This window comes from Xanthomonas vasicola pv. musacearum NCPPB 4379, assembly GCF_000277895.2.
Taxonomy (GTDB): domain Bacteria; phylum Pseudomonadota; class Gammaproteobacteria; order Xanthomonadales; family Xanthomonadaceae; genus Xanthomonas; species Xanthomonas vasicola.
On the sequence record NZ_CP034655.1, the window covers coordinates 402,094 to 459,764 of the forward strand.

40 protein-coding genes and 3 pseudogenes are annotated in these 57,671 nt (G+C 62.3%); 24 read left to right on the forward strand and 19 right to left on the reverse strand.

What is annotated here, in order from left to right; genetic code table 11:
* Window positions 1-216: 216 nt before the first annotated feature.
* Complete coding sequence (locus KWO_RS01860) at window positions 217-2,670, reverse strand: HrpF/NolX family T3SS translocon protein (protein WP_425526971.1); 2,454 nt, start codon at window positions 2,668-2,670, stop codon at window positions 217-219.
* Between the two features lie 1,216 nt (window positions 2,671-3,886).
* Here KWO_RS01860 and hap3 point away from each other — a divergent pair.
* Together hap3 and xopF1 are read left to right on the forward strand one after the other, a co-directional pair.
* On the forward strand, window positions 3,887-4,366 hold the full coding sequence (gene hap3 / locus KWO_RS01865; protein ID WP_010377361.1) for an Hpa3 family type III secretion system protein: 480 nt from the start codon (window positions 3,887-3,889) through the stop codon (window positions 4,364-4,366).
* Entirely contained in the window at window positions 4,329-6,332 is a 2,004-nt protein-coding gene (xopF1, locus tag KWO_RS01870; RefSeq protein WP_017113359.1) for a type III secretion system effector XopF1, read from the forward strand. The genes hap3 and xopF1 overlap by 38 nt, the downstream gene beginning before the upstream one ends.
* 709 nt (window positions 6,333-7,041) lie before the next feature.
* Here xopF1 and KWO_RS01875 read toward each other — a convergent pair.
* The 11 genes from KWO_RS01875 to sctU all read right to left on the reverse strand — a co-directional run bounded on the left by KWO_RS01875 (window position 7,042) and on the right by sctU (window position 15,512).
* Window positions 7,042-7,512 carry a CesT family type III secretion system chaperone gene (locus tag KWO_RS01875; protein ID WP_010377365.1) on the reverse strand — a complete coding sequence of 157 codons (471 nt, stop codon included), beginning with the start codon at window positions 7,510-7,512 and terminating at the stop codon, window positions 7,042-7,044.
* Between the two features lie 55 nt (window positions 7,513-7,567).
* The gene (gene hrpE / locus KWO_RS01880) at window positions 7,568-7,849 is read right to left on the reverse strand and encodes an HrpE family protein (RefSeq protein ID WP_010377367.1); all 282 of its coding nucleotides are present in this window, start codon (window positions 7,847-7,849) and stop codon (window positions 7,568-7,570) included.
* 80 nt (window positions 7,850-7,929) lie between these two features.
* Complete coding sequence (gene hrpD6, locus KWO_RS01885; protein ID WP_010377368.1) at window positions 7,930-8,172, reverse strand: Hrp regulator HrpD6; 243 nt, start codon at window positions 8,170-8,172, stop codon at window positions 7,930-7,932.
* A 10-nt stretch (window positions 8,173-8,182) separates the two neighbouring features.
* Window positions 8,183-9,121: an HrpD5 family protein gene (hrpD5, locus tag KWO_RS01890; RefSeq protein ID WP_010377370.1), complete on the reverse strand. Its 939-nt coding sequence runs from the start codon at window positions 9,119-9,121 to the stop codon at window positions 8,183-8,185.
* Window positions 9,118-9,930 carry a hypothetical protein gene (locus KWO_RS01895; RefSeq protein WP_010367903.1) on the reverse strand — a complete coding sequence of 271 codons (813 nt, stop codon included), beginning with the start codon at window positions 9,928-9,930 and terminating at the stop codon, window positions 9,118-9,120. Before KWO_RS01895 ends, hrpD5 begins: the two co-directional genes overlap by 4 nt.
* Complete coding sequence (gene sctS, locus KWO_RS01900) at window positions 9,927-10,187, reverse strand: type III secretion system export apparatus subunit SctS (RefSeq protein WP_010367904.1); 261 nt, start codon at window positions 10,185-10,187, stop codon at window positions 9,927-9,929. The genes KWO_RS01895 and sctS overlap by 4 nt, the downstream gene beginning before the upstream one ends.
* Window positions 10,188-10,191: 4 nt before the next feature.
* The gene (gene sctR / locus KWO_RS01905; protein WP_010367905.1) at window positions 10,192-10,836 is read right to left on the reverse strand and encodes a type III secretion system export apparatus subunit SctR; all 645 of its coding nucleotides are present in this window, start codon (window positions 10,834-10,836) and stop codon (window positions 10,192-10,194) included.
* The gene (gene sctQ / locus KWO_RS01910; protein ID WP_017113361.1) at window positions 10,823-11,827 is read right to left on the reverse strand and encodes a type III secretion system cytoplasmic ring protein SctQ; all 1,005 of its coding nucleotides are present in this window, start codon (window positions 11,825-11,827) and stop codon (window positions 10,823-10,825) included. The genes sctR and sctQ overlap by 14 nt, the downstream gene beginning before the upstream one ends.
* Window positions 11,828-11,869: 42 nt before the next feature.
* A complete protein-coding gene (gene sctP, locus KWO_RS01915; RefSeq protein WP_010367908.1) occupies window positions 11,870-12,508 on the reverse strand; it encodes a type III secretion system protein SctP in 639 nt (212 codons plus the stop codon).
* Window positions 12,508-14,430, reverse strand: a complete 1,923-nt coding sequence (locus KWO_RS01920; protein ID WP_010377374.1) for an FHIPEP family type III secretion protein — start codon at window positions 14,428-14,430, stop codon at window positions 12,508-12,510. The genes sctP and KWO_RS01920 overlap by 1 nt, the downstream gene beginning before the upstream one ends.
* Before the next feature lie 8 nt (window positions 14,431-14,438).
* Window positions 14,439-15,512 (reverse strand): type III secretion system export apparatus subunit SctU, encoded by a 1,074-nt coding sequence (sctU, locus tag KWO_RS01925; RefSeq protein ID WP_010367912.1) that lies wholly within the window; start codon window positions 15,510-15,512, stop codon window positions 14,439-14,441.
* A gap of 213 nt (window positions 15,513-15,725) precedes the next feature.
* On the opposite strand from sctU, the gene KWO_RS01930 reads away from it, so the two are divergent.
* The 9 genes from KWO_RS01930 to sctC all read left to right on the forward strand — a co-directional run bounded on the left by KWO_RS01930 (window position 15,726) and on the right by sctC (window position 23,343).
* A complete protein-coding gene (locus KWO_RS01930) occupies window positions 15,726-16,181 on the forward strand; it encodes an HrpB1 family type III secretion system apparatus protein (protein ID WP_010367914.1) in 456 nt (151 codons plus the stop codon).
* Between the two features lie 33 nt (window positions 16,182-16,214).
* Window positions 16,215-16,607 (forward strand): type III secretion protein HrpB2, encoded by a 393-nt coding sequence (locus KWO_RS01935; protein ID WP_017113362.1) that lies wholly within the window; start codon window positions 16,215-16,217, stop codon window positions 16,605-16,607.
* A 1-nt stretch (window position 16,608) separates the two neighbouring features.
* Entirely contained in the window at window positions 16,609-17,373 is a 765-nt protein-coding gene (gene sctJ, locus KWO_RS01940) for a type III secretion system inner membrane ring lipoprotein SctJ (protein WP_010367919.1), read from the forward strand.
* A gap of 8 nt (window positions 17,374-17,381) precedes the next feature.
* Window positions 17,382-18,011, forward strand: coding sequence for a type III secretion protein HrpB4 (locus KWO_RS01945; protein WP_010367920.1), 630 nt, complete (start codon window positions 17,382-17,384; stop codon window positions 18,009-18,011).
* Window positions 17,996-18,697, forward strand: coding sequence for a type III secretion system stator protein SctL (gene sctL / locus KWO_RS01950; RefSeq protein WP_010377380.1), 702 nt, complete (start codon window positions 17,996-17,998; stop codon window positions 18,695-18,697). The genes KWO_RS01945 and sctL overlap by 16 nt, the downstream gene beginning before the upstream one ends.
* Window positions 18,687-20,015, forward strand: a complete 1,329-nt coding sequence (gene sctN, locus KWO_RS01955; protein WP_010367925.1) for a type III secretion system ATPase SctN — start codon at window positions 18,687-18,689, stop codon at window positions 20,013-20,015. Before sctL ends, sctN begins: the two co-directional genes overlap by 11 nt.
* Window positions 20,008-20,517: a type III secretion protein HrpB7 gene (locus tag KWO_RS01960; RefSeq protein WP_010367927.1), complete on the forward strand. Its 510-nt coding sequence runs from the start codon at window positions 20,008-20,010 to the stop codon at window positions 20,515-20,517. Before sctN ends, KWO_RS01960 begins: the two co-directional genes overlap by 8 nt.
* Window positions 20,514-21,344, forward strand: a complete 831-nt coding sequence (gene sctT / locus KWO_RS01965) for a type III secretion system export apparatus subunit SctT (protein ID WP_010367928.1) — start codon at window positions 20,514-20,516, stop codon at window positions 21,342-21,344. The genes KWO_RS01960 and sctT overlap by 4 nt, the downstream gene beginning before the upstream one ends.
* 175 nt (window positions 21,345-21,519) lie before the next feature.
* Complete coding sequence (sctC, locus tag KWO_RS01970; RefSeq protein ID WP_026112365.1) at window positions 21,520-23,343, forward strand: type III secretion system outer membrane ring subunit SctC; 1,824 nt, start codon at window positions 21,520-21,522, stop codon at window positions 23,341-23,343.
* An 836-nt stretch (window positions 23,344-24,179) separates the two neighbouring features.
* On the opposite strand, the gene xopA is transcribed toward sctC, so the two are convergent.
* On the reverse strand, window positions 24,180-24,635 hold the full coding sequence (gene xopA / locus KWO_RS01975) for a XopA/Hpa1 family type III secretion system protein (protein ID WP_017113543.1): 456 nt from the start codon (window positions 24,633-24,635) through the stop codon (window positions 24,180-24,182).
* 370 nt (window positions 24,636-25,005) lie between these two features.
* Here xopA and KWO_RS01980 point away from each other — a divergent pair, with 370 nt between their 5' ends.
* Window positions 25,006-25,563, forward strand: coding sequence for a lytic transglycosylase domain-containing protein (locus KWO_RS01980; protein WP_010377396.1), 558 nt, complete (start codon window positions 25,006-25,008; stop codon window positions 25,561-25,563).
* Window positions 25,564-26,025: 462 nt separating this feature from the next.
* Here KWO_RS01980 and KWO_RS01985 read toward each other — a convergent pair.
* Window positions 26,026-26,292, reverse strand: a pseudogene (locus tag KWO_RS01985) (hypothetical protein); the annotation flags it as partial.
* A gap of 62 nt (window positions 26,293-26,354) precedes the next feature.
* Here KWO_RS01985 and KWO_RS01990 point away from each other — a divergent pair.
* A complete protein-coding gene (locus KWO_RS01990) occupies window positions 26,355-27,338 on the forward strand; it encodes an IS5 family transposase (protein ID WP_017113471.1) in 984 nt (327 codons plus the stop codon).
* A 2,938-nt stretch (window positions 27,339-30,276) separates the two neighbouring features.
* Here the strand turns inward: KWO_RS01990 and KWO_RS01995 are convergent.
* Window positions 30,277-30,618, reverse strand: a complete 342-nt coding sequence (locus KWO_RS01995; RefSeq protein WP_010367940.1) for an HPF/RaiA family ribosome-associated protein — start codon at window positions 30,616-30,618, stop codon at window positions 30,277-30,279.
* Between the two features lie 341 nt (window positions 30,619-30,959).
* Here KWO_RS01995 and KWO_RS02000 point away from each other — a divergent pair, with 341 nt between their 5' ends.
* Entirely contained in the window at window positions 30,960-33,383 is a 2,424-nt protein-coding gene (locus KWO_RS02000) for a DUF3772 domain-containing protein (protein ID WP_017112899.1), read from the forward strand.
* 264 nt (window positions 33,384-33,647) lie between these two features.
* Here the strand turns inward: KWO_RS02000 and KWO_RS23505 are convergent.
* Both KWO_RS23505 and KWO_RS02015 read right to left on the reverse strand, forming a co-directional pair.
* Window positions 33,648-35,755 (reverse strand): annotated as a pseudogene (locus KWO_RS23505) (phosphoglycerol transferase I).
* Window positions 35,756-36,225: 470 nt separating this feature from the next.
* A complete protein-coding gene (locus KWO_RS02015) occupies window positions 36,226-37,950 on the reverse strand; it encodes an ABC1 kinase family protein (RefSeq protein ID WP_017112900.1) in 1,725 nt (574 codons plus the stop codon).
* Between the two features lie 240 nt (window positions 37,951-38,190).
* Between KWO_RS02015 and KWO_RS02020 the strand changes: the two genes are divergently transcribed.
* Window positions 38,191-39,132, forward strand: coding sequence for a DUF808 domain-containing protein (locus tag KWO_RS02020; RefSeq protein WP_010367950.1), 942 nt, complete (start codon window positions 38,191-38,193; stop codon window positions 39,130-39,132).
* Between the two features lie 161 nt (window positions 39,133-39,293).
* Window positions 39,294-40,682, forward strand: a complete 1,389-nt coding sequence (locus KWO_RS02025; protein ID WP_010367952.1) for a glycoside hydrolase family 10-like protein — start codon at window positions 39,294-39,296, stop codon at window positions 40,680-40,682.
* Here the strand turns inward: KWO_RS02025 and KWO_RS02030 are convergent.
* A complete protein-coding gene (locus tag KWO_RS02030) occupies window positions 40,679-42,310 on the reverse strand; it encodes a GGDEF domain-containing protein (protein WP_010367954.1) in 1,632 nt (543 codons plus the stop codon). The two genes, KWO_RS02025 and KWO_RS02030, sit on opposite strands and share 4 nt — an antisense overlap.
* A 484-nt stretch (window positions 42,311-42,794) precedes the next feature.
* Between KWO_RS02030 and glgA the strand changes: the two genes are divergently transcribed.
* The 8 genes from glgA to KWO_RS02070 all read left to right on the forward strand — a co-directional run bounded on the left by glgA (window position 42,795) and on the right by KWO_RS02070 (window position 56,049).
* On the forward strand, window positions 42,795-44,378 hold the full coding sequence (gene glgA, locus KWO_RS02035) for a glycogen synthase GlgA (RefSeq protein WP_017113739.1): 1,584 nt from the start codon (window positions 42,795-42,797) through the stop codon (window positions 44,376-44,378).
* Window positions 44,375-46,606 carry a 1,4-alpha-glucan branching enzyme gene (locus KWO_RS02040; RefSeq protein ID WP_010382012.1) on the forward strand — a complete coding sequence of 744 codons (2,232 nt, stop codon included), beginning with the start codon at window positions 44,375-44,377 and terminating at the stop codon, window positions 46,604-46,606. The genes glgA and KWO_RS02040 overlap by 4 nt, the downstream gene beginning before the upstream one ends.
* A gap of 2 nt (window positions 46,607-46,608) precedes the next feature.
* Window positions 46,609-48,366, forward strand: coding sequence for a malto-oligosyltrehalose trehalohydrolase (gene treZ, locus KWO_RS02045; RefSeq protein ID WP_010382014.1), 1,758 nt, complete (start codon window positions 46,609-46,611; stop codon window positions 48,364-48,366).
* On the forward strand, window positions 48,363-50,312 hold the full coding sequence (gene malQ, locus KWO_RS02050; RefSeq protein ID WP_010382015.1) for a 4-alpha-glucanotransferase: 1,950 nt from the start codon (window positions 48,363-48,365) through the stop codon (window positions 50,310-50,312). Before treZ ends, malQ begins: the two co-directional genes overlap by 4 nt.
* Window positions 50,309-52,915, forward strand: coding sequence for a malto-oligosyltrehalose synthase (treY, locus tag KWO_RS02055; protein WP_010382018.1), 2,607 nt, complete (start codon window positions 50,309-50,311; stop codon window positions 52,913-52,915). Before malQ ends, treY begins: the two co-directional genes overlap by 4 nt.
* A 22-nt stretch (window positions 52,916-52,937) precedes the next feature.
* Window positions 52,938-53,123 carry a DUF2934 domain-containing protein gene (locus tag KWO_RS02060; protein WP_008575499.1) on the forward strand — a complete coding sequence of 62 codons (186 nt, stop codon included), beginning with the start codon at window positions 52,938-52,940 and terminating at the stop codon, window positions 53,121-53,123.
* A gap of 114 nt (window positions 53,124-53,237) precedes the next feature.
* A complete protein-coding gene (glgX, locus tag KWO_RS02065) occupies window positions 53,238-55,400 on the forward strand; it encodes a glycogen debranching protein GlgX (protein WP_010382022.1) in 2,163 nt (720 codons plus the stop codon).
* 16 nt (window positions 55,401-55,416) lie between these two features.
* The gene (locus tag KWO_RS02070) at window positions 55,417-56,049 is read left to right on the forward strand and encodes an NAD(P)H-binding protein (RefSeq protein WP_017112904.1); all 633 of its coding nucleotides are present in this window, start codon (window positions 55,417-55,419) and stop codon (window positions 56,047-56,049) included.
* Window positions 56,050-56,575: 526 nt separating this feature from the next.
* On the opposite strand, the pseudogene KWO_RS02075 reads toward KWO_RS02070, so the two are convergent.
* Window positions 56,576-57,333: pseudogene (locus tag KWO_RS02075) on the reverse strand (SDR family NAD(P)-dependent oxidoreductase).
* Between the last annotated feature and the right edge of the window lie 338 nt (window positions 57,334-57,671).

Here is a 57,671-nt window from a genome sequence, read left to right on the forward strand (position 1 = left end):
GGAGACACGTTACGGCTGTAGCGGCACCGGAACGTGCCTCCAGGCACCTAGAGGCACGTCCATACGAAGGCCGCCAATCGATAATGCAACGCATCAGCGCAGCGCGATCCCGCAGCGCGGCGTGGCTGATCGACCGTCGTTGCCGCAACGCCCACGGTCCCGAGCACCGACGCCAGCTGCAGGATGTCTAACGCAACTGTCGCTGTGGCATGTGCGTTATCTATGACGCACTCTGACATTCCTCAGATTCTGCCGCACGTCTCCCTCGAAGTTGTCGGCGATACCTTTGGGAATAATCTGCTTACCCACCGGGACGCCGCCGGCGATTTCCAGCTTCTGGTGGATCTCACCGTCTTTCTGCTTGTCCAGTTTATATTCTTCGTAATGCAAGCCTCCCAAGATCGGCATCTTGAGAATTTCAACCGATTTACTGATTGTGGTACCCGCGACATAACCCTTGGCGAACTCAGCAGCATTCGGCCGCGGCTTGGCCGGCCCTCTAGGCGCTTTCTTGAAGCGGTTGTTGGCTGCCTTCCTAGCAGCAGACCGCTCTGCTTCTTTCGCCGAGCCATTGGCCGCTCCTTTTGCCCCGTCGCCGACTGGCTCCTTGGCAGCAGATCCAGCGGTGCTCTTGGCCCCGTCCTGGAATGCCTGCCTGGCAACGGAGCCACTGGTCTCTTTAGCCGTGGCCCCTGCTGCTCCCTTGGCCACGCCGCTGGCTGTGACCGCTGCTGCTCCCTTGGCCGCGCCGCTGGCTGTGCCCGCTGCTGCTCCCTTGGCCGCAGCCTCGGCAGCCTGCCTTGCCCCGGTCTCGGCCGCTTCCTTAGCCGCGCCCTCGGCGACCCCTTTGGTTGCAGCCTCGGCGACCCCCTTGGCGGCCCCCTTGGCTGCGATTCTGGCGGTGGGCCCACCGATTGCACCGATCGCCGCCCCGGCCATATTGATGCCGGCCAGCTTCAACGCAAGCGACATGTCCCCACCTTGAATCGCGGTGTCGGCCACCTGCGCCGCCTGCGCCTCGCTCTCCAATGCAATCGATGCCGCATCGGCAATTTCGCCGATGATGGGAATCCCATTCAATGCACTCAGCCCGACCGACATCCAGTCCATGATCTTGCTGTCCCACTTGAGGAACTCGTGCAAGCCATGCTGGAACGTGCCGACGTCCTTTTTGGGCTTCTTGATTGCGGGCGGATCGTCCTTGCCCACCAGCATGTCTGCGACAGCTTTTTGCTGATCGGGCGAGCTCGCCTCGTGCGTGGCCGGCGTGTCCACGGTCTTGTTGGCTGCACTCATGTGGTCATAGAACTGCCGGAAATCGTTCTGACTGATCTTGCCCGAATCGACTACATGGCCGCCACCGAAGAAGTGATGTGGCTTCTTGTAGCCGGTGATCGAGTTGTTCAACAAGCTGAACATTAGCGGATCGGCCAACAACTGCGTTGCAGCCTCCTTGACGGCCGGGTCGGCCTTGTCGTCCTTGGAGATTGAGTCGAGCTTGTCCCGGGTCACCACCTCGCCGTCGCCGTAAAACGCGTCTTGATGACTGTTGATGGTGTCTAGCGTCTTCTGCTCGTCCGCCGTCAGGTGCATCTCGGAGCTGGACTTCTGCAGGAAGTCCGGTGTGCTCATCGAGCCCGAGTCCCCTGCAAATTCCTTCCACTCGTCCGGATGATCGCGAAAATACTGAGCAGCCGCGATCACCTGGGGAGGGCACTTACCGGTCTTGCTGTCGCCATCGACGATCTTGGCGAATTCGTCCTCGCTCAGGTTGCCGGGCAGATAGTCGGAGTAGCGATATAGCTCGCGCAGGGCATCGCTTTTCGTCATCACCGACGCTTTGGTTTTATCGGAGCTATCGGATGCGATGTAGTTCTGCGTGTAGCCTTTTGCTTGCTTGTCGTTGTATTCGGCGATTTGCGGGTGGTAATACGAAAAATCTGTGAGGTTCTGCCCGTTGATCTTGCCGCCGCACTTGCCGTCCTTCTGCGAGCCGATAGCAAAGAACAAACGGGGATCTTTCTGCAATCCTATCAATGCCTCTTTCAGGTCGGGCTGCGTTGATGGGTCGTTGATCTTTGCGTCAAGCTGATCGAAGGGCAGGGACCCGATCTGGTCCTTGTGCCGATCCAGGACCGAAACGATTTCCACCTCGGATTGATTGAGCTGGCCGTCGTTCCAGGTGACCGTCGAGCCCTCCGCAGCCGGTGGCGGGTTGGAGCCCTTGATGTTCTTGGGGTTGAATTCGTCGTTCTTCCCGCCCAATGCCTTGACCTGTGGATGAGAATCCGAAAAGTCCCAAAGATTCTGCCCATTGATCTTGCCGCCGCACTTGCCATCCCCCTGCGAGCCGATGGCAAAGAAGAGTCGCGGATCTTGTTTCAGGCCTTGCAACGCGGCTTTCAGGTCGGGGGGCGTGGAAGGATCGTTGATCTTGTCGTCGAGATGCTTGTACTCAAGCGGCATCTGATCCTTGTGTGCATTCAGCGTCGAAACGATCTGAAGCTCCGACTTGGTCAGCGTGCCATCGTTCCAGGTAACCGTCGAACCTTCCAGCGCCGGTGGCGCATCCTTCCCCTTGATGTGCTTGGGATTGAAGTCGTAGCCCAGGGATGGCCAGGAGGTGCGCTCTTCGATCGGCTGGGTGGCTTGCCAATCCGATGCGGACAGCTGGCTGCTGCCATCACCGTCTGGCGCAGCTGACGGCGTATTGCCTGGTGCATTTGTCGGCGTGCTGGCCTGCAGGGCGGCCAGCAGCAGATAAATTTGCTGAAAAATATTGTCCATCGCCGACGGCAGATCGGAACCATTCGTGGACGAATCCGGTCCGAACATATTCGACGAAGACGACTCATCCAAAGATGTACCCAGGAATTGACTGGGGTTGCTCCCGGTAGAAAGCGTATTGAGCGACATAGGCGGCCTCGCAATGACAGAAGTGACAGAGCACCTTCGTATGAGTGGCACCTCATACGGCCGCACGGGCGAGCCCATGCGGCGTGCGAGTAGTTTGCCAATCTGCGTGATGTGCACCTTGGCCAACGAACTATTTTGGCGAAAAAAACGCAAAAATCGGTGTGCCGATGTCTAGCCATACCTGTTCTGTGCGACGCAGGTGCGTGAGCGCCAATTGTTCCGGCCCAGGCTCGGTAGAACGCACGAATGTCGAGGTGATCCGACGTTATTGCGGGGCGCTGATAATGTCGCTTGCGTAGAGCGACATGCACTGTGAATGCGCGTCGGCCGTCACATCACGAGACACACTGAGGATTGCTTTGGTCTGCATTGCAATCGGGAGCGCTGCCTGCATTTTTCCGGTGCCAAGGTCTCCTGCCGTTCGTCTGTCTCACACGTAGCATCTTCGATGTGAGTGGTGCCACCACGTTTGCTTCAGATGACAACAGCATCAGGCCGGGCCGGCGCATATCCTGCTAGTTATCGCCAAACTGGCGACGCATCAGCTGTCTATCTGACTGCGTAAATATCATTCACGCGTCCGCTGTAATCGTACGGAGCGCTGCGAATTTATCTGCAAGAATCCAAGCCAGGTGCTGAGATCAGATATATAAAAGGTGTGGGGATATCTACATCCAGAGATGGGCTGTGCATAAATAAATCGTTTGGACGGCAGTACACACAATAGCCTGAGTACGCGGTCGCAAATCGCGGAGTTGTCGATGCGTTGAGGTCAACCGGCCACATGTATGTGCGAGCTCACATGAGATGTGGCCCAGGTCTTGGTTAGGTGATTCCACCAGCTCAACTTCGTGTGTAGCGCGGCCGGTTCGCAGTGCTCCGCTAAAGCGCGTATCTGAGCGCCAGAAAATGTGCCGCGCCCAACTGACGCAATCGCAACCCATCGAATCTTCCTTACGGAGTATTTCAGATGACGCTGGAATCACAAAAACAGAATACAGCGAATAACGCGTTTTTTATTGGTCTGAGCGCATGTCTCGGGTTGCCTGGTGAGCTTGCGCAGCGGCTTGGTGAAGGCGAAACCATTCTCGGGCCTGCTGGCATGTTGTGCCGTGTCCACACGCAGAGGCAGCAGGACGAACTGACGGCGTTTCCCGAAATCATTCTGCCGCTGGCAGCGCGTGAGCTCGGTGGCGACGAGGTGGTGACCCTGCTGGCGCTGCAGGAGCAACTGCTGACCGAGTATGGCTGGCGGCTGACGCTCTCGGACCTGGGTTTGCTGTGCGTCTGCCCGCTGTTGCTGGTGCACACGCCTGAAGATGTGGCTGCTGCACTGGAACGTGGTCAAGTGGTCGCACGCGTTGTGCTGGACGCGCTGGTGACGCAGGCCGATACCACGCCGGGGTGGCCTCATGAAACTCCCCAGCGAGATCGGGATGGCTTGCACTAGCCGCGCAACGTCGCCTGCTCACGCACGACCTGCCCAGTCCGAAGAGGTCGCTGCGCAACCAGAAGAACATGTACCCACCGGCCCTCTTGCTGGCTTGGCCTCTCCTGGCGCGGCGCTACGCGACCGTCGCGCATCCTTGTCGCGCCGCGCGGCGAGCGATGCAGGTGAGGAAGGGGAGATACACGGTGGATCCCATCGGTCTGAGTTGTCACGGTCCTCGGATGCAACGTTTTACACCGCAGCGCAAACGTCTCCTGCTCGACTCGGCGACGCATCGGTGACGCCTGCCGCCGAAGAGACCTACGCCCAGCGCAGCGCGTCAGCCGCTGCCGAAGTGAAAGCGGACCTACGTGCCCGCCTGGAAGAACTGCCATTTGCTGCGCCCTCGGAAGAGCAAAATGCACTGCAGGCCAGCTATCTGGAATGGGCAGACGCACGCGTGCAGGAACGCATCGCTGCGTTTGGGCCGGATGCCGGATACCAGGCCATCGGTGATATGAAGACGGCTGGCACAAAAGCGGCGTGGCCGATCGCCTACGAGTGCCTCAGGGCCTTCATTATTGGCGCGATGCGCAGCCCGGTCGGGCTCGCCACCGGTGCAGCCTACGCTGGTGCGCGCGCCCCTGAAGCGGAGGGGCTGAGTACGGCGGTGCTTGCCGGTACAGCGGCGGGAATGGCGTCCTATACCAGCGATACATTGCTGATCCCGGCCATGGACCGGCGCGCGCGTGTCGCCAATTTGCCACGCTTTCAGTCTATAGACCCAAAGATTCTGGTGCCCGCTCCACCGCCGGTCATTCTGGAAATGACCGCAGAAGGCAAGCGCTTCACGCGTCCGGGCGAGGGCAACGCGCCCACGCTCGCGGAACTCGAGGCGCAGGCCTACGACGGCCGGCAGGGGATCGCCCACCGACAAACGTTAATGGAAGACAAATCGATCGACACCTTGTTGCTCAAGCCGACCATCAATGCAGGCTTCAATGCCGCTCGGCGGGCCGGCAGTAACCCAGGTCTGCTGACGCCGGCTGGCCAACTGGGGTTGAGCGCGCTCGCCATTGGCGGAGCCGCGATCGTCCAAAAGGCGCTGCTTGAGACGAGCAAAGCGATGGCACTTACCGGTCAGATCAGCGTCCCGGATCTGCTCGGCGGACAGCAACGGTTGAATCTATTTTCGCTGGCCTTGCCTGACAAGACACGTCGCCCGGCGCAGTGGTCTGATGCCTTGCATTTCCCGCCCAGGTATCTCCTGGAGACAGGGAAAGAAGCCTTCGCACTGGCAAAACAGGGCTTCAAAACCACCAGTGCGGTGACCACCACGGTGCGAGACCTGCTTGCCCGCCACGTGCTGAGCAATGTCATGGCCAGCTTCGGCTCGATCGGGGCCGGGCGCATCATCACTTCACCGTTGCGTGGCGGCAGCCACGCCCGTGTTGCTGGCGAACAAATCAATTCCAAGCCTGTCGTTGTACAGCAGTTCGTGCAGACGCTCTTCAACGATGTGTTCTGGAATGCACTCAAAGCCAAGAACGGGGCCAATACCTCGCAGGCGACGCGATTGGATAACGAGCGTGCCTCCATCGCGGCGGGTCATCAACGCACCATCGCGCGGACGCTTGAGGCTTTGGTCGGTCCCATCGACCAGGCAATCGCTGGCTTATCGGCAGCGGCACCGGCTGAGACGGCGGGTGCCCTGGAGGAGGGTGTGAGCCCGGCGCCTGCTCCCGGGCCGCGTGAAGAGAGTTTGCGTACCGCCTTGGAGACATTGCGCACGGAGATCGGCACGCAGTCCGTCTCGATCGCCACCATTGACGCCGTACGCACTGAGCTGCATGACGGGTGGAGCGAAGCGTTTAGCGGTGTGACACGCAACGACGACATCCTGGCACTGGATAGTCAGCTAGCAACGCTCAAGCGTGCATTGCACGAGAGCGAGGAACTTCGTCAGTGGCAAAGCGGACGGGCATGAGCGCTCGGTCACCGCGTTGATCCGCGTGCCTATGACGCGCGGTAGCCACAGACGCAGCTGCTGTTGTGTCTGCGTCTGTGGCCTGCTGGCGGTGTGAGTGCTACTTGCTTGCGGATCTTCTTTGTACGCAGTGCCTTGAGAGGCGAAATGCATGGCATCAGTGATGCGGCTGGGTTTGCGACTGATGACGCAGAGCATTGTTGGCTTCGCCTTCTCGCGGACTAGCTGCAGCCTTATCTCCCAGATGGCCTGCTGCGGAAATGGATCATCGAAGGGTGCGTGCTGGGCGCAGGACGTAGATGGTCGCAGGCATCCTGACTCGCAAGTACAAACCCGCCGTATTTCCAGAGATCGGTCAGGCTGGCCATGGAATTTTTATCGATGAACAGCGTGGTTAGCGAGTTGCTCTTGGTAATCGCCTGGATTGGTGCGTAGCATGGGCTTGCCGCAGTTCTGCCGGCATCCCTCGAGTCCTGGCAATGGCGTTGCGTGGACTCGACGACGATACGCAGTCGGCCCAGCTCGCATGACGTGTACGGACTAGCCGTTTTAACGCGCGGCCCCTGTATGGGCCAGCTACGCGGCCGCTTCGTCCCATAGTAATTTCAATGCCGAAATTAGAGCGGATCACAGAGGCCGCTCGAGGTGCGAAAGTGCACATGCCACGACCATGGGTGGTGCATCGGCATGATGCGGATACAAGCCTGAATCACGCGCGCAGCCATAGGTAATTGCCCGTGGCGATTCCCTCGAACATTTCGTCGTGCGCAACAAAAATATTATTGTTCCAGTAACGGCCGTGCTCGGCGTAATGGGCGAGCAGATCACAGATCCACGCTCCATCCACATCATCGTCTAGTGGCACTCGCACGATCAGGACAATCACGCCGGCATCATTCAAACCAAGCTGGGCCTGGTCCTGCGCATACACCGACAGATTCGCTTCCAGCAAAAGCCGGAAGACCGTCAATGTCCGCCCTGCAGGTGCCAACCCATATGAAATTCGCAGATACAGTGCTTCTTCCTGTACGTCGTCTTCGGGTTGGGGCTCCGGCATGTGGAGATAGACTTCGAACCCTTCCACCCAGAGGACACGGCGACTGAGCACAGACTGGACGTCCGGCAAGTCCAGTGCCTCGCACATTTCGTGAACGATTTTCTCTAATCGGATGCTGCTCATCTTTGGTACGACATGCGCAGGGCCCTGTACCGGCCCTGCGGCATGTCAGTGCCAATTACTGGCCAACCAGTGACTTGGCGTTATCGCCGGCCTTACCGATGAATTTGTTAAGCGCCACATTAAAATCCAGATCATTCTTGAGCTGGGTGATCTTGTTGTTCATTCCTTTCTGTGCCTCGTCCGATGCAGTAAGGTCGCCGAGAAGCGAACCGATCTGCCCATTCTGTGCAGCGAGACCACTGGCGCCGGAAATTCCGTTAGAAATGCCTCCAGTCAGGCCGTCCATGCCCTGCCCGAAGCGCGAGTTCAATGCACTTGCTTGTGGAAAAAGTTGCATACCAAGACTCCCTAACAGTTGAGGTGTGATGGAGCGCCTGCCGGCGCGTTTTCCCTGGTCGAGGCGACCAAGAGACTGATTTAGGGCATGCCTGCGATGTGCGCCACGATGTGGCGTGCGGCATTGAGGCCCTCGTATAAGGTGTTGAAGTCACTGCGCGCAGTCTGATCACTTGCTGCAGACCAATGCACACTAATCTGTTGCGCAGTTGCATCAAGCGCCGACTCAAGGTTGCGCAAGCGCTCACCAGAGGTATCCAACGCTTTGGTTTGCAAGATCTTGTTCATATCTTGGGTAACCGCTTCAGTCATGGCATCGAACATGGTGTGATTCTCATTGCGCCGCTTGCTGCGGCAGGGAAGTAAGATGTTTTGTACCGTCCGGAGTCTCGACGTAATGCAGCCCGTCAGCGAGTAGAGCGGCATCGTAATTGGCGGGAGGCTTCAGGGCAGGGTCTTGCTGGGTGATCTCCACATGGAGCGCGCGGATTTCTGGCCCAAGATCGCTGCGCAGATCGGTAATACGGCTGCTTGCACGCTCGGCGTTGTCACTACTGCCGGTGACGGAAAAAACGCCCTTTCCATCGTAGCGCACGCTCAAGCTGGGATCGGCGAGCGTGTCGCGCAATGTTGCCAAAACTTCGTCGACTACGACCACATTGACGCTGGCGGCCTGATGGTCGCGCTGCAGCTGCGTGCGCAGGCGTGCCGCATCTGCACTGCTGTTGACCAGGCCTTCGATCCGCACGTGCGTACCGACTTGCTCGACACGCGCTTCACCAAAGCCCAGTTGCTTCAATAACGCTCTGGCCTGATTGACCTGATTCCCTACATGCTGCGGTGTGGCGGCATCGGATCGAAACGCCGGTTGCAGTGAGGGAATTAATGCTGCTGCCGCCAGCGCTAGCACGGCGCCCACCACTGCGCGCACGGCTTTACGCTGGGGCGTGCGGGGCGCCTGAGTCGCGGCTGGGGAAAGCAGCCGCTCCAACAGCACCACGTCGTCTGGCCAATCGGCCGCAGCATCGCCAACACACAGGACCAAGGGGCCGAAACGAACCGGCTGCAGCTCCCCAAACGGGGTCGCCGGCAACGTCTCGCTGCGATAACGTATTTGACCATCATGATCTACCTCGATGATGAGTGAGGAACCAGGCCAGTCGTCGATCCGTATATCGGTTTGGGGGTCGGCACCCAAGGAATGTGTTCCTGGCACCAAATCTAATCGTGCGCCGGCATGGATTCCGGTCAGTACGCGAAGCTGTATGGTCATGCGCGAACCTCTTGCGTTGCCCGCTCAGGGTGCTCAATCAGCAGTGTATTCAAACGCGTGATGGCGGTTGCACGATCAACGCGTCGACGCGGTTTTTCTGCGTTTAGCAGTATCAATGGGAGCAGTAGATGGAAGTTGCGCAGTGCTGGCGTCGGCTCCGGGTCTGCCGCTACAAGCTCGATCAAGCGCTTTCGTAAGGCCTGCAAGTTCTCCGTAGAGGCGTTGGCGCCGCTGGAGTGCAGATGTGCGCGCATTAACTTCCAGACCATCGTCGTCAACGATGCGGTGGCAGGATGGACAACACTGATGGCGCGCAGCTCAACGAGCGCAGCGGCAAGCGCATGTCGCCGGACCGCTGGATCGGAAGAGGATGTTGACGCGTAGCGATCGATCACGCCGTCGATGCGCGCACGTGCGCTGTCGTCCACTTCCACCGGGGACGCGCCTTGCCAGCGTCCCGCCTGCGGATCGTCGGCATGCGTGTTACCGCCGCCGCCGTGCTGATCACCCTGGTGTTGTTCCTTGCCCTCGGGTCGCGCAATTGCGACGCTCACCCGCCCGCGCAGCGCACACGCACGCGTCGCTTCGGCGTCTTCCTGCTCGGTGGCATCGAAGTCGTCCAGGGTGTCCAACGACCCCATGCTACGTCGCCGCCTGCGGGGCGGGGCCGGACGCAGCCGCGGGCCATGCGTTGCGGTGTCGGTAACCGGCGCCGCGTTAGCGGATGCCGCGTCGGCATGGTTGTGCGTTGTCCGATGCGTACTCGGAACCGACGGCGGCAAACTGCGTGGAAAAATGCGGCGGATCATGGGAATGCCGCCTGCATCAGTGCCTGGCCGAATTGCATGATTGCCGAGGCGCCCCATGGCGCAGTGACTGCAATGGCGGCCACCACCACGACCAGCTTGAGCGCAAACGAAATCGATGCATCCTGCAGTGACATGACCGCCTGGATGAAGGCGATCAGCAGCCCAGCCAACGCGGCCACGGCCACCACTGGCAAGGACACCTTGAGGCAGAGCAACAAGGCTTCGGAGGTGAATCGCACCAGATCGTCATGGTCCATGGCGTCACCGATAGCTCAGAACCAGACCATGGATCAGCATAGACCAGCCGTCCATTGCGACGAACAACAGCAGTTTGAAGGGGATCGCAACATTGGTGGGTGTCACCTGCGAAAGCCCCATGGCCATCAAGGCGTTGGCCACTACCAAATCGATGACGATGAACACCAGGTACAGCAGGAAGCCGATGCGGAACGCTTCGGTCAATTCGCTGAGGGTGAATGCCGGTGCCAACACCAGCAAGTCATCTGACTTGAGTGCATCGGCTTTGTCCTTGGGCCAGATCTGCTGCGCAGAACGCATGAAAAACGCCTTTTCGCGTTCACGGGTGTGCTTGAGGAGGAACTGCCGAAATGGCTCGCGGCACGCATCGAGAAGGACAACAACCCGGTTGTTCTCCGAGCCAGCGCCGTAGTTCTGCGCAGCCTTGAACGCCTCCATGCCCACCGGCGCCATCACAAAGCACGACACCAACAACGCAACGCCATTGAGCACCATGTTCGGCGGTACCTGCTGCACCCCAATGGCATTGCGCAGCAGGCCTAGCACGACCGCGATCTTGGTATAAGAGGTGACCACCATCGCTGCGAAGGGCAGTAGCCCCAGCATCAAGACCACCAGCAGCAGGGAGCCAACATCAGGCATCTGCATGGGTGCTCTCCGACATGCTGAGGATCTGCACGCCAAGATGTTCGCCAACTGCCAATAATCTGCCGGTGCCGATGGTCTGGCCGTAAACAACCAGGCGGATGTCGGCTTGGTCGATCGGCACCGACAATTCCAGGATCTGACCGGGCTGCAAACCCGATAGCACCGAAAGGGGCAGCGCAAGCTGATCCACTTCCAGCTGCACCGGCAGTTCCAGCGCTGCCACATCGGTACTTGGCAGCAAGGCTTCGGGCTCGGTTATATCGTGCTGCATGGTGGGAATGTCCTCCAGAATCATCTGTTGCAGGTTCAGGCGCACCGGAGCGCGCAAGACCTCGCCTCCCGATAGGCCCCACAGCACTTCGCCGTTATGTATCGGAGCCGAGGTGATGCCGTGCAGCAAAACATCGCCCGGCCGCAGCGATTGCAGTAGCGCTGCCGACGCGGTGCGCTTGCCGATGCGCAGACGCGTAGTGACCCGCAGTGAGGCCAGCCAGGCTGGCAGCTGCACAGGCGATGCCAGCCCTGTAATTGCTGCTTGTAGTGCGGCAAGCAGAGAAGGGCTTGCGGTCAGTGGAACTGCGTCGATATCGCCCAGCGTCATGCCGAAGCCGAGAGCATCGCCTGCCTCTGCGTCCCGCTGGAAGGCGACGACTTCGGCAACGCCCAGTCCGAGGGGAACAAACGCCCCAAGGAAATCGCTCAACAGCGTTCCGGCAATCGAAACGCGCAGCGTGTCGTCGTGCTCATTCAATAGCAGTGCCAAGCCGTCGCGCGCGGCAATGCGCAGATCCATGTGGCCGCTTTCGAACTGCAGCCGCAGGCACGCAGCATCAGCGGGCAGGATCTCGCGGCTGTGCGTAGAGAAGCCGCAGCGGCGTACGCCACGCAGATCGCCAAGCGATCTGCTCAGCTGCGCGCGCGCGGCGGGAACGTGCGTTAGTGCCTGAGAGAGCGCACGTGCCGGTGGAACTAGGCTTTGCTCGGCTTGCAAGACAACGTCCCTCCGTATGGCCGTTCTGCCGCGCGTGGTGCCTCAGATAACTTCGATGCTGATCTGGAGCGGGCTGCTCAACGCGGCTTTCAATGCAGTATCCAAACGCTCCTTTCCACTAGAAAGTACCTCACAGGCATCTGGCGAGCTGCTGCTAAAGCGAAGCAATAGGTGGTCCGGCGAAAGCCGCAAAAACAAGGTAGTTTGCGCAACGATGTCCTGATTGATGTCCAGCCACGCTTCCCAGGTTCCTGCACCGCGCACCGGGGTAGCGTTGCAAAAATCGGCCACCCGCAGCGCGATGTGGGTGATTGCCATTTGCGCGCGTTGAGTGCGGATCCACTCGGCCGCGATTTGCCGCCCAAGTGCGTCACTGTCGTTGTCCCGGGAAACCGGGAGGTGCTGAGCCGGGTCGAGGCGAACTGTCTGGTCGCTACGCACCAGTGCAGGCTCATGCCCTTCGCTGGACGTATCTTCAGCCTCGGTTTGCGGTCCATCCTCGTCGCACTGCGGTGGCAACAACGTGCTCGGGAACCCGAGCTGCGTGCTGCTCAGGCGCCTGCGCAGTTGCGCAAAGCTATAGCGCTGCACCATCCGAACCGGTGTGACCACGGCTGCCGGCCGCAGCGGTGCACCGCTGACTGGCAGGATACGCACATGGCGGACGGGTTGTTTGCGCATCAGACCACCACCCTGCCGATCGGCTGTAATTGCACCTCCGCCCCCAATTCCTGAAGCGAGTAGACCTGCAGCCAACCCAGCCGCGCCTCGATCATGCGACGCACATAGCGGCGCACATCCATCGACGCAACGACCGCCAGTGGATGCCGCACTTGATCGCCCACGATCCGCTCCACCTGTTCGACGAGCTGGCTAGCCTGCTCCGGCGGTAGCGCAAGGAAATTCCCGGCCGGGGTGGCCCGAATCGATTGCCGGATCAGTTGCTCAACAGCATGGTCGAGCATCACCGCAGGCAGTTGCCCCGTGCCTGCGGTCGCGGTATGCGCCAGATAGCGGCTGAGATCGCAGCGCACGTACTCGGTCAACATCAGAAGATCCTTTTCCTTTGGTCCCCAGGTCACCAGGCTCTCCAGAATGCTTTTGATATTGCGCACCGGGATGCGCTCTTCCAGGAGTCGCCGCAACACATCGGCGATGCGCTGGGCCGGCATGGCCTTATTGACCTCTGCAACCAGCCCTGGATAGTCGGCGCCTACCTGTTCCAGCATCCACTGGGTTTCCTGGATGCCGACGAACAGGTGTGCACGTGCATGTAGCGGCGCGATAGCCTGCTGGGCCAGTGCCGTTTGCATATCGGCGGTGTCCTCCAATTCGGCACGTGTCTCGGGCACGTCGTGTATCAACACCTCGTACTGCATGTCCTGCAGCGCCTCGGTCTGCCAGATCGCAATTCCTGGAAATGGCAATCCCAGCAGTTCGACCAATTGGCGGCGCTCGATTTCGATGGCCTGATCCAGCAGCGCAGGATCGAGGCGTGCGGCCAACTGTGGCGACAGCCGCATCGACAAGGGTGATGCGAAATCCGGTGCGCTTTTGCGAATATGGGGCGCTTCGCCTTTGGCACCTTTGCGGCTGGTCGATGGCAGTGTGCGCTGATCGCCGCCACTCATGTCGCGTTGCTTGCGCCAGATCGCATAGCCGCCCGAACCAACTGCCGCTGCCAGCAGCAAGAACAGCACTGCCGGAAATCCCGGCACGAACGCAAAGCACGCCAGCAGTACGCTTGCCGCCATCAATGCGCGGGCGTTGCTGGTGAGCTGGCGGCCGATATCAAGCCCAAGCGAGCTGATCTTGGTCTCGTTCTCGTTGGCAACGCGGGTAATCATGACGCCGGCCGCCACCGAGATCAGCAGCGAGGCAATCTGCGAAACCATGGCATCACCCACGGACAGAATTGCGAAGCGATTCGCTGCTTCGCCAGCACTCATGCCGTGGTAGGTCACGCCCACCACAATGCCCGCCAGGATGTTGACCATGGTAATCACCAAGCCGGCGATCGCATCGCCCTTGACGAATTTCATTGCGCCGTCCATGCCGCCATGCAGTTGACTCTCGATGGCCAGCCGCGCGCGCTTGCGGCGTGCTTCATCGGCAGTCAAATTTCCGCCGCGTAGATCGGCATCAATGCTCATTTGCTTGCCGGGCATTGCATCCAGCGTGAAGCGCGCGCCCACTTCCGCAACGCGCTCGGAGCCCTTCGCGATCACGATGAATTGGACGGTGGTGATGATCAGGAACACCACCAGGCCCACCACCAGATTGCCGCCAACCACCAGCTCGCCGAAGCTCTCGATGATGTGGCCCGCCTCGGCATGCAACAGGATCGATTTGGTCGAGGCGATGTTCAACGACAGCCGCAGCAGCGTGGTGAACAGGAGCAACGAAGGAAACGACGACAGCGAGATCGAATCTGGCACATACATCGTGACCATCAGCAACACCACGCTCAGCGTGATGTTGATGCCCAGCAGCGTGTCGATCAGCGGGGTCGGCAGCGGCAGGATCATCAGGCCAATGACCGCCACTACCAAAGCGGCGATCGCCACTTCGCCGCTGTACGCGAAATATCGTGTCGCTCGCATGCGATCTCCTAACAGGACAGAGGGCTGCCGCTGTCGTCGTGGTCCCGACCGAGGTCATCGACCCAACGCAACACCACCGCAACCGTTTCGAAAAGTGACTCCGGCACTGCATCGCCCAGCTCGACCACGTACAGCGCACGTGCCAGCGGCGGATTGGCAACAATCGGAATGCCCTGGTTGTGCGCAAAGGCGCGTAACTCCAGCGCACCGTCGTCCACCCCCTTGGCAACCACCTGCGGTAAGCCGAAGCCGTCCGGCTCGTAGGCCAACGCGACCGCGTAATGGGTGGGGTTGACCACCATCACCTTGGCCTTGGAGACGCGCTCGCGCGGATCACCGAAGATCAGCTCCTTGGCGAATTCCTTGCGCTTTCCCTTCACTTCTGGGTCGCCTTCACTCTCCTTGTGTTCGCGCTTTTGCTCGTCTTTGCTCATGCGCTTGTCGCGGATGAACAGCCAGTGCTGCACGCTCCAATCCGCCGCGCCAACCAGCACGAAGACCAATACCGCCAAGGCGCACAGCGTGCCCAAGGTGCGCCATGCGATCTGGGCGATGTCGGGTGTTGGCTCGTAGGCCAGCCCGATGATCATCGGCATGAGCGCACGGATACCTAACCACAGCACCACGCCAATCAATATGGCCTTCACGACTAACTTGAGCAGGTTGATGAAACTTCGCAGCGAAAAAAGCTTTTTCACCCCATTCACGGGATTAAGTGAATCGAACTTGGGTGTCACCGGTTTGAGCGAGGCATTCATGCCGGTTTGTAAAAAGACGCCGATCAATCCGCCGAGCAGGCACGCCACCAGGAACGGCAGCATCAGCAGTAGTCCCTCAATGCCAATACGGCCAAGCGCGCGGTTCATGGCCGTTGCATCGCGTGTATTTTCGGTGAAATCCATGCCGATCTGCATCAATGCGCGCATGTGTTCTACAAAGTAGCTGCCAGCCAGTTTCATGACCAACATGGCGCCAAGCAGCACCGCCGCTGCAGTCACATCCGGGCTGATCGGGATGTCGCCGTCCCTGCGCGCATCCTGCAACTTCTTTTCAGTCGGCTTTTCGGTCTTCTCATCCGACATGGCGCTCTCCGGCCGGTCCTGCTGCGTTCCGATTCTGGTAGAGCCGTCGCGAGTCAGCCCGTCTTTCAGGCGAACACCTGCATGGTTTGGCGAAGTCGCAAGGTTTGTTCGCCAACGTATTCCGATGTTCGCTTCTGAAAAGTTCTGGCCAGCGCAGACGCGTAGCGTTGTGCACGCATGCTGTCTACGGCCAATTACGTAACGAGGTGCAATGTGGAAAAGATCGAGTGCCCGGGCGCGATCGTGAGCGGTTTGATCGAGTTGATTACGTTCGGGCTGACACACGAAAAGATTGAGGACGCAGCAGCTGTTCTAGCCGCAGTGCGTCTACTTCGGCCAGAGCTGAAAGCGCTGGATACCTTCGATGCATGGATCTCGATTAAACGCGGCAATTACTTGGACGGCGCTCGCCTGTTGCGGGAGCTGGAGGCCGATGCCGGCTCCAAGCCACTGTGCAGGGCACTGTATGCCTGCTGCCTGTTTGCGCTGGGCGACCAGACATGGCATGGCGTTGCTGAAGAGCTGATCCAAGAGGATGCCGATGCCGATGCTGTGGCCTTGGTCAAGGCGCTCTCTGGGCGTAATACCCCACGGACAGCGCCGCAAGAGGCGCCGGTTGATGCTTCCACAGCGTTAGAAGTTCCAAACGCGCAGTACTTGCGCGCCTGAGCAACGCCAGCCCCGACCCTGCCGGAGTATGTCATGACGCTCATTCCTCCTGTCCCGCCAGTTGCCGCCAGTGGCGGCATGTCCACGCAAGCGCTGTCTCCATCGGCGATGCCGAACCAAGCGCTCGTCAATCGTTTTCAAGCACTGATGCAGTCTTCAAGCCCGCTGCCGCCTGCCATGCAGCGTGTCGGTGAGCCGAGCATGATGAGCAGGGTGATCGACGTGCAAAACGACGGCGTACGCACCGTGACCGAGGATATCGATGCCTTCAGCCTACAGGCGCCGACCATGGGGTTCCAGGAAATGGCAGCGCAACAGATGAAGTTGATGCATGAGTTGACGATGGTCGGCTTCAACCTCAATGTCAGCGTCGGCGTGGCGCAATCTGGCAAGAACGCCGTGCAGACATTGTTCAAGAACCAATAACATGCGCGCGCTCAGATGTACGGCCGTGCTGTTGCTAGCGCTGCTGCTGTCTGCCTGCAGTCAGCAGTTGTACTCGGGGCTCACCGAAAACGATGCCAACGACATGCTTGCGGTGCTGCTGCGTGCCGGAGTGGATGCGTCCAAGGTGACGCCCGACGACGGCAAGACCTGGGCGGTCAACGCACCGCGTGATCAGGTGGCCTACTCGCTGGACGTGTTGCGCGCCCATGGCATGCCGCATGAGCGACATGCCAATCTCGGCGAGATGTTCAAGAAAGACGGGCTGATCTCAACGCCCACTGAAGAGCGTGTACGTTTCATCTATGGCGTGTCGCAACAGCTATCGCAGACCTTATCGAATATCGATGGCGTGATTGCGGCGGATGTAGAAATTGTGCTGCCGAATAACGACCCACTCTCCACATCAGTCAAACCCTCGAGCGCTGCGGTGTTTATCAAATTCCGTCTCGGCAGCGATCTGACCAGCTTGGTGCCCAACATCAAGACGCTGGTGATGCATAGCGTGGAAGGGCTCACCTACGAAAACGTCAGCGTCACGCTGGTTCCGAGCGGTGCGGAGAGCGATGCGTCGTTCGCGACGTCGGCGCCGCCGAGAGGCTGGCCATGGCCATGGCTGGTCGGGAGCGCGCTGGCAGTGTGCCTGCTGGCTGGTGCGGCGGCGCTGTATTGGTGGCCAAACGCCGATGGGCGCCGTTGGGGCGGTTGGCAGCGTCTGCGTGAGTTGGGCAGGAAAAAAGCCGGGTGAGGTGAGGGATGGAGAGCACGCAGACCGAGAACACGGCGCGGTGGATTCAACGCTGGGCGGCCATGCTGTCTGACTTGGCGCACGGGTTGGATGCCGACCGGGTGGCCTATTGGCTGGGTCCGGTTGCGGCGATGGGCTGGGCGTCGGCGCCCGCCTACCGGCGCTTGCGCGTGATCCAGGCATGGTCGGGGTGGTCGGGCCTGCCGCTATCGGCGCTCGATCCACCGGCGAGCCAACTGGCGGTGCTCACGCCCGCGTTGCTGGCCAAGGTGATGATCAGCCGTGCGCTGTTTTCGCGTGGGTTGGCGGTGCGCCGTTGTATCGAGCGTGATCGCCTGGACTGGTTGGAGCAGTGCGTAGGGCCGGCCGTGCTTGAACAGCTGCGCCAGCACGCGGCCACCGGGTTAGCAGTGCCGCTGTTGCCGCGCGATGCCGATCAAGCGGCGTGGGTTGGCGATGGCTGGCGTCGGCTGGAGGCCGATGGCGTGTGGCCCAATCCGGTGGTGGCCAAGCTGCTCTCGCTGTCCTTGCCGCTGGGCGCTGCGCAGATTGCACCTGTTGCAGCAGACGGTGCGAGCGATGCGTTCCTTTCCGCGCTTCCCACGTTGATGCCGGAGGCCCTATGCGTCTCTGGCTGAGGTCAACGCCCGAAGCAATCGGCCTGGATTGCGATGTCATCCCGCGCGAGGCATTGGCCTCGGTGCTGGCACTGGATGAGGCAACCGCCCAGGTGCATGCGCGTTGCGCGCAGACGCTGGCCGAGGCGCATGCACATGCACAGACGCTGATCGACGATGCGCAGCAGCAGGCCGAGGCGATCCTGAAAGATGCACAAGAAAAAGCCGAGCGCAGCGCACGCCTGGGCTATGCAGCCGGCGTGCGGCGTCAGCTGGACCATTGGAACGAGAACGGCCTGCGCCATGCCTTCGCAACCGACGCGGCCGCAAAGCGCGCACGCGAACGTCTGGTCGAGATCGTCGCGCGGACCTGCGAGCACGTCATCCATGGGCACGATCCTGCAGCCCTGTATGCACGTGCTGCAAAGGAGTTGGAGAGTGCCCTGGACGAAGCGAAAGCACTGCGGGTAAGCGTCCATCCGGATGCGCTGGACGACGCGCAGCGGGCTTTCGATGCCGCTGCGACAGCCGCAGGCTGGACGATGCCGGTAGAGCTGTGTGGTGATGCAGCGCTGGCCTTGGGCACCTGTGTGTGCGAATGGGACACCGGGGTGTTCGAAGCCGATCTGCGCGATCAGCTGCGCAGTCTCCGGCGTGTCATTGGCCGTGTGTTGGCTACGCCACAGGTGCTTGCGGATGCGTGCTGAGATGTCGCTGCTGGAGACGGCGCTCGAAGGCGAACTGGCCACGCTCGCGTTCGGTCGTCGTTATGGCAAGGTGGTCGAAGTCGTTGGCACCATGCTCAAGGTCGCCGGGGTACAGGTCAGCCTGGGCGAAGTCTGCGAGTTGCGCCAACGCGATGGCACCTTGTTGCAGCGCGCAGAGGTGGTGGGCTTCAGCCGCGACCTCGCCCTGCTGGCGCCGTTCGGTGAGCTGGTGGGGTTGTCGCGCGAGACACGCGTGATCGGATTGGGGCGCCCGTTAGCCGTACCGGTCGGACCGGCGCTGCTGGGGCGCGTGCTCGATGGCCTGGGCGAGCCGGCGGACGGACTCGGGGCGGTTGAGTGTGAGACCTGGGTGCGGGTCCAGGCGCAGGCGCCCGACCCGATGCGTCGGCGGTTGATCGAACAGCCCATGCCCACCGGGGTGCGGATCGTGGATGGTTTGATGACGTTGGGTGAAGGCCAGCGCATGGGCATTTTCGCCGCCGCAGGCGTCGGCAAGAGCACCTTGATGGGCATGTTTGCGCGCGGCACGCAATGCGATGTCAACGTCATTGTGCTGATCGGTGAACGTGGGCGCGAGGTGCGCGAATTTATCGAGATGATCCTCGGCGAAGACGGGTTGTCCCGCAGCGTCGTGGTGTGTGCCACTTCTGATCGCTCCTCGATCGAGCGCGCAAAGGCCGCCTACGTGGGCACTGCCATCGCTGAATATTTTCGGGATCAAGGCATGCGCGTGCTCCTGATGATGGACTCGCTGACCCGTTTTGCCCGCGCGCAACGCGAGATTGGACTGGCGGCCGGCGAACCGCCGACGCGCAGAGGCTTTCCGCCTTCGGTGTTCGCTGAGTTGCCGCGCCTGCTCGAACGTGCAGGCATGGGCGAGAGCGGTTCCATCACCGCGTTCTACACCGTGCTGGCCGAGGACGACACCGGCAGCGATCCGATCGCCGAAGAAGTGCGCGGTATTCTGGATGGGCATCTGATCCTCTCGCGCGAGATTGCTGCCAAGAACCAGTACCCGGCGATCGACGTGCTGGGCAGCCTGAGCCGGGTGATGAGTCAGATTGTGCCACCAGAGCAAAGCCAGGCCGCTGGCCAGCTGCGACGCCTGTTGGCCAAGTACAACGACGTGGAGACCCTGCTGCAGGTCGGCGAGTACCGCGAGGGCAGCGACGCAACCGCCGACGAGGCGATCGCCAGAATCGATGCGATTCGCGACTTCCTCTGCCAACCCACCGACCAGCTCAGTGGATATGAAAGCACCCTGGAACAGCTCGCCAGCGTGATCGACGATGCGTGACCGTGCCCGTACCTGGACAGCCTTGCAACAGCTGAAGACGCGCCGTTGCGAGCGAATGCAGGACCGCCTGAGCGAATGCAAGCATGCACTGGAGCACTGCGAACGCGAGCTCGCCAGATGCAGCCAGGAAGCCAACGCGTGCAGCACACGCTTGGCTGCGTTCGATACAGCGTTGCTCGAAAAGGCCGGTGTGGGCGGCTCGATCGATATCGACACGATCTTGCAGCACGAACACTTCCGAACAGTGCTATTAGACGCCTGCCGCGCGTCAGAGCAGGCGCAGGTAGCAGCTCGGCAGTCAGTGCAGAGCGCTCGCGATGAGCTCGTGTCCGTGCAGCAGGCGGTGAGCAAACTGCAGGCACAGGCACAGCTGTATGAAGAAAAGGCGATCCGTGCGCGCCGTGCCCGGCAGGCGCAACGTGACGCAGCAGAGGAGGAAGAGGCGATCGAGACGCTGGTTGCGCTGCGATCGCATCGTGCCGCGCCAGGGGGGGCGCGATGAGCGATATCGCCAACGCGCTGGTGGCCCTCTCCTCGCAGGGCTTGTCGCTGCTGACCTTGCTGGCGCTGTGCGGCGTGCGTGTCTTTGTGATGTTCACGGTGCTGCCGGCAACCGCGCAAGACAGCCTTCCCGGCATGGCGCGTAATGGCGTCATTTATGTTCTGAGCTCTTTTATTGCCTACGGGCAACCAGCCGACGCGCTGGAGAAGATCCAGGCCGCCGGCCTGGTCGGTGTGGTGTTCAAAGAGGCCTTCATTGGCATGTTGATCGGTTTTGCGGCATCGACGGTCTTCTGGATCGCCGAAAGCGTTGGCCTGCTGATCGATGACCTGGCCGGTTACAACAATGTGCAGATGACCAACCCGCTCAGCGGTCAGCAAAGCACGCCGGTGTCCACGGTGTTGTTGCAATTGGCGATCGTGTCGTTCTACGCCTTGGGCGGCATGTTGATGTTGCTCGGCGCGTTATTCGAATCGTTCCGCTGGTGGCCGCTGAGCCAGCTTCAGCCCGACATGGGAGCGGTGTCCGAGTCGTTCGTTATCCAGCAGACCGACGGCATGATGGCCGCGGTGGTCAAGCTCTCCGCACCCGTGATGTTGGTGCTAGTGCTGGTGGATCTGGCCATCGGCTTTGTGGCGCGCGCCGCCGACAAGCTCGAACCTTCCAATCTGAGTCAGCCAATCCGTGGGGTGCTGGCGTTGCTGCTATTGGCGCTGCTAACCAGCGTGTTCATCGCGCAATTCAGCGAATCACTCGGTTTCCTGCATTTCCAGCAGCAATTGCACGACGCCGCCCTCATGAGTGGCAAGGGGGGCGCGTCGCATTGATCTTTATTGAGACTTTCGCTGTCGCGTAGTTCATACACTGATGGCATGACGGTGGATTCACTCAACCGGCCGCGCTGCGCGTGCCGGCGACGTCGCACGCAAAGTTGCGGCCGACGCCCAATCCAAGGCGTCGCCGCTATCGACTTCTTTTCACTTGCCTCGCAGAGGGAACGCCATGGCTCATGTATGTACTCCAGTCCACCGCCGACGCGCTCCATTGGCCGCCGTTCTGGCGCTCAGCCTACTGGCGCTGTTGCCGCCGCATGCCGATGCGGCACAGGTGCCCTGGCACTCGCGCACGTTCAAATACGTTGCCGACCACAAGGATCTCAAGGAAGTGCTGCGTGATTTGTCCGCCAGCCAGTCCGTGACCACCTGGATCTCGCCGGAGGTCACCGGCACGCTCAGCGGCAAATTCGAGGCATCCCCGCAAAAATTTCTCGACGACCTTGCCGCCACCTATGGCTTCGTCTGGTACTACGATGGCGCCGTGCTCAGAATCTGGGGCGCAAATGAATCCAAGAACGCAACGTTGAGTCTGGGTACCGCCTCGACCAAGGCGCTGCGCGATGCACTTGCGCGCATGCGTCTGGACGATCCACGTTTTCCAGTGCGCTACGACGAGGCCGCGCACGTTGCGGTGGTGTCCGGGCCCCCTGGTTATGTGGATACCGTTTCGGCGATTGCCAAGCAGGTGGAGCAGGGTGCGCGTCAGCGCGATGCCACCGAAGTACAGGTATTTCAGCTGCACTATGCGCAAGCAGCCGACCACACCACACGTATCGGTGGCCAGGACGTACAGATTCCGGGCATGGCGAGCCTGTTGCGCGGCATATACGGCGCACGTGGCGCGTCCGTCGCGGTGATGCCCGGGCCGGGCGCCAACTTTGGGCGGGTACAGCCGATTGGCGGTGGTTCTTCCAACACCTTCGGCAATGCGGGCCAGGGCCAGGGCGGCGGAGCCAACGGCATCCTCGGGCTGCCTTCGGCATGGTTTGGTGGGACATCGCCGTCAGATCGCGTGCCAGTCAGTCCGCCATTGCCCGGTAGTGGGCCCAGTGCGCCCGCAGGTTCGCCTGCCAGCGTATGGCCGGAGCTCACCAAGGGGCGGCGCGACGAATCCAATCCGATCGACGTCGGCAACGGCGCAGAACTCGCCTCCGATGCTCCGGTGATCGAAGCCGATCCGCGCACCAATGCCATCTTGATCCGCGATCGACCGGAGCGGATGCAGAGCTACAGCACCCTGATCGAACAGCTGGATAACCGCCCCAAGCTCCTGCAGATCGATGCCACCATCATCGAGGTCCGCGATGGCGCCATGCAGGATCTTGGCGTCGACTGGCGCTTCCATAGCCAGCATACGGACGTGCAGACGGGCGACGGCCGTGGCGGCCAGTTGGGTTTCGACGGCGCACTGAGCGGCGCTGCAACACAGGGCACGATGACACCGGTCGGCGGGACGTTGACGGCGGTATTGGGGGACGCCGGACGCTACCTGATGACGCGTGTGTCGGCGTTGGAAACGACCAACAAGGCCAAGATCGTCTCGTCGCCACAGGTCGCGACGCTGGACAACGTAGAGGCGGTGATGGATCACAAACAGCAAGCGTTCGTCAGGGTCAGCGGATATGCGTCGGCGGATCTCTACAATTTATCGGCTGGAGTGTCGTTGCGGGTCTTGCCCAGCGTGGTACCAGGCTCATCGAACGGCCAGATGCGTCTGGATGTGCGCATCGAAGACGGACAGCTGGGATCCAATACCGTGGACGGCATCCCGGTCATCACCTCCAGCGAGATCACCACCCAGGCCTTCGTCAATGAAGGGCAGAGCCTGCTCATTGCCGGCTATGCCTACGATGCGGACGAAACCGATTTGAACGCAGTGCCCGGTCTGTCCAAGATTCCGCTGGTGGGCAATCTGTTCAAGCACCGCCAGAAGAGTGGGTCGCGCATGCAGCGGTTGTTCTTGTTGACGCCACATGTTGTTTCACCCTGAGGGCCTGCTGAAAAACATCGGGTGGCGGCCGGTAGGCGATAATGCCGCAGTTGCTGGTCGTTTCCCGAATGCACCCGGAAACCCGGTTGCTCCTGATATCTCAAACAACCCCGGCAGCGTTTGGGAAAAACGAAACATTTAATGCCAGATGCGTGAGTGTTTGTATTATCCGGAGCGGCTAAGGCCTTCACTAGGGAGGCGCTGAACGGCCGTCACTGGGAATCAGTATGTGCCACTCATGCATTTTGGTTCTTGTGCGATGCTCGCGCCCGCCTGGGCACTAAGTGGCAGCATTACTGGCTGCTCTAGGTTCCCCATGTCGGCTAGATCGGTGCCTGTGGCAGACGGCCAGAGGCAGCGCGGGACACTGGCAGCGATTGCGCAAGAGCGCTTCGCAATGCCTGGCCGTCAGCATCGCCCATGGGCCGGTGCATTGGCACAGATCATCTGGTCGAATGACGATGGCTTGGTGATGTGCGCTTGCACCCAGAACAAGGCTCACGCTAGCAGCAATGTCCGATTCGTGAAGGTGCTCCAGGGAACAAGATCGGGGCATTTGATGAGGCGTTGAAGCCGACACTGCGCCGGTCGCTTGAGAAGCGTTCTGTATCACTCGCCCTGCTGTATGCCGGGCAAAAATGCGAACCTGATGTGGGCGGCGAATGTTCGTAGATACATTGATCACGGCATTGCCGATTTCGGTAAGGAACGTTGCCTGTACCCTGCACCATCTCGGTCCCAGATGGGCGCAGCCGCCACCCTGACGAAGCCTGCAGGCTGACGCGTGAAAGCGGCAACCTGCAGGCCGTGGTCGGTAGGGGGCGACCAACAGCTGTTTACAGCATCGATCCGGTGTCGTTCGAGAAGCTCAAGATAGAACCCAGCCCGCCATCGAACCCACCACCGAAGCCACCACCGAAGCCACCACCGAAGCCACCACCGAAGCCACCACCGAAGCCACCACCGATGCCACCACCGTTCTGCGCTTGGAGCATCTCTGAGACGATATACATGAGCGCCAGGGTCGCTGGCGACAGGCCTTTGGACTGCCCACCCTGCTGCCCATTACTACCGTTACCCGATCCAGAATCGCCACCCTGGTTCGCACCCTGACCTTCTTGGGCTTTGTTGCCTCCCTGAAGCAGGACATTGATGATGAATGCCAGGAACTTGTCCAGCTGGGCTTCGCTGATGCCTTGTTGGCCCTGACCTGAACCGGACTGAGTGCCATCGAGCGGGCCGATCTGCAGCCCGCTGGAAAAGTTAGCGGTGTTTGCGTTCAAAGAATTCATCGTTACGACTCCTCTCTGATTAACTGGGGTTTGTCTTTCACTCGGTTGCCGAGTCTGAGTATCGGCATCTAGGGGGCGCATTGCTGCCCCGAACCAACAATAAAGTGGCAAGCGATCGCCGACAGAGTGTTTGCGAAATTGCGCTTGTGCGTGCGAAGGCAGAAACGAAAAAGATGATTTCGGATCGAGAACAAAATCCAGGACCAGTTTTTTAAGAGGTTTTTTCGCTTGCTTGCTAAGTGCTTCGCCGGACCTGAGTAAATTGCGTACAGCTGGCGTTATGGTGCCGCGGTCGAGCGCCGTGGGTCGTGTGTGCCGGCGCTCGACTCACATGGAGACCTATCTTCAATCGAGATCGAGGTAACGAAAAATGATCGATTCAACGATCGCCCACCAGCATGTCGAAAAAGAATTCAGTTTTCAGTTCGAGCCCTGCTCTTCGTCAAAGCAACGTATGCGCGCGCAATGGTCCGGAGGTGATCGTCGGGCAGGCGCCGGGCCGCAGCGCATTTTATTTGCAGCAGTGCTGGCGTGCGCGGCACCTTTCGCGCGCGCGGATTGCTTTGAAGAGGCCGCCGGCTATCAGCACGTCAACCCCTGGGTGTTGCGCGCGATTGCCTGGCAGGAGTCGCATGGTCGTGCCGACGCAATCCATCGCAATAACAACGGTACGATCGACTACGGGAGGATGCAGATCAATTCAATCCATCTGCGGCGCCTGTCCAATTACGGCATCTCCAAAGACGCCTTGATGCACCCGTGCGTCAGTGTGTACGTGGCAGCATGGCGACTACGGGAGATGACGAACAAATACGGAAATACCTGGGCCGCTGTAGGCGCTTATCATTCGGAAACGCCCGGGGAGCGGGATAAATATGCACGTGCCATTCATTCGATTTTGATCAAGCGTGGCGTGGTTGCTGACTAGCATGAGTGTGAGCGTAGTAGTGCGTGTGGTGCTACACAAGACGTGCAGAACGCTGGGGGTATGGCGGGTCGCGGGTCTTTCAAAAGGATTGGCGCGTTGACCAGAGAACGCGTCGGCGCATGGCGGATGTACATGCGGCGTCGCACATGTGTCGCCTGAAGAAGCCAGTACTGCTCCAGCAGTCGTAAAAGAATGTTGGAAGCGCGCCTGAGGCAGCTGGCAACGCTGCTTTGCAGGCGCTTGACAGCAGCAGCTGGTGTGCGGAAACGGCATATCTCGCGGACACTGTGACGCCTCCGCGCCGTGCGCAACGGCCCGGGATGACGACGTAGTGTTAGCCGCTCTTAGACGAATTACCCAACTGCTGGGACACGCACTGCTGGCTAGCCAGCAGTGCGTGTCCCATGGAAAGTTGCGGCTTGGATGCTGGGCTGCTTGATCGCTTGCGCAGCTGAGTGATTGTTACGCTTGTAAAGGTTGCCTGCGAGATGCTTCGGCTTCGCGAACGGCCGCTGCAGCTTGCCAGGTGCCCGCAATTGTCCTGTATTGCATACCGGCGGCCATGCCGGCCAACGCATTGGAGAGCAATGCGCTGCGTGCGGGCGCCAACCCGAGCCAGGTGCCAATCATGTTGATTGCAGTACCAAATGCGACGTTGGAATTGATAGCGGTTGTGCGTGCGACCGAATGGTCCATGACGCGCTCATAGTCTTCGCGCTTGCCCTTAAGGAAACTCTGAACAACTCCCCTTGATCCTGCGACAATCACACAGACGCAACGGGACAACGACGATGCAACTGACCTTCGGCGATGCGGAGTACAACGGCAAGCGCAAGCGGACGCGGCGTGAGGTGTTCTTGGCCGAGATGGACCAGGTCGTGCCGTGGAAGGATCTGCTGGCACTGATCGAACCGCACTACCCGAAGTCGGGGCAGCCGGGGCGACAGCCGTATCGGCTGGAGACGATGCTGCGCATCCACTTTTTGCAGCAGTGGTACGCACTGAGCGATCCATCGGCGGAAGAAGCACTGTACGACACGGTGTCGATGCGCCGTTTTGCGAAGATCGGCGGGCTGGATGAGGTGCCGGATGAAACGACGATTCTCAACTTCCGGCATTTGCTGGAGCGGCATGATTTGGCGCGCAAGCTGTTCAACCGGGTCAACGCGCACCTGTCGCGTAAAGGGCAGAGTCTGCGGGGCGGGACGATCGTGGATGCCACGATCATTGCGGCGCCAAGTTCGACCAAGAACAAGGATGGCGAGCGCGATCCGGACATGCACCAGACCAAGAAGGGCAACCAGTACTTCTTCGGGATGAAGGCGCACATCGGGGTGGACGATGAGTCGGGCCTGGTGCACCACGTGGAATGCACGGCGGCCAACGCAGCGGACATCACGCAGGCGCACAAGCTGCTGCACGGCAAGGAAGACACTGTGAGCGGCGACAGCGGCTACACCGGGCTGGACAAGCGCGATGAGATGAAGGGCAAGCGCACGCTGCGCTACCTGATCGCGGAGAAGCCCTCGAAGCTGAAGCAGATCAAGAATAAGCGCGAACTGAAGTTGGCCAAGCGCTGGGAGCACACCAAAGCCAGCCTGCGTGCGAAGGTGGAACACCCGTTTCGGGTGATCAAGCGTCAGTTTGGTTACGTCAAGGTGCGCTATCGCGGTTTGGCGAAGAACACCGCACAGGTGCTGACGCTGTTTGCACTATCGAATCTGTGGCTGACGCGCAAAGCGTTAATGCCTGCTGCGGGGAAGCTGTGCCTGTAATCCAGGCAACACCTCGCAAACGTGCCGAAACCGGCAAAAAATCGGCGATTTGAGCGCCCTCAGCGCGGCGGATGCGGTTGCTTCGTTTTCCGGTCGCGTTGATCAGACCATCCTTAAAGGCTGGTTCCCAGATCTGCTGGGTCCCGGCTTCGTCGGCTTCGTGCTGGGTGACATTGATCCAGTCAAGCGTTTCCAGGCCGACATTTAAGGCTGTCGTTACCGCCGCTTGCCTAAAGTGAACTCTTGTTGCCTCGCCCATGTTGAAAGGTGACATCAGGCCTGCCCAGCGCTGCCTAGCCGATGCAAAGTCTGGCGCCTCCAGCTCGTTCGATGCCAGGTTGGTCATGACGTTGGCCATGCCGTAAAACCTGCCCGCACTGGTGACGTGGGGATCGCTGATGCCACCATTGGTCGGTGCCCGCATTCCCACCATGCGAAATGTCGCCTGGATGGAATCGCGGGCCGCAGCATAAGGGGCAATCTTGAGCTCACTGGCTAGCAGCCTGGCTGCCATCTCAGGTCGGCCAGAGGCCTTGCCCGCAGCACCTATGGCGATATTGCTCAGGATGCCGGCAAGCGCGAGCCGGGTGACCACATCCGAATAATGTTGCTGCTCACGCCTTTTGGAATGACGTTCGTCTTCAGATAGTGCTTCCCACTGTTCGAGATTGAGATTATGAAAGCCTCGCGCAGCCGCGTCCGGGTTGCGGTTCTCGCGGTTGCGTCGCAGTGTATGCAGCGCCAGATGCAGCGTGCCCGACACCGCTTGCAGGGCGACGACCGCTTCGGGTGGAAGTTGGCGAAGCGCAGCAAATAAGCCTTCGCCCAGCAATTCACGCGCAAAAGTGGTTGGTCCCACGGAGGTGGTCTGGTGCACGAGGTGCCCCAGCACAGCCCCCAGGTATTGTTTGTCGAAACTTATCGGTAATATCCCGCGCGCTGCAGCTGCGACCGCTGTGGCGGTCGGCCCAAGTACGGTGGTTACTCCACGTGCTGCACCAGCTCGGACTGATGCAGCCAGCGTACCCAGACGGGCCGTGGCTGTCGTTGGGGTGGACGTATGCACCTGGAGATCGGGTTGTGCGGTTTGTTCTTGCGTGAGAGTGGGTGGGGGCGATGACGTAAAGGATTCTTCAGCGTCATAGAATCGCTCGCCGGTGCTCGCTTCTCCGTGCGCGGCTTGCAGCCGCGGGCTCTCATGGGGTGACTGGCTTGTGTCAGTAGCGCTTTCATACGCGTTGTCGCTTCCCGTGCTAAGACGTCGTCCTGATGGTCTACGCGGCAGGGCGGACAATGCAGAATCCCCCGCAGGCGTCGGCGTATCGCCGTGTCGTGGTTCTGATGGTATTTCGATCACACTATCTGGGCCGGTCGCTTGCGGTTGCTGGGAAGCACTAACTGGAGAGATCGTCGTCATGGCAGGTCCTTGCGTTGGTGGGAAGCCGCGTAAGATCGCCAGGCCTACTGGACTGGCGATCGATGGCGCCAGACGATGAAGACATCACTCGAGAGATGCGTGGTGGCGACAGCTTCGATTGCAGTGCCGGTATCGCTCATCGCAGATCGAGGCATCGATCGACAAACCAGGCGCGGCATGCGGCACGCTGACCCCGGCATGTGCATGGGCCCGGCTCAGCTTTCCGTGCAACTACGCTGCGAACGTCTTAGCTTGCAATCGAGATGCGCAGGCGCACCTGGTACCGGCGACCACCTTGTGTGGTATATGTCATCGTCATCGGCGGCTCGAAAATTGGCATGACTCCCGAGATTCTGGACACATATATTGCGAAGGGATTATTCCGCATCCGAAAATTCCATTTGTGTGTTCGCAGAAAATGTGCTCCTGCTGCGCATGTCTTCGCATAAACGAATGCATTTACGCGTGTGCTGGCGATGCTGTGCTAGGCGTTGATTGACCAACGCCAGCACTTGCGCGTGACCCAACAGCGGCGTGACGATGCTATGTTGCGTGAGCGAACGCCCGGGAGGTGTTGTTAACTTCGAAAAGCATGGCTGTATTAGGAGTATCAAGCCGTGGGGCAATAAAGCGCAAAAATGCCAGGGTTTGCGTCAATTGCTTATAGATACGTATCAGTATTTTGCATGTTTGATCCATGCTTTGATTCTTCCCTGTTTTTCATCACTAGGAGGAAGCCCGGTGGGCCGGATGCTGCGTAGGGCGCCGCCACGACAAAGGCAAGGTGTGAGCGATGCACCATCTTCAAGCGAACGCTGAGAGCGCTTTCCAATTGCGATGGCATCCATCAAGAGACGGTGGCGAAACGGTTCTGACCGAATAGTTCTGACCGATACTGGAATCCAGGTCACCTCCCCACCATTTCTGGTGATATGCCTTAGCGCATATCGTTACTCGTCTCTGCGAGACGCACTTTATCTAACGTCGCTCGGCCCAGGTCATGCATCCTCTGATCGGTGCGCAGGTCGAACGGATGCATCGGGCCATCGAGTGAGAGGGCCAAGGTCAACTGCTTTCAACACGACAACCACAGATGACGGCAACAGCATCTGGCCGATTTGATCGATGTTGACAGCTAAGGTGGTCGGCGCGACGCTTTGAAGGATCTGACACCGTAGGAATTCAGCTGCAAGCAGTGAACATGCGAGCCCGAGCATTCAAGATGGATTCGATCCATCCCATGCCTGGATTCAACACCCATTGAGTGCTGCGCGGGGCACCAGGCCCGCAAGCCTATCTGCAGCAGATGCTGCGGAAGAGGCGAAGGCGTCCGGGCTCATGTTTCACCGGGCTTATAGAGTCAATGCAGTCGTCCCGCCGCAGTGCCACTGCAGCGGGACGATGTTGCTTCAAGGTCGCGCTATGGATAGCGCTCGGAGTGCCGTTAGCTCATGCACTGCGACACCATCGCTGTATCGGAGGAGCAGCATTCAAGGCTGTCCTGCTCAAGTCAGGATCAACTCACAGCATTTCCGGCGGCGGGGCAGTCGCCTTGGAATGCTGCTTGCCGCGTGCATGTTCGATGGCGGTTCGCAGTTTGCGCGCGGCGCCGGTCACGGCGGAGGCGGTGGTTTCAGCACTGTTGGTGGCCGCAATCGGCGGCAGGCCGGCGACATGCGCCTCAATGCTGCAGGTTCGATCCGCCGCGCCGCCGCGCTGACCGTTCTCATCGCGCAAATGCACTTCCACACGGGTGATGTCGCCGGCGAAATGCGCCAGCTGAGCGGTGCAGGTCTTTTCGACATGCCCCACAACAGATGGGTCGTGCGGCACGTGCTTGTCGGTCTGGATCTGAATCTGCATAGAGTGTCTCCTTCGCGGTCATCCGCTACGTCTGCCGCAGCGGTGGCTTGATTCTGCGTCAGCCGAGTGTTTTCGCAAAGTGACAACCATGCTCGCCCATTCATGCGAGGGTAGGGTGTCGATGGTGTTGTCGCCGACTTCGCTGCCGCCGATGCTGTCGGCGTAGCGAGGTCTGCAGTCAGCCCGGTATAGGCAGGCCTGCCGGGGCTGAATGGCAGCACCGGGCGATCGGCTCGACCGAGGGCGGTGCCTTAAGATGCCGGCACCCGCGGTAGTCCGCGCCTGCTCGATGCCTGCCTGTGTCCGAATTTCGATTTGTCTTGGGTGCCCATCGGGGCGTATTGCCGCGGTTGCTGCTGCTTGCCGCGTTGTGGGTGGTCTGCGTAGGGACGGCCGTGGCGCAGGACGACGACACCCTGCTGGAGACCGCGCAGACTCAGCTGGACAGCATGCAGAAGGTGCTGACCCAGGCCGAAGCGGGGATGGAAAAATCAGACACCGACCAATTGCGCAAGCTGGCTGACGATGTCACCGGCGCGCAGCGCCAGGCCCAGGATCTGGCACGCTCGCTGGAGCCGCCGTTGAAGGAGTTGTCTGTTCGGCTGGCGGGGCTTGGCGAAGAGCAGAAGACCGACCCGAAGGATTTGAAGGACCAACGCACCGCGCTCACGCGCCAGCGTAACGGGCTGGATGCCGAGCTCAAGCGGGCAAACCTGCTGGCACTGGATGCCCAGGATCTTGCCGACCGGCTCGAAGGCGAACGCGCCCAGCGCTTCAGCGAGAAGCTCTCTGCGCGCGTGGCCTCACCGCTGTCGCCGGCGCTGTGGAATGAGATCGCCCAGGAATGGCCCGACGACCGCGCGCGTTTGCAGGCTCTTTCCGACAAGGCTGTGCAAGCGGTGCGCACAGGTACAGCGACCAACGGCATCGGTGGCCTGGTAATCGGGACGCTGGCGGCATTGGTGCTGGCGTTCCCACTGCGCATCTTCTTGCGTCATCTGGGGCGGCGGTATGCGGCCTCGCGTGCGCCCGGTGGGCGCCTGCGACGCTCCGGGCTTGCGCTGTGGTTTCTGCTGGTCGGCACACTGAGTCTGGGCATGGCCGCATGGGCACTGGCCGAAAGCGTGCGCGCGTTGAGCGAGCTACCTACGGATCTGGAGCAGCTGCTGAGCGCATTTGTGGTGATCAGTTTTGTCGCCGCCTTCGTCGGTTCGCTCAGCGCCAGCTTGTTGATGAAGCACCAGCCGACCTGGCGTCTGTTCCCGCTGGACGATGCCACTGTCGACCGTTTGCGCGTGCACTGTCTGGCCACGGCGGCCGTAAGCTGGTTCAGCGGCATGGCGATCAGGATCAATGATGTCGCGCGCAGCAGTGTCGCGTTGACGACAGCGACCGATGCGGTTGCCGCGCTCTTGTACGCGGGTTTGATCCTGTCGGCGTTGGCTGGCCTGAGCCTGTCATTGCGCGCGCATGCAGCCAACGTGGGTGCGGCCGACGCGGACAGCAGCGCACCGCCACCGGTGGTGTCGCGCGGCGGCGGTTACATCGTGTTGATCCGTCTGCTGGGCCATGTGGCGGTGATCTTCGCGTTGGTGGCGGCGTTGTTCGGCTACATCAATCTGGCGCTGTTCGTCGAGCAGCAGATCATCTGGATCACCCTGGTGTGCAGCGTGCTCGCGCTGCTGGTGATGTTTGCCGACGACCTGACGACCTGGGTATTCAAGCCGGAGAGCCGTTTCAGCCGCGCGCTAGCGCATGCATTGAATGTCGGCAGCGGACGGTTGGTGCAGGTGGGGTTGTTGATCTCCGCGGCGGTACGGGTGCTGTTGGTACTGCTGGGCATCGCTGCACTGGTGACGCCATACGGCGCCAACATCGCCGCGGTGACCGGCTGGCTGGAAAACGTCTCGCACGGCATCGCGATCGGTAAGGAGCTGGTCATCACGCCCAGCGACGTGGCCCGGGCGCTATGCGTGTTCCTGCTCGGCATGGGTCTGGTGCATGTGGTACAGAAGTGGCTGCTCAATACGTATCTGCCCAAGACCGAGCTGGACGCCGGGGCGCGTAATTCAATCAGCACGGTGGCGCGTTATCTGGGCTGGTTGATCGTTGCAGTGTGGGGGCTTACGGCGCTGGGTCTGGATTTGAGACGCTTGGCGCTGGTGTTGAGCGCGTTGTCGGTGGGTATCGGTTTCGGCCTGCAGGCGATTACGCAGAACTTCGTGTCGGGGTTGATCCTGCTGGCCGAGCGTCCGGTGAAGATCGGCGACTGGGTGCGTATTGGCGATCAGGAAGGTGATGTGCGCAAGATCAGCGTACGCGCGACCGAAATCCAGGTGGGCGACCGTTCCACGTTGATCGTGCCCAATTCGGAGTTGATCACCAAGAGCGTGCGTAACATGACGCTGTCCAATCCCATGGGCCGTGTGCAGTTGCAGTTCTCGGTGCCGCTGGAAACCGACGTGGCCAAAGTGCGCGACATGTTGCTGGCCTTGTTCGCCGAGCACGAAAAAGTATTGGCCGAGCCGGCTCCATCGGTGTTCATCGATTCGCTCGCCGGCGGGCATGTCAATTTCAATTCGTTTGCCTATGTAAGCAGTCCGCGCGATTCGTATGGCGTGCGCAGCCAGTTGTTCTTTGCACTGCTGCAGCGCATGGAGACGGTGGGCATTGCGTTGCAGTCGCCACAGGAGATCCGCTTCAGCCGCGCAGGTGCAGCGGTGTCGCGCGATGCGGGCGATGGTACGTCTGCATCGGAGGACTGAGTTGGCGACTTGTGCGTGGTCGCGCGGCAGTAGAGGCAGCTTGCAGGACTGGTGCGGCCATCTTTGACTGCAGCGATCGATGCATTCCAATGCTTAGGGCCAAAACTTGCGTAGTCGAGGGCGCGATGCCCTCACCGCTTGCGTGACACGCCGTGAACCCGTCCATTGGGGCTCGATGGCGTCATCCATGCGGCCAACGATCCCGTAAGCGGTAAGGACACCGCGCCAGAATGTCCACGCTCCACGGCAGTGCAGCGGCTCAGATCAGGAGCGGTCCGCTACTGGTATGTCCCTGACCAAGGCCAGATCGTCCACGCTGACGTCTTCGGTGTAATCGAGCCAGGCGCGGATCTCCAGGTCTTCGACCGCATGTTCCAGGCCCACCGGCATGCGGATGCGCCCGGCGGCGTCGGGCACCACCCATTGCTGTGCCAGCACGACGTTACGTTCGGACGACACCGCTTCGACCCAGAACGCGCGCGTGGGTCGGCGCTTGGTGTAGAGCTCGAGCATGTAGCGGCCGGCGTCGGTCTTGCGGGCAGCCTGGGTGAGCATGATCGGCTGGCGCACACGTGGACGTGGACCTTGCTGGGAAGCCTCCAGCGGCGCATCGACGGCGATGCCGCGCGTGAGGTCCGGGTCGCGATACAGCTTCATGTTCTGGTGGCGGTCCACCACCAGTGCGCACCAGTCGCCATCGGCTGAGCCGTCTTCGAATGCAGTACAGCGGTCGACATAGGCCAGCGTGCCTTTGGAATGCGTGCGGTCGAACTGACGCGAGGTGTTTTCCAGGTACACCGTTTTCAGGTTGGTGTCCTTGTCGTATTCCAACAGCACCGGCGGGCGAACCTGCTGTACGCCGACCACCACATCGCCATTGCCGTTGATGCGCAACATGCGCGTGCTGCGTCCGGTCCATAGCGTGCGCGCATAAGCCAGATAGCGTGGATAGTCCTTACCGCTGTCGCGGCTGGCGGCAACGCTGGCGCTGGGCGTGGCATCGCTGGCCAGCAGCGAGCGGCCAAAGCCGAGCGTGCGCATGCCAGGTTCCAGCAACTGCAGCAGCGTCGCGCCCGAATCGAGCGTGCTGCCTGCGCGCGTCACCACTTGTTGTGGTGCGATGTCCTTTCCCAGGAAGAGCAGCAGGTTCTCGCGCTTCTGCTTGGCCAGCACGTCGCTCAGATCGTTGGGCATTGCCAAATGATCTGAGGCGATGACAATGAGGGTGTTCTTGCCATAGCGGCTATTGCGGATGCGCGCGACCAATTCGCCGATCAACCGGTCGCTGCATTTGATGGCGTGCAGCAGGCCATATCGCCGAGTGCGCTGTCGTAGTGCTGGTCCTTGCAGGCCAGCGGCAGGTGGCCGGCCGGATGATGCGTGTCCATCGTGAGTGTAGTCAGCATGAAGGGTTGGCCGGCACGCGACAGCGTCTGGAAGCTGCCCCATGCGTCCTCCAGCAATACATCGTCGTGCACGCCCCATGCGGAAAAGTGCTTTGGCGCCACGCCCTTGTCCTGGAAGTAGTGCACATCGTGCACCACGTCGAAGCCATGGCTGGACAGGAAACGACCCTTGCCGGCGAAGCTTGCATCGGCGCCGCCCACATAGTGATTGCGGTAGCCCTGATCCTTGAGGTAATCGCCTAAGCAACGCGCTTCGGGCAGGAACATGCCCATGCGGTCCATGCTGTTTTCATCGCCCGGCGCGGTGGTGAGCGGCACGCCGCACATCGAGGCGACCATGCCGGCAATGGTCCAGCCGCTGCCTTCGGTGGAGGTGAGATTGCGCACGTCCACCGCTTCGGTGGCAAGCGCGCGCAAGTTGGGCATCAAGCCCGGAAACACGTTTTCGTCGAAGTAGGTGCGCTCCAGACTTTCGCCATAGATCCACACGATGTTCTTGCGCTTCTGCAGTGGTTGCTGCGGCACCTGGTATTCCGGCACAACGGTGGCGTAATCGACCGGACGCAACTGGTAGTACAGGCGCTTGCCATCGCGATACAGCGGACTCACTGCGATGCTGATCAGCAACATGCTCGCGAACCCTGCGAACACCGCCGCGCCACAGCGCCGATGTTGAAAGCGGTGCACCCGCACCAGCAGCAGCGGGCTCGCCGAGAGCAGCAGCATGCCGACGAACACCGCGATATAACCGGAAAAATCGCGGACGCCGGCACCGTCCATATCGGCGCGCAGGTGATACAACGTGGCCGCATTGATGCCGTCGCCACTGAGCCGGTCCACCAATCCCCAGGCGCTGAGTAGCAGTAAAAACAGTGACAACAAGCCAGCCTTGAGCCATGCCAGACGCGGCGAGGCGACCAACAACCACAACAAGAGCAACAACGAAACCAACAACATCCAATGCATGCGCAGCGTCCGTGGGGGAATGATGCGAGCGCGTGCCGGACGCCTTGCTCGCCATGTCCTGTGCGCCACCTGCAATGTGACACCTGGATGACGGACTATGCCGCGCCGAAGCTGACTGAAATGTTTGTTACGGCTGAGATCCAGCGCCGCATCAACGCGGCAGCGTGTAGAGTCATTGCGCATCACCGCGTACCAATCAGCACATCACTGCTGAAACGCGTGCGTCGCGTTGCTGCAAGCCACAGCGACGCGAGGTGTGTGGGATGAGTCTGTGCCCAGTACGCTTGTAATCGGCTATGCAGAGCGCGAGGCGAAATTCGCAAGATGTTCTAGTGCTTTCCTCGCACAGTTCGTTGCGTGTCCCACGCTGCATTGAATGCAATCTCGCAGGCAGTGAGGGCTGACGAATGATCCGAGGTACTTGACCGCTGCCGACCAAAACACCCGGATGCTGCCACTACGATCAGCCGCTAACGATGCCCACGCTCTTCGCGCGCACGCACGCGGCGGTCGAACAGCAGCGCGCTGACCACAATGCCCAGCCCCAGCACGACGCCGAGCAGGAACAGCACCATCGCAATCGCCGGATACCCCCACAGCTTCAAGCCGGTTTCGATGCGCATCATCTGCGCCGAGGCCATGATCAGCGCGGCAGTCACGATGCCGGCCGCAACGCGGTTGGCGATCTTCTGCAGGCTTTCCATCAGGTGCGATTCTTCCAGCCCGGTGACGCGAATCTGCAGGCGGTTTTCCGCAGCCAGCGACAGAATCTCCGACATGCGGCGTGGCCCTTCGCGCACCAGATGCTGCAGTTCCATCGCCTCGCTGGCCAAATTGGCGGCAGACAGCGATTTTTTCAGACGTGCCCGCATCACGTGCTGCAGATGGCGCTCGACGATGCGGCGCGTATCCATATTGGGCGACAGGGCGCGGCACACGCCTTCCAGATTGAGCAGCGTCTTGCCAAGCAGACTCAACTCCGGCGGCGTGCGCAAACCGGTCGAGGTAGCGATGCGCACAAGATCCAGCACCACGCGGCCTTCGGAAGTGGCGTCGTGCGCGGCATAGCGCGCGATCATCTGCCCGGTTTCGCGCTGGTAGCGCTCTTCGTCGTAATCCTCCAGTCGCGTGCTGAGCGCAATGGTCTCTTCAGCCACTTCTTCGCCGCGCCCATCGACCGCGGCGAACAGCAGCTTGAGCAAGCGCTCCCGCAGGCGCGGCGGCACATGCGCCACCATGCCCAGGTCGAAGATGGCCAGGCGCCCGTCCTGCAGCACGCGCAAGTTGCCTGGATGCGGGTCGGCGTGTATTTCGCCATGCACGAACATCTGGTCCAGATAGCCTTTGACCAGCTCTGCCGCCAGGTCGTCCATCGGCTGTTCGGTGCGGCGCAGACCGGAGATCTTGTCCACGCGCACGCCTTCGGCCAGCTGCATGGTCAGCACCTTGCGGCTGATCAGGTCCCACACCGGTTGCGGCACCCACAGCAACGGGAACGGCTTGAGATGCTTGCCGAAGCGCACCAGGGTTTCGGCTTCGTCTTCATAGTTGAGTTCGGCGCGTAGCGTCTTGCCGAATTCCCCCAGCCAATCGGCAAAGCGCACACGCCGGCCGATGCCGGTGAGGCGGTCGGCGGCAGTGGCGAAGCTCTTGAGCACGTCCAGGTCCGAGCGCACCTGCGCGGCCACTTCGGGCTTCTGTACCTTGATGGCCACCGGCGTGCCATCGCGCAACGCGGCGCGGTGCACTTGCGCTAGCGAGGCGCAGCCCAGCGGGACAGGGTCGAAATGCGAGAACGCCTTGTTGACCGACACCCCGAGTTCTTCTTCGATGATCTGGCGGATGCGCTCCACAGGCACCGAGCTGGTGTTCTCCTGCATGCGCTCCAGCGCGGTGGCGAACTCCGGCGGCACGATGTCCGGCCGGGTGGACAGCATCTGGCCCAGTTTGACGAAGGTGGGGCCAAGCGATTCCAGGTCGGAGACGAACTGGTCCGGGGTGCCTTCCGCGGGCACTTCGTATTCGTTGATGGCCGCCGGGTCCAGATTCATGCCGGCGAACACACCCGAGCCGCGATAGCGCAGCAGCAGGCGCAGGATTTGCGTGCGCCGGCTCATGCCGCCCACCATGGCGTGATCTGCCGGGCCTGTGGCCTTGGCCGGTGCGCGGTGCGGGTCGTTCCGACTCAAGGCCATCTCCGGGGCGTCATGCAGGCGGCGAGTGTGGCCAGCGGCGGGTCGTCGCGTGGTGAATCCGAGTGCGCCTGCACCATGCAGGCACGCCTGCCCAAGGCCGGCGCGACCGACCGCAAGCGCACACGCGGCATGCTGGCATCGCCCCGGCAACGGCACGCATCAACCGCACAATGGCTGCTCATCACCCCACACGGGCGCCGAATCGGCGAGAATTCACGCATACCCAAGAAGGATCTCTGCATGGCCGGTGCCAGCCTGTTCACCCTGCTCGACGACATCGCCACGCTGCTGGACGACGTTTCCATCCTGACCAAGGTTGCGGCCAAGAAGACCGCCGGCGTGCTCGGCGACGATCTGGCGCTCAACGCGCAGCAGGTGACCGGCGTCACTGCCGACCGCGAGTTGCCGGTGGTGTGGGCAGTGGCCAAGGGCTCGTTGGTGAACAAGATGATCCTGGTGCCGGCGGCGCTGGCGATCAGTGCGCTGGAAGCTTGGCTGCGCGGGCGCGGCTACAACGTGCCGCTGGTGATGCCGTTGATGATGATCGGTGGCGCTTATCTGTGCTTCGAGGGCGTGGAAAAGCTGGCGCACAAGTTCCTGCACAACGACGAGGAAGAAGCGCAGCGGCATGCCGAGCGCACCCGCGCGCTGGCCGACGAGAGCGTGGACGTAGTGGCGCTGGAAAAGGACAAGGTGAAGGGCGCGATCCGCACCGATTTCATCCTCTCCGCAGAGATCATCGTGCTCTCGCTTGGCGTGGTCTCCGCCGTGTCGTTCGGGCAGCAGGTGGCGGTGCTGGTGGCAATTGCGTTGGCGATGACCATTGGCGTGTACGGCCTGGTCGCGGCGATCGTGAAGCTGGATGACCTGGGTCTGTACCTGACCAAGAAAGGCGCCGCGCTGGCCGCCTTTGGTCGCGGCATCCTGGTGGCGGCGCCGTGGCTGATGAAGTTCCTGTCGGTGGCCGGCACGCTGGCGATGTTCCTGGTCGGCGGCGGCATTCTGGTGCACAACATCCCGGCGCTGCATCACCTGGTGCTGGATCTGGCCAAATCCGCCGGCGGCATGAGCTGGCTGGTCGAAGCGCTGGGCAACATGCTGGTCGGCGTGGTGGCCGGTGCGATCGTGCTGGGCGCGGTGATGCTGTTTCAGAAGCTGCGCGGCGGCAAGAACGTACAGTGATCTTGTGCCTTAAGCGAAGTGATGTGCATGCTGCCGATCGCGCGTCTGCGTTTGCCTGTGGTGCTTGTTAAGCTTGCGACAGATCATGTGTGGTCTGAGCTGATTGCGCTGGCATTGCCCTCTGTCCGACCGGTTTGGCCGGTTCCCAGGACAGACAACCGATGGGGTGCAGCATGCAGGAGAGGGTCAACGGTCGCGGTCATGCAGGCGGATCTGCGCCTGCATCCGCGCAGGCAGACGTGGCGAAGGCAGCCAATGGCGCGCACGCCGAACCGATCCACGCGGGTGCAGTGATCGGTCGCAGGCGCTTTCTGAGTTTGGGGGCAGCGGCAATTGCGGCGAGCACGACCGGTGCCCCGGCGCGGGCAGCTCTCCCCGGGAAACGCCAGATGCGGGCCACCTGGGTGACGAGTGTGCTCAATCTCGATTGGCCAAGCGCGGCGTCCTCGCGGATGGTCGACCCGGTCGCGCGTGTCATGGCCCAGCAGCAGGAATTGCTGACCATTCTCGATCAAGCCCAAGCGCTGCATCTCAATACGCTGGTCTTCCAGGTCAAGCCATGCGCCGATGCGCTCTACCGATCAAGGATCCTGCCGTGGTCGCAGGTGCTGACGGGCGTGCTCGGGAAAGACCCGGGTTTCGATCCATTGGCATTCTTGCTCAGCCACGCACATGCACGTGGCATCCAGGTCCATGCTTGGCTCAATCCTTACCGTGTTTCGACCGACATCAGCCAGGCCACGCTGGAGATGTTGAGCGCTGCGGCAAGCGATTCGCCACCCAGCGTGTATGTGCAGCATCCCGAGTGGGTGGGCGTGGCCGCCGACCGGCTGGTGCTTGATCCGGGCATTCCGGCCGTCCGTCGCTGGATCTGCGCCGTCGTTGCGGAACTGATTGTTCGTTACGACGTGGATGGTGTGCAGTTCGATGATTATTTCTACAGCGAAACCGCCCAGTCGCCACTGGACGATGCTCAGACCTACGTGCGCCACGGAGCAGGTTTCGCCGACAAAGGCGACTGGCGACGCGACAACACCTATCGATTGATCCGCGATGTGGGCAGGACTATTCGGGCGATCCGGCCAAGCGTGGCTTTCGGGGTCAGTCCGGCAGGCGTATGGCGTAATCGGCAGGACGACCCGCGCGGATCGGACACGCAGGCAGGCGCGCCCTCGTTCGATGTCGCCTATGCCGATACCCGACGCTGGGTGCGCGAAGAGCTCATCGATTACATCGTCCCGCAGATCTACTGGCCGTTTGCGCGGCAGATTGTGCGTTACGACGTCATCGCGCGCTGGTGGGCCGACACCGTCGGCACCGGGCGTGTGCAGCTCTACATCGGCATGGCGCTTTACAAGGTGGGTACACCCAATGCATTGGAGCCGGACTGGACTGTCGCAGGCGGTGTGCCCGAGATCGCCCGCCAGTTGGACCTCAATGCTGCCTTGCCGCAGATACGCGGTTGCATGCTGTTCCGCCATGGATTTCTTGCCCAGCCCCAGACCGCACAGGTGGTGGATTACCTGAAGCTGCGTTGGCAGGGCGATTAACCGGCGTTGATCACCCGGTTCTTGCCGGCCGACTTGGCGTCGTACATGGCGCGGTCGGCGCGGCGGATGACCTCGTCCTGCGTCTCGTCGGTATTCCGTAGCGCCACGCCGGCGCTGAAGCTGATGAACACGCGCACGTCGTCATGCAGCAGCGAGCGTTGCGACAACGCGCGCTGCAGGCGGATCACCGCCGCGCTTGCTTCGAAAATGGTCGAGTCCGGCAGCAGCAATACGAATTCTTCGCCGCCGAAGCGGGCAATGGCGTCGGTGGTGCGCAGCACCGCCTTGGCCACGTCCACGGTGTGACGTAGCGCGGCGTCGCCACCGGCATGGCCGTGGGTCTCGTTGAGGCGACGGAAGTCGTCCAGGTCCAGCATCGCCACGCACAGCGGCTGGCCGCTGCGCTGGGTGCGCACCGCCTCGCGCTGGAACAGTTCTTCGAAGCCACGTCGGTTGAGCGCGCCGGTGAGCTGGTCTTCGCGCACCAGGCCGGCCACATCCTTGAGCTCCTGTTCGAGCGAGGCGATGCGTTGTTCGGAATCTTCCACCTGCCGACGTGCCGAAAGTAGTTCGTCGCGCGCTGCCAGCGCCTGCGCCTGCACACCGGCGGTGTCTTGCAGCAGATCCTGCAGCAGCCGGTTGAGGTCGGGAATGCCGCGCGCGTCGCCGATCGCCTGCGAATAACCGGCAACGCGGTCGTGGTATTGCCCGGTGCTGGTGGCCATGCCATCCAACCGGTCGACGAAGGACACCATCATTTCGCGCATGGCAGTCTTGGATTCTGCGATGCCCTGCTTGAGCAGGCCTTGCTTGTAGATCACCTCACGCAAGGTGCCGCGTGCCTGCTCGATGGAGCTGACGTCCAATGGGCCGGAAATCAGCTGCCGCACGACCGAGATCTGGCCTTGCAGCCAGCTGCGATCATCCAGGAGTTCGCCGACGTTCTCTAGCAACAGGTCGAACAAGCCAAGTAATAAGTTCTGTTGCTCACTGGCATCTTCAGCACGTAGGCCAATCTGATGGCTGAGCTCGCGCAGGCGCTGTTCCAGCGTGATCAGCTCGTGTCCCGGGCGCCAGTGGCGCAGTGCCGATGCCAACGTCTGCGCTTCTTCGGCCAGCTCCGGGCTGCGTTGCAACAGCGTGGCCAGGGCGTTGCCCAGCGCGTGGCGCAGCAGGTCGCACAGCTGCTCGGCCTCGGTGCGGCCTTCGGCCAGCGAATCGCCGATATCGATGGTGCGGATGTATTTGTCGATCAGCTGACGCAAGGCACGGCCATAGCCAGGCCAGTCGCCCGCTGCATACGCCGCGCCCAGGCGCACGCCCATGTCGCCGAGCTCGCCGTGCAGGCTGGCGATGCCTTCGGCGAAGGCCAGCAGCAGTGCCTCCGGATGTGCGGCATGCGAAAACAGCCGCATCAGCAATGCCGTAGCGGCGGCGGGATCGTGTGCGCCGGACTTGGCTTTGGCCGGCACCAGCTGATGCGCGGCCAGGCCTTGCCCGCTGCGTTCGCCGTTGATCACCGTGGGCAGCGTGGTTGCGGAAGGGCGCGCGGTGTCCGTGCCGCCCCAGGGCAACAGGCGGCGCAGCCCGCCACGTGGACGGCTTGGGTGATCGGGCTGGTCTGCCATGCGCCAGGGTCTCAAAAGGTCTTGTGCTGACGATCGTTATCGGCGCGCAGACGGGGTGCTTGAGCAAGCCGGGCCGCAGCGCAATGGCGGCGTGAGGGCGATAGCGAAGCCAGGTCGCGATAAGCGATGCAGGGCGCCACTGAACGAGTTACTCATATGACGGCGAACACGGCTGAAATTTCCCGCATCCAGTGCATATCACTGCCTACGCACCGATACGGGGATGTTATCGCACTGCAATGTGGCACTTATGCCTGTGCACATGCGCAATTGTGCTTAACGGAATGTGGGTTGTCGCAGAAAAGTCAGCACGTGTTCACGCATATTTTATTTGGTCGGGGTGTAGATTCATCAGCAAGGACAACGTGGAGTACGCGCGTTGCCCCCGCTCCTCATTCGTAGCAAGTCGTCTGGCTGAATCGGCAGACGGCGGTTTTCGCTTCGCCGTTTTTCCGTCTCCACCCACCTTAACGACGGATGTTTGATGCTTGCCATGATGCCGCTTCACGCTACCACCGCACGTTTAGAGCGCAGCACGATGCTCCCGACTTTGAAGAAAAGCGGGCGACCGCGCGATGCGCGTGGCCGTTTCATCCGTCACCACGAGCGCTTGCCAGTGTCGTTGGCAGACACGCGTGGCGCCTTGTTCGTGGTGTCGGAGATGGCGGACTTCATCAAGGCCGGCGGTCTGGGCGATGTCGCCGCTGCGCTGCCGCGCGCGCTGCGCCATCGCTACGACGTACGTGTGCTGATCCCCGGCTACCGCGCGGTGCTCGAGCGTGCCGGCAAGGTGGAGATTGTTGGCCGCGTGTTGGCGCATGCCGCGCTGCCGGCCTGTGACATCGGCCGCATCGTGCAGTCTGACGGGCTGCCCATCTACATCCTGCTGTCCAAGGAACTGTTCGAACGCGACGGCTCGCCGTATGTGAGCACCAGCGGTTCGGAGTTCGAAGACAACGCGATCCGCTTTGCCACCTTGTCGCATGCTGCCGCGGAAATTGCCGCCGGCCATGCCGGGCTTGGCTGGAAGCCGCGCCTGCTGCATCTGAACGACTGGCCGTGCGCGCTGGCGGCCGGCTACGTGCGCTGGTCCGGCGGCACCACGCCGTGCCTGCTGACCATCCATAACCTGGCCTATCAGGGTCTGGTGCCGTATTCGATGGCCGCCGCGCTGGGCATTCCCGCCGAGCGGGTGGCCGAGCTGGAGTTCTACGGGCAGATGTCGTTCCTGCGCGGAGGCATCGTCAACGCCGACCACGTCAACACGGTCAGCGTCAGCTACGCCAAGCAGATCACCGGCCCGGCGCAGGGCTGCGGGCTGGACCGGCTGCTGGCCGGCCGCGCCGCCAAGGGCGCGCTCACCGGCATCGTCAACGGTATCGACGCCAGCTGGGACCCGCGCACCGACGAATATCTGGATTCGCACTTCAGCGTGAACCAGTGGCAGGGCCGTCAGGACAACGCGGCGCAGGTGCGCAAGGCGTTCGGGCTGCGTGAAAGTACCGGCCCGCTGTTTGCGGTGGTCTCGCGGCTGGTGCACCAGAAGGGCCTGGACCTGATCTGCGAGGTTGCCCCGCAGATCGTCGCCGCTGGCGGCCAGATTGCGGTGATTGGCGGCGGCGAGCCGGAGATCGAGCGCCAGGTGGCCGAGTTGACCCGGCGTTATCCGGGCCAGGTCGGTGCCTTCATCGGCTTCGAGGAAGGCCTGGCGCGGCGCATGTTCGCCGGTGCCGACTTCCTGCTGATGCCATCGCGCTTCGAGCCCTGTGGCCTGAGCCAGATGTATGCGCAGCGCTTCGGCTGCCTGCCGATTGCGCACGCCACCGGCGGGCTGATCGACACCGTGGACGACGGCGTGACCGGCTTCCTGTTCCAGCACGCCAGCGTCGAGGCCTTGCGCCGCTGCCTGGAGCGCGCCTTCCGCACCTTCCGCTTGCCTAGCCTGCTGTCCGCGATGCGGCGCGCAGCCATGCTGCGCCCCAGCGGTTGGGACGTGGCGGGCAAGAAATATCTCTCTCTCTACGAACGCACCGCTGCAACCGCGCCTGCGCTTGCGACGGTGTCATGAGCGAACGGCAGGGCGGGCAGGAGCAGGGCACCGAAGCAAACGGCGTGACCACGGAAGGGAACTCGGAGATGTTGCAGAGCCTGCACGCGCTGGCGGATGGATTGCCGGCCGACGCCTTTGCCGTTCTTGGGCCGCATCCGCTCGCCGATGGCCGCCGTCAGGTGCGTGTGCTGGCGCCGGGCGCCGAGGCGATGGGGTTGATCGACGCGCGCGGCAAATTGCTGGCACGCATGCAGCCCAGCCCGATCGATGGCGTCTTTGAAGGCACGCTGGCGATCGAAGGGCCCTACCGGCTACGGATCGTGTGGCCGGACATGGTGCAGGAGATCGAAGACCCGTACGCGTTCGCGGCCACGCTGGACGAATCGCTGTTGCTGCAGATCGCTGCCGGCGACGGCCAGGCCTTGCGCCGGGCGCTGGGCGCCCAGCATGTGCAGTGCGGCGATGTGCCCGGTGTGCGTTTTGCAGTGTGGGCGCCGCATGCGCAACGCGTGGCCGTGGTTGGCGACTTCAACGGTTGGGACGTCCGCCGGCACCCGATGCGGCAGCGTATCGGCGGCTTCTGGGAACTGTTCCTGCCGCGGGTTGAAGCTGGCGTGCGCTACAAGTACGCCGTCACCGCAGCCGATGGCCGCGTGCTGCTCAAGGCCGACCCGGTGGCGCGGCAGACCGAATTGCCGCCAGCCACCGCGTCGGTGGTGCCGGGCACGGCCACGTTCGCGTGGACCGACGCGGCCTGGATGGCCAAGCGCGATCCCAGCGCCGTGCCGGCGCCGCTGTCGATCTACGAAGTGCACGCCGCTTCTTGGCGCCGCGATGGGCATAACCAGCCGCTGGATTGGCCGACCCTGGCAGAGCAGCTGATTCCTTACGTTCAGCAGCTCGGCTTCACCCATATCGAATTGTTGCCGATCACCGAGCACCCGTTCGGCGGTTCCTGGGGCTATCAGCCGTTGGGCCTGTATGCGCCCACCGCCCGCCATGGCAGCCCGGATGGGTTCGCGCAGTTCGTGGATGCCTGCCACCGCGCCGGCATCGGCGTGATCCTGGACTGGGTCAGCGCGCATTTCCCCGATGACGCACATGGCCTGGCGCAGTTCGACGGCGCCGCCCTGTACGAACATGCCGATCCGCGCGAAGGCATGCATCGCGACTGGAATACGCTGATCTACAACTACGGCCGGCCGGAAGTGACGGCCTACCTGTTGGGCAGCGCGCTGGAGTGGATCGACCATTACCACCTCGACGGCCTGCGCGTGGATGCGGTGGCTTCGATGCTGTATCGCGACTATGGCCGTGCCGAAGGCGAGTGGGTGCCCAACGCGCATGGCGGCCGCGAGAATCTGGAGGCGGTGGCGTTCCTGCGCCAACTCAATCGCGAGATTGTCGCGCAGTTCCCCGGCGTACTGACCATCGCCGAAGAATCAACCGCCTGGCCGGGCGTGACCGCGGCGATCAGCGACGGCGGCCTGGGCTTTACGCACAAATGGAACATGGGCTGGATGCACGACACGCTGAGCTCTATGCAGCGCGATCCAGCCGAGCGTGCACAGCACCACAGCCAGCTCACCTTCGGGTTGGTGTATGCTTTCGATGAGCGGTTTGTGTTACCCATCTCGCACGATGAAGTCGTGCACGGCACCGGTGGTCTGCTCGGGCAGATGCCAGGCGACGACTGGCGCCGCTTCGCCAACGTGCGTGCGTATCTGGCGCTTATGTGGGCGCACCCGGGCGACAAATTGCTGTTCATGGGCGCCGAATTCGGCCAGTGGGCAGATTGGAACCACGACCAGTCGCTGGACTGGCATCTGCTCGATGGCGCGCGCCATCGTGGCGTGCAGCAGCTGGTGGGCGATCTTAACGCCGCGCTGCGCCGCACTCCCGCGCTGTATCGCGGGACCCATCGCGCCGAAGGCTTCGACTGGAGCGTGGCCGACGATGCGCGCAATAGCGTCTTGGCCTTCATCCGCCACGATCCTGCTGGCGGCGCCCCATTGCTGGCGGTGAGCAACCTCACCCCGCAACCGCATCACGGCTATCGCGTGGGGGTGCCGCGTGCCGGCATCTGGCGCGAGATCCTCAACACCGACAGTGCCCATTACGGCGGCAGCAACCTCGGCAACAGCGGTCGTCTTATGACCGAACCGATGGGCATGCATGGGCATGCGCAACGCCTGCGCCTGACCCTGCCGCCGCTGGCCACGATCTATCTGCAAGCGGAGAAATAACGATGAACCAGCGCAATGCAATCACACCGGCCTGGGGTGCCTGGCCGGCGGGTGAGGGTCAGGTGCGCTTTGCGCTCTGGGCTCCGGAAGCCAAGAACGTGGACGTGGTCTTCGACAACGGCGCGCGCAGCGCGCTGCAGGCGGGACAGGACGGTTTTTTCAGCACGGTGATCGACTGCGCGCCCGCTGCACGCTATCGCTACAGCGTCGACGGCGGCGAGCCAGTCCCGGACCCGGCATCGCGCTGGCAACCCGAAGGCGTGCACGGCCCCAGCGCGGTACAGCCAACCGATGGCTACGGCTGGCAACACACCCAGTGGCAGGGGCGGCCGTGGGACGAGGCGGTGATCTACGAAGTGCATGTGGGCACCTGCGGCGGCTATGCCGGCGTGCAGGCACAACTGCCGCAGTTGGCGGCGATGGGTATTACCGCCATCGAGCTGATGCCGTTGAGCGCGTTTCCCGGCGCGCACAACTGGGGCTACGACGGCGTGCTGCCGTATGCACCGGTGGAAGCCTATGGCACCCCGGACGAGTTGAAGGCGCTGATCGATGCCGCGCACGGGCATGGCTTGATGGTGTTGCTGGATGTGGTCTACAACCACTTCGGCCCGGACGGCAATTACCTGCACAGCTATGCCGCGCCATTCTTCAACGAAGACAAGCCCACCCCGTGGGGCGCGGCGATCGATTTTCGCAAGCCGCCGGTGCAGCGATATTTTCTTGATAACGCACTGATGTGGCTGCACGAATACGGCTTCGATGGCCTGCGCCTGGATGCGGTGCATGCGATCTCGCCGAATGCATTTCTGGACACCTTGCGCGAAGCCATCGAAGCCAGCTTGCCGGCTGGCCGTCATGTGCATCTGGTGCTGGAAAACGAGGCCAATCAGGCCTCGCAATTGCAACGTGGCTACACCGCGCAATGGGACGACGACTTCCACAACGCCTTGCATGTGCTGCTGACCGGCGAAGAAGAAGGCTATTACGCTGCGTTTGCCGACAAGCCGACCGAGCATCTGGCACGTGTGCTTGGCGAAGGCTTTGCCTACCAGGGTGAGCCCGATCCGCGCGGGCATGTGCGTGGCGAACCCAGTGGCGCGTTGCCGCCGCATAAATTCGTGATGTTTGCACAGAATCACGACCAGATCGGCAACCGCGCCCGCGGCGAACGGTTGAGTGTGCTGGTGTCGCAGCAACGCTTGCGTGCGGCCTTGGCGTTGACCGCGCTCACGCCGATGATTCCGCTGTTTTTCATGGGCGAACCGTGGGGCGCCAAGCAGCCGTTTCTATTCTTCACCGATTTCGGCCCGCCGTTGGATGAGGCGGTGCGCGAAGGGCGCCGGCGCGAGTTCGCGCACTTCGCTGCGTTCGCCGACGAAGCCCAGCGCGCCACCATTCCCGACCCGAACAGCCATTCCACGTTCGCGGCATCGCGTTCGCCGATCGCCGACGCAGCGCATGGCGACGGCGCGCAGTGGGCAGCCTGGTTCAAGGCATTGCTGGATGTGCGTCGCCAATGGTTGGTGCCGGGCTTGGCGCAAGCGCGCGCTGTGCGTGCCAGCGTGCTGGCCAATGGCGCAGTGACGGCCACGTGGGAACTGCCGGATGGTCTGTGGCACATCGCCTTTAACGTGGGCACCCAGGCAGTGCCGATGCCGCCGCTGCGCGGACGCGTGGCGCATGTCGAAAACGGTGCGGCCGACGCGCAGGAACTGCCGGTCGATGGCTTCATCGCCTGGCACGAGGCACAATCATGAGTGCGCCCGCTTCGGGCAATGAGGATCTCAATACCCTGGCCGCGGCGGCCGGGGTGATGGTGGATTGGGTGGATGCCAGCGAACAGCCGCGGCAGGTGTCCGAGCAATCGGTGCATGCCGTGCTCACCGCGTTGGAATTGCCCGCCGCCACCGCCGCGCAACGCGCCGACAGCCTGCGCCGTTGCCAGGCGCAGGCCGCCGAGCCGGCACCGCTGCTGACCGTGCAGGTGGGTGAGCCGCTGCCACTACGCGTGGCGCCCAATGCCAGCGGCCGCTGGACCGACGACAGTGGTGCCAGCGAAGCCGCCCATGCGGATGCGCAAGAGCAAGTGCGTGCCCCGCAGCGCTTCGGTTACTGGACGCTGCAGATCGGCGCGATGACCCAGCAGGTGGCAGTGGCGCCGCTGCGTTGTTTCAGCGTGGCCGATGCCTGCGGCCAACCATCCCCGCGTGCCTGGGGCATGGCGTTGCAGGCGTATTCGGCACGCAGCCTGGACGACGGTGGCATCGGCGATGCCGCCGGCACCGTGGAATGGTTGCGGCACGCGGCCTTGGCCGGCGCCGACGCCTTGGCACTGAGTCCGGTGCATGCCTCGCGCCCGGTAACGGGTGGCTACAGCCCATACTCGCCCAGTGATCGGCGCTTTCTCGATCCATTGCATGCCGCGCCGGTGCGCATCCTGGGCGAACTGGCGCTGGATGCAATCAACGAGGTGCCCGGACTGCGCGAACGTTTCGATACCTTGCACAACGGCGCATTAATCCATTGGCAGGCCTCGGCGCACGCCAAGTGGGAATTGCTGCGCCACCTGTACACGCGTGTTGCGCCCGATCACGCCGACCTGGTCGCATTCCGCACTGCAGGTGGCGCGGCACTGGAAGGCTTTGCACGCTTCGCCGCGCAGGATTTCGGCGACAACGATCCGCAGCTGCACGTGTTCACGCAGTGGCTGGCAGCGCGCAGTTGGTCCGATGTACAACGCGAGGCACACGAGCGCGGCATGAAGCTCGGGTTGATTGCCGATCTGGCGGTCGGCTTCGACCCCAACGGCGCCGAAGCCGCTGCCGCAGCCGACACCGTGTTGCGCGGCCTGGTGCTGGGCGCGCCGCCGGATGCCTTCAATGCCGATGGTCAGCATTGGGGCATCGGTGCGTATTCGCCCGCCGCATTGCGACGCAGCAGCTACGCGCCGTACATCGCGCTGTTGCGTGCGGTGCTGCGCGACCGCGGCGGTATCCGCATCGATCACATCCTGGGCCTGATGCGGCTGTGGGTGGTGCCCGATGGCGCCAGTTCCAATGAAGGTGCGTATCTGGCGTATCCGCTGCACGATCTGCTCAACTTGCTCGCGCTGGAATCGTGGCGGCATCGCGCGATTGTTATCGGCGAGGATCTGGGCGTGGTGCCGCCAGGCATCCGCGAAGAACTGTCGCGGCGTGGGGTGATGGGCATCGATGTGTTGATGTTCACCCGCGATGAGGACGGCGCGTTCGTCTCGCCGGCGCTATGGCGGCCGGATGCGATCGCCACCACCACCACCCACGATCTGCCCACGCTCACTGGCTGGCGCGAGGGCCGGGATATCGACTGGCGGCGCAAGCTGGAATTGATCCAGCCTGCGCAGGCCAGCGACGATGCTAAGGCGCGCAGCAAGGACGTGGCACGGCTGGAGGCGGCTGTCGAACACGCCGGCCTGAGCAGTGCGCACGACCCACTGCTGGGCGCGCTGCGGTTCACCGCCACCAGCGTTTCGCCACTGGCTTTGTTGCCGGTGGAGGATGCGCTGGCGCTGGACGAACAACCCAATCTGCCGGGCACCGTCGAGGTCCATCCCAACTGGCGTCGACGCCTGCCCGATCCTTTGCCACATGCGCGCCTGAGTTCGGCGCTGCAGGGCTTTGCCGAGGCGCGTCGCGTCGCGGCCGTTTCGGAACCGCATCCATGATCGATCTACGCGCCACCGCCCGCCTGCAGCTGCATGCCGGTTTCACCTTGCACGACGCGCTCGCGCAGGTGCCGTATTACGCCGGGCTGGGCATCAGCCACCTGTATCTGTCGCCGATCGGCACCGCCGTGCCGGGCTCCACGCACGGCTACGACAACATCGACCCCACCGTGGTCAATCCTGAACTCGGCGGCGAAGACGCGTTGGTCGCACTCTCGCAAGCCGCGCGCGAACACGGCATGGGCCTGATCGCCGACATCGTGCCCAACCACATGGCCACGCATGCGCAGAATGCGTGGTGGTGGGACGTGCTGCGCAACGGCCGCAGCGCCAAGCATGCCGACTGGTTCGACATCGATTGGCGCGCGCCGGGACGCGACGGCAAGTTGTGGCTGGCCGTGCTGGACCGCCCGTATGCGACAGCACTGGCCGAAGGCCTGATCACGCTGGTGATCGAAGACGACGGCAGCGCCGCGTTGGCGCATTACGACCAGCGCTACCCGATTCGTCCGCAGACGATGGAGATCCCCGAAAAAGCCGCACGTGCGCAGTGGCTGCGTGACTACAACGACGGCGCCAAACGCGGCGATGGCCGCCTGCACAAGTTGATCGAACGCCAGCCATATCGCTTGAACTGGTGGCGCGTGGGCAACGACATGCTCAACTACCGTCGCTTCTTCGACATCACCTCGCTGGTGGCGTTGCGGGTGGAATTGCCGGCGGTGTTCGATGCAGTGCACGCGTTGCCGCTGCGGTTGGTGGCCGAAGGCCATCTGGATGGCTTGCGCATCGACCACGTGGATGGGCTCACCGACCCCACCGGCTATGTGCGCAAGCTGCGTAGCCGGCTGGATGCAGCCGGCCGCACGCGTGGCCTGAAGCCCGGCACGCTGGGCCTGTATTTGGAAAAAATCCTTGCTCCCGGCGAGCACCTGCCGGCCGACTGGCCGTGCGATGGCACCACCGGTTACGACTTCATGGACCAGGTGGGCGGCCTGCTGCATGACGCGGCCGGCTTCAAGCCGCTGGCGCGTGCCTGGCAGAAGGTGAGCGGGCGCAGCGGCGATTTCGCGCAGGAAGAACGCAGCGCCCGCGATGAAATCCTGCGCGGCCCGCTGCAGACCGAATTCAATCGCGCCGTTGGTGCATTGTCGGCGTTGGCGCGACTGGATCCGCCCACGCGCGAGTTCAGCCCGCAGATGCTGGCGCGCGGCTTGTGCGTGTTGCTGCGCTGGTTCCCGGTGTACCGCACCTATGCCGGTGCGAAGGGCATCACCGGTAGCGATGCGGAGCGTTTGCGCGCCACCGCCGTAAAGGCGCGCGAGGGCATGCCGGAATCGATCGTGGCGGCCGTGGACGCGATCGAGCGCTGGTTGCTCGACGATGCCGGTGCCGACCGTGCGCAGATCGCGTTGCGGCGCATCCTGCGCCGTCGTGTGGAACAGCTGTCTGCACCGCTCAATGCCAAATCGGTGGAAGACACCGCGTTCTACCGGCATGGCGTACTGTTGTCGCGGAATGAAGTCGGCAGCCATCCGACGCATTTCGCCAACGAAGCCGCCGAGTTCCACGCGCAGAATAGCGAGCGCGCCAAACGCTACCCGCGTGCATTGCTGGCCACGGCCACCCACGACCACAAGCGCGGCGAAGACCTGCGCATGCGGCTGGCGCTGCTGTCCGAGCAGCCGCGCTGGTGGGTGGAGCAGAGCGCGCAATTTGATGCGCTGGCCGAAGCGCTGGAATCACCGGCCCTGGCCGGTGGCGACCAGCAGATGCTGTGGCAGACCTTGGTGGCGGCGTGGCCGCTCGGCCTGGGCGCCGATCAGACCGAGCCGCTTGCCGACTACGCCGAGCGCATCGCGCAATGGCTGCTCAAGGCGGTGCGCGAAGCCAAGCTGCACACCAGCTGGACCGATGGCTCGCCGGCCTATGAGCAGGCCGTGCAGGCCACCGTGGAGCAGGTGCTGTGCAGCCGTGCCGGGCTGCCGCTGCGGCGCGCGCTGCTGCGCGCCAGTAACCACATTGCCGCCGCTGGCGCGCGTAACGGACTGGTGCAAACCACCTTGCGCCTGACCGTGCCCGGCGTGCCCGACCTGTATCAGGGCACCGAAGGCTGGGATCTGTCGTTGGTGGACCCGGATAACCGCCGCCCGGTCGATTACGCTCAGCGCCAGCAATGGCTGCAGCAGGCACGCGACTTCACCGGGTTGCTGCGCAGCTGGCGCGATGGCGCGGTCAAGGCGCGTCTCACGGCACTGTTGCTGCAGCTACGTCGCGAACATCCTTTGCTGTTTGCGAAGGGCGACTATCAGCCTTTGAACGTGGTCAGTGGCGGTGCACAGGTGCTGGCATTCCGTCGCCAGTACCGCGGGCAGTCGCTGGTGGTGGCCGTCACGCGGCTGGGCGCTGGCGCTGAGGGCGAGGGCGATCTGCCGTTGCTGGTGGCGCCGGCCACTTGGGGTCAGGCATCGTTGGCATTGGGCGAGGGCACATACCGTAATGTGCTCGACGGCAGCACGCTGCAGCCACAGCGCGGCCGTGTTGAGCTATCCACGCTGTTTGCGCGTGCGCCGGTGGCAGTGTTGCTGTCCCAAGACAATTGACCCCCCGAGAGAAACGTACGCAATGAATGACATGGAACGGCAGGCGCGGCTTGCCCAGTTGGCGCGGGAGATTTGGGAGGCGGAGGGCCGCCCGGACGGGCACGCAGACCGCCATTGGGCCATGGCCGAGCGGCTGGTGGAGGCCGAAGAGCGCGCCGCCGAACAGGCCGCCGAGTACGCGGCTACGCCCATCGCTGCACGTCAGTAACGCTGCGTCTGGCAACGTGCATGGCTCGGTCTGCGGGCTGGCCCATGTGCTGCGGATCGCTGCGCCAGTGCAAAATCGCGCACCGTTTGCGTTCACCGTTCTAAGGAGTCACCGATGGCCACTCGCAAATTCACCCAGCGCTCGCGCATCCGCGAAGGCCGTCCCAACGCGCTCGGCGCCACCTGGGACGGGCTAGGCGTCAACTTTGCGCTGTATTCGCGCAACGCCACGAGGGTGGAGCTGTGTCTGTTCGACGAACGCGGCCGCGAACAGGAGCGCATCGCGCTACCCGAATACACCGACGAGGTCTGGCACGGTTATCTGCCCGACGCACGGCCCGGCCAGTTGTACGGCTATCGCGTGCATGGGCCATACGCGCCCGATGCCGGACATCGCTTCAACCACAATAAATTGCTGCTGGACCCGTACGCCAAGCAGATCGTCGGCGAACTCAAATGGGCACCGCACCTGTTCGGCTATACCATTGGCCATCGCGACAAGGACCTGAGCTTCGACCGCCGCGACAGCGCCGCGTTCATGCCCAAGTCCGCGGTGATCGACCCGGCCTTCACCTGGGGCCAGGACCGCCCGCCGCAGACGCCCTGGAACCGCACGGTGATCTACGAAGCGCACGTGCGCGGCCTGAGCATGCTGCACCCGGCAGTACCGCCGGAAGAGCGCGGCACTTTCTCGGCGCTGAAAACCGACGAATTGATCGACCACATTAGCTCGCTCGGCGTCACTGCAGTGGAATTGCTGCCGGTGCATGCGTTCGTGGACGACCAATATCTGCTGGAAAAAGGCCTGCGCAATTACTGGGGCTACAACACGCTGGGCTTCTTTGCGCCGCAGGCGCGTTACATGTCCACGCGCACCGTGGCCGAGTTCAAGCAGATGGTGGCGCGGCTGCATCACGCCGGCCTGGAAGTGCTGCTGGACGTGGTCTACAACCACACCGCCGAAGGCAATGAGCTCGGCCCCACGCTGTCGTTCAAGGGCATCGACAACGCCAGCTATTACCGCCTGGCCGACGATCGTCGCTTCTACATCAACGACACCGGCACCGGTAACACCTTCGATCTCACCAATGTCGGCGCGTTGCGCATGGTGATGGATTCGCTGCGTTACTGGGTGCAGGAAATGCACGTTGATGGCTTTCGCTTCGATCTGGCCAGCATCCTCGGCCGCGAGCGTTACGGCTTCGATCCCTCCGGCAGTTTTCTGGATGCGGCGCGCCAGGATCCGGTGCTCAGCCAGACCAAGTTGATCGCCGAGCCGTGGGATATCGGCCCCGGTGGCTATCAGGTGGGCAACTTCCCGCCTGGCTGGGTGGAATGGAACGACAAGTTCCGCGACAACGTGCGCGCGTTCTGGCGCGGCGACGGCGGCCAGCTGGCCGAATTAGCCACGCGCCTCACCGGCTCTGCGGATCTGTTCAATCACAGCGGCCGCCGGCCGACCGCGTCGGTCAATTTCGTCACCGCGCATGACGGCTTCACTCTGCGCGATCTGGTCAGCTACGAAGGCAAGCACAACCTCGCCAACGGCGAAGATGGCAGGGACGGCAGCGACCACAACATCTCGTGCAATTACGGCGTGGAAGGCGAAACCAACGACCCGACCATCAAGCAGCTGCGTCGCCAGCAGATGCGCAATCTGCTCGCCACCTTGCTGTTATCGCAAGGCACGCCGATGTTGCTGGCCGGCGACGAATTCGGCCACAGCCAGAACGGTAACAACAACGCGTATTGCCAGGACAACGAGCTGACCTGGATCGACTGGACCGCCGCCACCAGGGCTGCCGCCGCCGACCAGGCTGCCTTCGTGCGCCGACTGATCCGCATCCGCCAGCGCTACCCACTGCTGCATCGCGCGCGTTTTTTCGACGGCAAGTTCGACGAGGCGTTGGGCCTGAAAGATCTCACCTGGTTGGCACCGGACGGCCACGAGATGGACGAAGCCGGCTGGCACGACCCGGAAGCGCGCGCGCTGATGCTGCGCCTGGATGGCCGCTCGCCGACCACCGGCCTGCGCGAGATCGCGGCCAATGTGACGCTGCTGATGTTGATCAATGCCGCCTCCACCAGCGTGTCGTTCACACTGCCGGCCATGCACGATGAACACTGGCGCGTGCTGGTGGCCACCGCGCGCCACGGCGGCCGCGTGGTGGCCGGAGGTAGCGAATGGAAGGCACCGGCGCATTCGCTGACGCTGCTGGCAGTGGAGCGCGACCGCATCATCAGCAGTGCGCGGATCGTCTCCGAAGGAGCACGTTGATGGCGAGGATGGCCTGATGGATGTCTTGTTGGCAGGGGCGACCGGCCTGGTCGGCAAACACGTGCTGCAGCAATTGCTGGCCGATGCGCGATGCACCGGCGTGGTCGCGCTCACGCGGCGTCCGCTGGCACAGATCCACCCCAAGCTGCGCAACCAGGTCATCGACTTCGAACGGCTCGAGCACTGGACCGCACCACGCATGGAAGCGGCCATCTGCGCCTTGGGCAGCACCATGAAACAGGCCGGCTCGCGCGAAGCGTTTTATCGCATCGACCATGATTACCCGATGGCCATCGCACGCGCAGCCTGCGCGCAGGGTACATCGGTTTTCGTGCTGAACTCGGCGGCCGGCGCCAATGCGCAATCGCGCATCTTCTACAGCCGCGTCAAAGGCGAGCTGGAACGCGATCTGCGCGAGATCGGCTTCCCCTCGCTCACTTTCGTGCGCCCTGGCCTGATCGGCGGCGAACGACAAGAACGCCGCACCGGCGAGCACGTTGGCAGCATTGTCCTCGGCGCACTGGGCCCGATCCTACCCCGGCGCTTTCGCATCAATCCGGCCGAACGGATTGCCGCAGCGATGGTGACTGCCGCGCTGGCACCGGCGCGTGGTGAGCACAACGTTGAGGCGGCGGAGTTGGTTGGGTAGCCCCGAAGCCAAGGAAGCGCTGGTGCGAAGATTGGCGTGCCAGATGAGTGGCGCGATAGGGCTTGAAAGTGGCGGCGCAACCTGGATTTTCGTTGCCGAGATGCAGGACGTGTCCGGGCCTTGAAGTATCCTCATCCGGTGCAGGTTTGCCAGAAGGAATGGCCATGCAGAGTTTGATCAGACGAACGCTGGCTTTGGTGATCGACGAATGGCGGAGCTGCAGCGTGCCGCTGCTAAATGCGGCTGCAAGTAATGACGATTGAGGTGATTGCCAGGATCGTGTTTGTGGCAAGCGCAATGGCATTCGCGTCCTTATGGTGTGCTTCCTTGTCGTTCTCGTCGCATGTGGTCTCGATCAAGCGGATAAAGTGTGGAACGGAATTTATCAAGTAATTGCTTGGCTAGTTGCGCTATTGATTTGCTGCAAATTCTTTTGTGAATCAAAGACGCCTTAGGGCATTGAATTCTTGCTGAGCACATCTTGGGAGCCGTTAGCTCTTGCAGTTACAGCGAGTGAGTCAGCATCTCATCCGCCCAACGACTGCCCGCCATCAACCGCCAGCACTTGCCCGGTGATCCAGCTCGCCTGTGGCGATGCGAGAAACAACGCGGCATCGGCGACATGCTGCACTTGTCCGAATCCGCCGAACGGAATGCTGTCGCGGATGCGTGCATACAACTCCGGTTCCTCGCGACGGCGTTTGTCCCACAGGCCGTCGGGAAACTCGATCGATCCAGGCGAGATCGCATTGACGCGGATGCGCTCTCGCGCCAGTTCTGCGGCCAGGTAGTGGTGTAGTAGTTCAGCGCGGCCTTGGCGGTGGAATAGGCGATCGCACGCGGGGTGGGGCGTTGTGCGTTGATCGAGCTGATGTTGAGGATCACCGCCGCATCGCTGCTGCGTAGATACGGTAGCGCGGCGCGATTGCAGCGCACTGCGGCCATCAGATCGATATCCAGTCCGGCCTGCCAGCTGGCATCGTCGTTGCCATGTCCGAAACCGGAGGCGTTGTTGATGACCACGTCCAGGCCACCTAGCGCCTTTGCTGCGGCGTGCACGTAGGCGTCGATCTGCGTGGCGTCCGCCAGGTCGCAGGGCTGTATGTGCACCGGGGCGCCATGTGCTGCCAGTGCGTCTGCCGCCTGTGCAAGTCCGGCGGCATTGCGTGCGCAGATCGACACCTGCGCGCCGTTGCGCACGAAGCCTTCTGCGATTGCCAGGCCAATGCCACGGCTGCCGCCAGCGATCAGGACACGTTGCGGGCGAACTGCGGAGTGGGACATGGCGGGTGCTCGATTTGGAAACCTGCATTATCAGACAGCTGGGCGATGCACGGTCGCTGCGTGCATTGCTGACTCCTGCACGTCTACGAAATCTGTCCGTCTTTGACTTACACGAATAAGTCGGCCAGGGCACAGACCGGGTGCCGCATTGCGCAGCGCCTAACAAAACAAGCACGCACAGACCCACGCACCACCATCCAATGCAGTCGCGCCTGCTGTCATATCGCTGCCATCTGCAACGGCCGTTGCCTGCGCCGTAAGCCTCATCACTGCCAGCGATCAGCTCATGCGTTTTTGATTGCTCATGGCTAACCAAACGTTTACACACCGGCGGCGCG

Bases quoted from the DNA above. Each gene is read 5' to 3' on its own strand.
- KWO_RS02015 (WP_017112900.1), bottom strand. From the start codon at position 37,950: ATGGCCTTGAGTCGGAACGACCCGCACCGCGCACCGGCCAAGGCCACA.
- hrpE (WP_010377367.1), bottom strand. From the start codon at position 7,849: ATGCAACTTTTTCCACAAGCAAGTGCATTGAACTCGCGCTTCGGGCAG.
- KWO_RS01935 (WP_017113362.1), top strand. From the start codon at position 16,215: ATGACGCTCATTCCTCCTGTCCCGCCAGTTGCCGCCAGTGGCGGCATG.
- sctR (WP_010367905.1), bottom strand. From the start codon at position 10,836: ATGCAGATGCCTGATGTTGGCTCCCTGCTGCTGGTGGTCTTGATGCTG.
- KWO_RS01980 (WP_010377396.1), top strand. From the start codon at position 25,006: ATGATCGATTCAACGATCGCCCACCAGCATGTCGAAAAAGAATTCAGT.
- sctS (WP_010367904.1), bottom strand. From the start codon at position 10,187: ATGGACCATGACGATCTGGTGCGATTCACCTCCGAAGCCTTGTTGCTC.
- KWO_RS01920 (WP_010377374.1), bottom strand. From the start codon at position 14,430: ATGCGAGCGACACGATATTTCGCGTACAGCGGCGAAGTGGCGATCGCC.
- KWO_RS01995 (WP_010367940.1), bottom strand. From the start codon at position 30,618: ATGCAGATTCAGATCCAGACCGACAAGCACGTGCCGCACGACCCATCT.
- KWO_RS01945 (WP_010367920.1), top strand. From the start codon at position 17,382: ATGGAGAGCACGCAGACCGAGAACACGGCGCGGTGGATTCAACGCTGG.
- sctJ (WP_010367919.1), top strand. From the start codon at position 16,609: ATGCGCGCGCTCAGATGTACGGCCGTGCTGTTGCTAGCGCTGCTGCTG.
- sctC (WP_026112365.1), top strand. From the start codon at position 21,520: ATGGCTCATGTATGTACTCCAGTCCACCGCCGACGCGCTCCATTGGCC.
- sctT (WP_010367928.1), top strand. From the start codon at position 20,514: ATGAGCGATATCGCCAACGCGCTGGTGGCCCTCTCCTCGCAGGGCTTG.
- sctN (WP_010367925.1), top strand. From the start codon at position 18,687: ATGCGTGCTGAGATGTCGCTGCTGGAGACGGCGCTCGAAGGCGAACTG.
- KWO_RS01895 (WP_010367903.1), bottom strand. From the start codon at position 9,930: ATGATCCGCCGCATTTTTCCACGCAGTTTGCCGCCGTCGGTTCCGAGT.
- hrpD6 (WP_010377368.1), bottom strand. From the start codon at position 8,172: ATGTTCGATGCCATGACTGAAGCGGTTACCCAAGATATGAACAAGATC.
- treZ (WP_010382014.1), top strand. From the start codon at position 46,609: ATGAACCAGCGCAATGCAATCACACCGGCCTGGGGTGCCTGGCCGGCG.
- KWO_RS01875 (WP_010377365.1), bottom strand. From the start codon at position 7,512: ATGAGCAGCATCCGATTAGAGAAAATCGTTCACGAAATGTGCGAGGCA.
- sctL (WP_010377380.1), top strand. From the start codon at position 17,996: ATGCGTCTCTGGCTGAGGTCAACGCCCGAAGCAATCGGCCTGGATTGC.
- KWO_RS02030 (WP_010367954.1), bottom strand. From the start codon at position 42,310: ATGGCAGACCAGCCCGATCACCCAAGCCGTCCACGTGGCGGGCTGCGC.
- malQ (WP_010382015.1), top strand. From the start codon at position 48,363: ATGAGTGCGCCCGCTTCGGGCAATGAGGATCTCAATACCCTGGCCGCG.
- KWO_RS02070 (WP_017112904.1), top strand. From the start codon at position 55,417: ATGGATGTCTTGTTGGCAGGGGCGACCGGCCTGGTCGGCAAACACGTG.
- sctU (WP_010367912.1), bottom strand. From the start codon at position 15,512: ATGTCGGATGAGAAGACCGAAAAGCCGACTGAAAAGAAGTTGCAGGAT.
- KWO_RS01960 (WP_010367927.1), top strand. From the start codon at position 20,008: ATGCGTGACCGTGCCCGTACCTGGACAGCCTTGCAACAGCTGAAGACG.
- glgA (WP_017113739.1), top strand. From the start codon at position 42,795: ATGCTTGCCATGATGCCGCTTCACGCTACCACCGCACGTTTAGAGCGC.
- KWO_RS02060 (WP_008575499.1), top strand. From the start codon at position 52,938: ATGAATGACATGGAACGGCAGGCGCGGCTTGCCCAGTTGGCGCGGGAG.
- hrpD5 (WP_010377370.1), bottom strand. From the start codon at position 9,121: ATGACCATACAGCTTCGCGTACTGACCGGAATCCATGCCGGCGCACGA.
- KWO_RS02040 (WP_010382012.1), top strand. From the start codon at position 44,375: ATGAGCGAACGGCAGGGCGGGCAGGAGCAGGGCACCGAAGCAAACGGC.
- xopF1 (WP_017113359.1), top strand. From the start codon at position 4,329: ATGAAACTCCCCAGCGAGATCGGGATGGCTTGCACTAGCCGCGCAACG.
- hap3 (WP_010377361.1), top strand. From the start codon at position 3,887: ATGACGCTGGAATCACAAAAACAGAATACAGCGAATAACGCGTTTTTT.
- KWO_RS02020 (WP_010367950.1), top strand. From the start codon at position 38,191: ATGGCCGGTGCCAGCCTGTTCACCCTGCTCGACGACATCGCCACGCTG.
- treY (WP_010382018.1), top strand. From the start codon at position 50,309: ATGATCGATCTACGCGCCACCGCCCGCCTGCAGCTGCATGCCGGTTTC.
- xopA (WP_017113543.1), bottom strand. From the start codon at position 24,635: ATGAATTCTTTGAACGCAAACACCGCTAACTTTTCCAGCGGGCTGCAG.
- glgX (WP_010382022.1), top strand. From the start codon at position 53,238: ATGGCCACTCGCAAATTCACCCAGCGCTCGCGCATCCGCGAAGGCCGT.
- sctP (WP_010367908.1), bottom strand. From the start codon at position 12,508: ATGCGCAAACAACCCGTCCGCCATGTGCGTATCCTGCCAGTCAGCGGT.
- KWO_RS02025 (WP_010367952.1), top strand. From the start codon at position 39,294: ATGGGGTGCAGCATGCAGGAGAGGGTCAACGGTCGCGGTCATGCAGGC.
- KWO_RS01990 (WP_017113471.1), top strand. From the start codon at position 26,355: ATGCAACTGACCTTCGGCGATGCGGAGTACAACGGCAAGCGCAAGCGG.